The following is a 41,734-nucleotide window of genomic DNA, read 5'->3' as shown; positions in this document are numbered from 1 at the left end:
CAATCCACACCAGGCCAGAAGGCCCTCACCCATTTCAAGATCGATCAGCCGTGACCCCTGTCACCGTCCACAACCTCCCAGGACAGAACACCTAGTGGTCCTCCAGCACGTCACCGCCTGCGTGAAGACGCGGTCAGGCGGGCTGACGCAGCTCGACCCGATTGTCCTCAGGATCGGTGACCCAGCCGAATCGACCGACACCCTCCATGTCCTGCGTTTCGTTGGCCACGTCCGCTCCCTTGGCGCGCAGTTGCGCGAGCATCGCATCCAGGTCGCGGACCCGGAAGTTGAGCATGTTTTGCTGGGTGCGGGACCCGAAGTGGGGGGACCCATCCCCGCACAGCGCGATGAAGCAGGAACACCCGCCCGAAGCAGCGTCCGGCAACGGCGTGGCAGCTGCTGCCACAGGGCCATCTCCAGTGATCCCAGGACGAGTTGGGTCGCCTTGGCGGGAGGCGGACCAGTCGACGATGCGGCGGGAGAACGGCGCGAAGCGCCCGTCCCTCCGGTGGTGCCGGGGGTGCTGTTCCGTCAGCCTGGCCCGGGTGCTGTCCTCGACGACCGTGTCACCGCTCTTCGCGGACGTCACGGTGAGGCGCACCGGCACGGTGGACGCACCGATGTCGTCCGGGAGTTGGACCGGCAGCGAGGCGAACGGGTCGTCGGGACTGCCCGATGTCCGCTCCTCGCAGGTGCCGTCCACGCACAGCCGGATCCTCGCCGCGTCCCGGCCGCCGAAGTCGGTGGGGCGCGCCACACGGCGGAGACCAGCCGTGACACCGCGGGGGCGGCCGTCTCGGTCTCCACGACACCACGGTTCTCCGCGGCGTCCACGAACGCGACGTGCAGTCCGCCCACGCCGGGCAGTTCCGCCTCCGACAGCTGGAGGACCTCGTCGCGCACGGATTCCAGCGCGGTGACGTTGTGCTTCACCACTCCGGTGCGCGGGGCGACCTGCTCGGTGACGGTCGGCCCGGCAGACGCGGGAGTGGTCTCCGTGGTGTCCCAGGGCATCGCGAACGACTCCTCGCCGGTGGTCTCCGCGGACCCGTCGGCGGGCGGCGCCGGGGTCTCCACTCGTTGGGCTCGATGTCGGGCTCGGTGCCGTCCTCCGTGTCCGCGGCGGGCTGTCCGCTGCCATCGCCGGCCGAAGCGGGGTGCCGTCTGCATGCCGCTCTACGTGGGCTCTGGGGACCGTCACAGGGCCCGTGCGCTCCTTGCGCTTCAGGGTGTGCGGAGGCTGGTGCGAAGTTCTGAATGATGGTTCACTTGTTTGCATGGCCTACCGCAAGACGCCCGCAGTGCAGGATCGCCTGGCCGCCGCCAGGGAGCATCTGGTCGAACAGGCCACCGCCGTGGTCGCCGACGTGGGCTGGGCCAATGCCTCCGTCACCGCGGTCGCCGCCGCGGCCGGGATCTCGGTCGGCTCGGTCTACCAGCACTTCGCCTCCAAGGGGGCGCTTGCCGTGGAGGTCTTCCGCCGCGCGTCCGGGCGGGAGGTCGAAGTGCTCAGCGACGTACTCCGCGAGGGCAGCGGTGACCCGGTCGAACGGCTCGCGTTCGGAGTCGACGTGTTCGCCCGCCGCGCCATGGAGTCCCGTGGCCTGGCTTACGCATTGCTCGCAGCCCCGGCCGAGCCGGCGGTGGGCCAGGAGCGGCTGAGGTTCCGGCGCCGGTACCGCGAAGTGTTCGCGGAGGTCATCCGCGAGGGCATCGGCGCCGGGCTGCTCCCCGCCCAGGACCCCGAGGTCACCGCCGCCGCACTGACCGGCGCCATCGGCGAGGTGCTGGTGGACCCGCTGTCGGCTCCCGCCGAGGGCGCCGCCGCCGACCACCTGATCATCGAGCTGGTGGCGATGTCCCTGCGCTGCGCGGGCGCAACGCCCGCCGACTGAACTCCTACGACTCCAAGGACTCCGATGACCGCAACCGCAGACGTGACCGCCACGGCGAACGTGACCGCGAACGCAAGCGCAGACGCGGACGCCGCGGCGAATGTGACCGCGAACGCAACCGCGAGCGCAGACGTGACCGCAGCCGCGGACGCCGCACCGCGCAGCAACCCCAGCGCGCGCACGCATGAGGTGACCAACCAGGCACCGCCGCTGGTCGGTCACGACGTCGCCGACGACCCCGTGCTGCTGGAGGGAGTGCGGCGCGAGGGCGCCGAGTGGTACGCCGACGACCTGCACCGCGTCGGCCGCCTGGCCGGATCGCAGGAGGTCCAGCGCTGGGCCGAGGAGGCCAACCGCCACGAGCCGGAGCTGCGCACCCACGACCGATACGGCAACCGGATCGACGAGGTGGACTTTCACCCCTCTTACCACGCGCTGATGGACGTGGCGATCCGTGAGGGGCTCGGCGGCGCGCCCTGGGCCGACGACAGGCCTGGCGTACACGTGGCGCGCGCGGCGGGCTTCATGGTGTGGAGCTCGGCCGAACAGGGCCACGGCTGCCCCGTGTCCATGACCTACGCGGTCGTTCCCGCCCTGCGGTCCGCACCGGAACTGGCGGCGGTGTACGAGCCGTTGCTGACCAGCCGTGTGTACGACCCCGGTCTGCGCGCGCCCGCGAGCAAGCGCGGACTACTCGCAGGCATGGGCATGACGGAGAAGCAGGGCGGCACCGATGTGCGCGCCAACACCACCACCGCCACCGAACAGCCGGACGGCACCTGGCGGCTGCGCGGCCACAAGTGGTTCACCAGCGCCCCGATGAACGACCTGTTCCTGGTCCTGGCGCAGGCCCCGGGCGGGCTGTCCTGCTTCCTGGTGCCCCGGGTGCTCCCGGACGGCAGCCGCAACACGTTCCGTATCCAGCGGCTCAAGGACAAGCTCGGCAACCGCAGCAACGCCAGCAGCGAGCCCGAGTTCGACGACACCGTCGCCTGGCTGGTCGGCCCGGAGGGGCACGGGGTGCGGACCATCATCGACATGGTCACGATGACCCGCCTCGACTGCATCCTGGGCTCCGCGGCCGGCATCCGCACCGCACTGGCGCAGGCCGCCCACCATGTCCGCCACCGCTCCGTGTTCGGCGCCAAGCTGATCGACCAGCCGCTGATGCGCAACGTGATCGCCGACCTCGCGCTCGAGTCCGAAGCGGCGACCACCCTCGCCCTCCGGGTCGCGGGAGCGGCCGACCGGGCGCAGCGCGGCGATGCGCAGGAGCGGGCGTTCCTGCGGCTGGCCACGGCGGTCGGCAAGTACTGGGTGTGCAAGAGGCAGCCCGCAGCGGTCGCCGAAGCCCTGGAGTGCCTCGGCGGCAATGGCTATGACGAGGCGTCGGGGATGCCCCGGCTGTACCGGGAGGCCCCGCTCAACGGCATCTGGGAGGGCTCGGGCAATGTCAACGCCCTCGATGTCCTGCGCGCCCTGACCCGTGAGCCCGACTCGCTGGACGCCTTCCGTGCCGAGATCGAAGCCGCTGGCGGGGCGGACTCCCGGCTGGACGACGCCTGGCGGCAGCTGAGGGGCGAGCTGACGCTCACCGACGACGCGGCGCTTCGCTCCCGCCGCCTGGTCGAACGCATGGCTCTGGTGCTGCAGGGTTCCCTCCTCGTGCGCCACGCCCCGGCCCCGGTGGCGGACGCCTTCTGCACGTCACGGCTCGCCGGCGACCGCGGGCTGGCCTTCGGCACGCTCCCTGCGGGCACCGACCTGTCCGGCGTCATCGCCCGGCTCCCGGGCGCCGTCGACTGAGTGCTTGTACGGGACTGACACAACGGCCGTCTCGCGACCGGGATGCCGCCTCTCAGCCCTGCCGGATGTGAACTCTGCGCCGAAGCCACATGTGCCGGTCAGCTCAGTGGCGGGGGTGTCCAGTCGGCATGGCGCAGGATGGTGCGGAGGATCGCGCGGGACGGCGCCAGTCGGAGCCCCGTATTGCGCAGGGCGATGGCCAGCGGGTGGGTCAGTTGCTGGCCCATGCGGCCGGCCTGACGGGCTGCGCGGGCGACGGACTGGCTACGGGGGCGGCGCACGGCGTCGTAGTGGGTCAGCGCCGACTCGACGGTGGGCTCGGTGACGAGTGCGGCGGCGAGTGTGGCCGCGTCCTCCAATGCCTGGCAGGCGCCCTGGCCGAGGTTCGGCGTCATGGCGTGGGCCGCGTCGCCAAGGAGGGCGATGCGGCCCGCCGCGTAGGTGGACAGGGGGATGGTCAGCTCGTTGATGTCGTGGTGCAGGACGGCCTCGGGCCGGGTCGCGTCCAGCAGCGCGGGGATCGGGTCGTGCCAGTCGGCGAACCGGCGCCGCATCTCGGCAAGGGGGTCCTGGTAGCGCACGCCGGCAGGCGTGTTGAGCACGGCGTGCCACTCGGCGCGGTCGTCGGTGAAGGCGATGTGGCCGAACTCGGCGCCCTGCCCCCAGGTCAGTTCGAAGTCGGTCCGCAGATCGACCGGGCGCTCGGTGATGGCGCGCAGTACGGTCGACCCGCTGTAGGCGGGGCCGGGGTGGTCAGGGAAGAGGTGGGCGCGCACCCGGCTGTTGATGCCGTCGGCGGCCACGACCAGATCCGCGTCGTGAACGGTGTCCCCGAGAGGTATCCGCACCCGGTCAGGGTCGGAGCGGTCGAGGGATGTCACTTCAGCCCCGATCACCAGGGACTCGGGCGGCAGAGCCTCGCGAAGCAGTCGGTGGAGCGCGGCGCGAGGGATGCCGACGATCGGAGTACCCAGCTCGCGCTCCAGCGCGGCGCCCTCCATGCGGGCCAGAACGTTGTCCTGGAGGCCAAGCGTGGGCATAGCGGCTCCCTCGAAGTGGGTGGGATCGCAGCGGTGACAGGGCAAGGCCGCGGCGCGGCCGTTCAGGTCAGCGGTCAGTGCCGTTCCGGCGTGACGGGCGAATGCGGCCGGATGACGACTCCTGGCGGGATGGACAATAACGGAACTGGTAGTCACGCATCTAGAGGGGCGCCTGTCAAATGAACTGCGTGTCCGGGATGGTTGGGGGCCCCGACCACGCCACCGCCGCCCGCGCGCTCACCGAGGTACACGCCCGCGTCGCCGAGCTCGCCCGCCCCTCCGGCACCGGAAGCAACGCCGGCTCGATGCTCGACGGCCTCGCCGATGCCCTGCTCGGCCGGCCGAAGGTGATGCAGTCGGGGAGTGATGGCCGCGCACCTTTCCCTGTCCGTCGGACGTCGTCTCGGAGATCCGGCGCATCGGCGGTGACCGAACCTGCTCTGTGTTTCTGCGACCACGTCGCACTCCCATTGGAGACCGCGACCCGTGCGTCGGGCCCAGGCGATGCCCACTCGGCTGCCGGCCAACACCGCGGGCCCATCGTTATCAGCGGCTCAGCCAGCCGAATTGAGAATGGGGAGGTTGAAGCGAACCACGCCAGAGAACACAGACACACTCCGGGCTCGTCCGGGACGGCAAATACGCGTGCCGCGAGCAACGGGCGGACTTGCCGGACGGCGCCCGAGGCGGTGGTTCGGTCCACCCCCGTACAACTTGGCCGGCGCGACGTGCGGCAGTGCCGGCGCAGGTACAAGAGCGTGACCAGGAGCCGGTCGGCGAACAACAGCCGTTGCTGGGGCCGGCTCCGGCGCCGCGCCGCCGGTCCCCGCCGCGACGCTCACGCAGCGCCGACTCATGGGCGGCCTGTCTCACAACTCGCCCAACCGTACGGCCTTCCTCACGTCACGGGCCGATCACAACCACCGCTCTCCCGAAGTCGCTACGGCAGTGCCGGCCAGACCAGCGCCTGGGCGACGATGACGTTCTCACCGTTGAAGGTGACGGCGGGGCCTTCGTGCAGTTCGTAGCCAAGGCCAATCGCTTCGCTCACACGCTGGCAGAAGGCGGCGTCGTCCGGGCCGGTCAAGACTCGGTAGACAGGCAATCCGTCTGGTGGGGTGCTCATGAGGAGAAGGATCTCAAACTCATCCGCCAACCGACCCGCCGGGGGTGCCCGGCATGAGCGCACCGCCGCCGCCCTGCTCGGTGTGCGCACGGGCACCGTCAAGTCGAGGCATTGCTTCCCGCGCCGGCCGGAGGCACCTCCCATTTTGCTCAGGTGCTCAGGTGGATGCCGGGCCGACGTTCTCTCCCTCGGCGAGGAGGCGACGTGGGGCATCGACCTGGACGGCGGCGGGGCCGGCTCGAGGGGCACCCAGTTCCGCGAGGCTGGTGACGCCGCTCTGATCCCGTGGTCTCGCGAGCCCGCATCATGGGTTCGCCTCAGCGACCGCGTGGCTGGACGGCAAGCGCGGTTGGTGGGATCCCCAGCGCGTCCAGTCGGGCCAGGAGTTCTGTCTCCTGTCCCTCGGTGACGGCAATCCACAGGGAAGTTCCCGAGTCACTGGCGCTGAAGACCTGTCGGTTCCCTCGCCGGCCTTCGGCATGGATTGTGTAGGGAGCCAAGTCCAACAACACTTCGAACTGCGCGTCGTCGCGGACGTCGATGTCGATCCCCATCCCGGGATCGGCGTGCGGGGAGCGAGTGCCATCCGCCACCGCCTCCCGGGCCAGGGACAGCGCGCGTTCGTACGAGTGCAGCACCTCCTGTGGCCAGGCATCGTCGCTGTAGGCGTCGAGGTGGGCCGTGTCGATGCCAAAGCGCAGCACGCGCAGCGCCTCGCGATGAACGAGCACCACATCCGCAGCCCTCAATCCACCCACGAGTACGAGTTCACGGCTCGAGCCGCCATCCTGGTTGATCACACACGTGACTTTCCCACATGCAGTGGCCCTTCCTCCCTGGAGGAAATCTGCTGCACAACGTGATCTTTGTCAGACACCCTTTGACGGCTGAGACCACTGCCCCGGTCCGCCTGCTCCTGGCCGCAGGAGCGGCCATAGACTCCCACGCCATGGAAGAGATCCTCAGGCTCGGTGAGATCACCTGTCCGCCGGGGACCCTGGTCGTCATCGATGGCGGTCATCTTGGGTTGTGGAGCGGAAAGCGGTCGCCGGTGGAGATCGATCCCGCTCTGCTCGGCATTGACGACGCGGCGATGGCTGACGATGTCCTCAACTCGGTCGACTTCGCTGTAGTCGGCCCGGACGCCTTGGCAGCGGTCCGCAGTTTCGACCGGCAGCCAGGTGCAATGCTCCATGACATCCCGGCCTCCCGGGCATCGGAGCTTGGGGCGATGTTCGAGGAGCACTGCCGGGCCTCAGGCCTGGACGCCCGTCTGGAGGCGTTGCCGAGCCGCGAACCACATGCCCAGCGGGTGCGCCGGACTGCCGCTGAGGGCGGCGGCAGTTTCCTGATGTTCGGGGTGCCTGTCGTCGCGGTGGGTGGGGTGCCCTGCGACCGGCATCTGCCAGTGCTGGCTTCGCGAGTTGATTCCGGCGACGGTGTCGGTCCGCGCTGGTCTGAGATATCGGTCCGGTTGAGCGAAGGCCGGGCCGAGTCATCCGTGCCGCTGGGTTATGTCGGCGTCGACTGGGCCCGGGTGCTCTTCGGCGATGCCGATGCCTTGAATGCCTGGCAGCACAACGAGCCTGTGGACGGCTTGGCCGACGTCGCATTCTGGGGTGCTGCCGCTGACGAAGCCGCCGAGACGTTCGCAGCAGGGGAACTGGGCGAGCCCGGCGAGGACGGTGTCCGCGGGTGGACTGGGCTGGCCGTGGCGGAGGCGGTGGAGAAGGCTCGCGCTGTGCTGAGGTGGAAGGAGGAGACCGGGCGCCGCTTGATGGTGGACTTCCGGCCGCATTCCCGTCACTGGCAGGTCATGCGGCAGGTTCGTGCCTCCGAATTCGAGGCCGGAGCCGTGGATATCGGTGATGCCCGACTGCTCTGCGCGATGACGAGCTGGGGCGATGGCTACTTCCCCGTGTCGGCCGACCTGGATGCATCCGGCGCGGTGGTCGCGGTGCGGATGAGCTTTTCCGACGTGCTCAAGTAGCTGTTCGATCTCCGTCGGAGCTCGGATGCGCAACCGACACCCCCACGCACGCGTCGGACAAGACATGCAACGCGAATGGCTCTTCTCGCTCATCCCGCTGACGATTGGCGTGGTGTTCCTCGGCTTCGGCGTGTACGGACTCCGCCGCGCCAGCGCGCTCCGTCGCACAGGTGTCACCGCAGAGGGTCGGATCGTCCGCCACGATGTCAGTCGAGGCGACGAAGGTGCCACGTTCTACCACCCGGTCGCAGCCTGGACGACCCCGGACGGCCGTGAGTGCGAGTACTCATCGAGGTTTGGTCGCGGTTCCGTCGGAGGCGGTTTCGGCGTGGGGACCTTGGTCACGGTCCGATACGATCCGGAAGATCCCCGCCGGTTTGCGATCCAGGGCTGGGACGTAGCGACGGTCGACGTGTTGTTCACCGTGCTGGGGTCGGTGTTCACAGCGGGCACGTCGGTGGTGTTGCTCGTCCGACTACTCACTCTCTGACCGCAGCCGACTCTCATCTTCTACGGCGGCAGCGCGTCCGCACCGAGTGACCCGGGCCGCCACCGTGTCGCGGGGCCGTAGTCAGTCAACCAGCCATCGATGAAGCGGAGGCCCAGCGATCAGCCTTCGGTGAGACTGCTCAACCTTCGCGCGCGACAGGGCATCGCCCTCCCGACGACTGCGCTACCCCGTAAGTAGGCGCTGCGTGCAATCCATGTGCGAGACTCTGTTGAATCCACGTGAAATCTGCGAGTGATTCCTTTAGGCTGGGGGGAGGAGGTGGTTCCCCTGTCCAACGACGAAGAGACCTTGTTCGGCGCGGTCGATGCCCTGCTGGAGCAGGTTGCCCGGGACCCTCTGCCGCCTCCTGCCGAGCGTAAGCGCCTGCGGGAAGCGGCCGGGCTGAGCCAGGACCAGATCGCGAAGGCACTCAAAGCGCGGCGTGAGTCGGTCAGCAACTGGGAGTCGGGCAGAACGGAGCCCCGGCCGCCGAAGCGCGCCGCCTACGCGCGGCTCCTGGACGGCCTCGCCTCCCGCTTCCCGGCCCCTTCCGCCGAACCTGCGCCGGAAACAGCGCTACCCGTGCCCCCCAACGCCCCCGCAGCACCCGCGCCACGAAGAGTCGCCCCCGCACAAGCCCGTCAGCGGTCCGCAGATCCCGAGGCCGTGACGACCGCTCAGCACACCCGGCCACACCTCGTTTCCGCCTCTTCCCGGCTCGCGGACACTACGGGGCTTCCGCCGGCGCCTGGCACCGCGGACATGAAGAAGACGGCGCCGAAGCCCAGCTCGGCCACGGCCGCCGTCGACACGCGTTTCGCCCACGGGCCGCTCGCGGTCATCGACGCCGACACCGACGGAAAGGCCGTCGCCTACTGCCTCGGGGGCTTGGTGCAGGACGTGCCCGCCAAGTCTCTTTCGTCCCTGGTGGAGTGGACGCTCGCCGAGGCGCAGCTCGGTGCGCACCGGCTCAGCCGCCACGGCAAGGACGCCGACCCGGTCCTGGTCCTCACCGACGCGGCCGCTGTCCGCTACGGCTTGCCGGCCCGGCTGAGCGATACCGAGCGCCGGGCGGGACGGCTGCCCGAAGGACACAAGGTCCTCAAGCAGTTGGACACGGCCGAGTGGCAGCTCACCCGGCGCGGGTTCGGTCCATGGGCGCGGATCTACCGCCCCGCCGAAGGCGGCAAGCGCTCCTGCGTCCAGCTGTGCATCCTGGGCTGGGACGCGCTCGATGCCCGTTCCTGGGGCGACGCGGCGCAGTTGCCGCCCGCCGAACTGGCCCAGCTCCTGGGCACCTACGCGCATCGGGTGCTGACCCCGCGCGGCTCCACGGCCGTGAACGGCCTGGAGCTGATGACCGCCCTGCACCCGCCCACGCGGGCGAGCGAGCCGGACCAGAACGGGAGGCGGCACAGCGAACACAACCCCGGCTCCCTCGGCAAAGACCCGGTGCAGTGTGCACCGTGCGAGGCCCCGGACGGGCACCCGCTGCTCGCTCACCTGCCGCGCTTTTACGAGCGCACCCCGGGTGAGGTCCTGGTGGAAGAGGCGTACGACTGGGCGCGGCCGCTGACCGATGAGGAGTGCGCGAAGCGGTTCGTGGTCGGCATCGACGTGAACATGGCCTTTGCCGCGGCGGCCAACGGCACCGTGGTCGGCCTGGGCGCCCCGGTGCACGTGAACAAGCCCGGTTTCGATCCCAAGATGCCGGGCTCGTGGCTGGTGGACCTCTCCCACATCGACCTCGACGAGCACCTTCCGTCGCCGTTCACCCCCACGGGCGAGCGGCCGACCGGCCCGGCGTGGTACGCCACCCCGACCGTGGCGTACGCGGTGGAGCTCGGCCACACCGTGACGCCCGTCGAGGCGTACATCCGCCCCGACAACGGCCGCTACCTGGACGCCTGGTACCAGCGGCTGCGCGACGCCTACATCGCCACCATGGCCGACCTCGGCGTGAGCACCCACATGGCCCCCGAAGCGTTCCTTCAGGCGATGGCCGTACACAAGCGGACCGACCCGGGCATGGCGGTCGTCCTCGCGGCGATCAAAGCCACCGTCAAGGGCGGCATCGGCAAGCTCCGCGAGCGCCCCAGAGGCGGCGGCTGGCGGCCCGGTCAGCCGTGGCCGGCGCTGGCCCGGCCGACGTGGCGGCCCGACATCCGCGCCGCCGTGATCTCCAAGGCCCGCACCAACATGCACCGCAAGATGCTCAAGACGGCGGCGGCCACCGGCCAGTACCCGGTCGCGGTCCTGTCCGACTGCGCCGTGTACGCCTCCGACGGCCCCAGCCCCCTGGACTTCCTCCCGTACGAGGGCGGCAAGCCGCTGCCGGGCGGCTTCCGCCTCGGCGTTTCGCCGGGGATGGTCAAGCACGAGGGCACCCAGACCACCCTGTGGGCCGAAGGCGCACGAGAAGAGCACGGCCCAGGCCTCAACCTCGCCCGCTACATCAAGGACGGCAACCTCACCCCCACCATGGACAGCGGGGAGTAGACCGTGGGCAAGCTCGCCGACAGCCTCGACAAAGCGGTGCAGGGGGCATTCACACGCCCGATCCCGAAGTCCGCGCCCGCGCAGATGCGCTACCTGGTCAAGAAACTCAAGGGCACCCGGGCGGTCGCCGGCCTGCTCGGCATCGACATCCGCACGGTGGAGCGGTACGTCAAGAACGAGATCAAGCACCCCCGCAAAGCCCTCGCCGCACGCCTCGAGACAGAAGTGCGCAAGCGGTGGCAGCCGCAGATCCGAGCCAAGGCGAAGAAGGCCGCGGCCACCACCGGCGGCATCGTCATCGACACCCGCGCGCGTTTCGGCTACACCGCCGCCCCGGGCAGCACCGACGACGCCCGCCTGCGCCACCTCACCCAGGCCCTGCCCCCGCAGTACGCCGCCCGCCTCTTCGAAGCCCAGGAACAGGGCGCCACCGAACGGCAGTTGCTGGACATCGCAGCCGAGGGCCTTCAGGAGATCTACTTCAAGGACCACGGCCGCCGCGCCCATGGCTTGCAGGTCGAGTTCACCGATGTCGACTACATCGACATCGAGCTGTAGACGCGTACACCCGACGTGCTGAGCGATGCGCACGTGCGAGCCGAAGCACGATAGCTGTCACATAGGCAGGCCTTGTTGTCACCGGGGAGGCCGCGGCCCGTTGTCGATCGGTGTGGCCAGCTGCTCGGCGTGAGATCCCCGGGCGTCGCCTACAGCGAACACGACCCGGCCGTCTTCCTCAAAAGGCCGGCGTCACCGACGCGCATACAGAATGTCTCGCCGAGTTCACCGTCGGCTCTCGGCCCGCGGCGAGCGATGAGGGTCGGTGCGTACGTGCGCACGCACCCCTTGCAGGCCGAACAGGACGAGAAGCTCAACCACGCCGCCGTCGGCGCTGCCCAGCCAGTGGGGCAGGGACGTGTCGAACTCGGCCGCCTCACCGGGCGGCAGTGTCAGGTCGCGCTCGCCGATCACGAGCCGCAGGCGTCCGCCCAGCACGTAGAGCCATTCGAAGCCTTCGTGGGTCTGCGGGGTCGGTTCGAGTGGTTCCGGCGGGGCGGGGATGATCATCTTGAACGCGTGCACCCCGCCCGGTCGCCGGGACAGGGGCACGAACGTCATCCCGAACCGCCTGATCGGCTTGAGGTGTATCCGGGGGTCGCCAGTGCGCGGGGCACCGACGAGGTCGTCCAAGGGAACGTCGTAGGTACGAGCCAGCGGCAGCAGCAGTTCCAGGCTTGGCCGGCGCAGCCCGCTCTCCAGCCTGGACAGAGTGCTTTCCGACACGCCGGTCGTCGCCGCGAGGTCCGCGAGGGTGATGCCACGGTCACGACGCAGCGCGCGAAGGCGCGGCCCCACCGCGTCGAGCACGTCGTCGTCCGTCTTGCGATCCATCAAGCCATCTTGCCGTAACCGCAAGATTCCGTGCCAGGTCGTGGGGTGCCTGGCAAGACTGAGTGCATACCGACACAAGGAGCCTTGATGAGCACCACCGATGCGGTCGCGTTCTGGGACGGCGTCTACGCGGCCCGACCGGCAGCCGGCCGCCCGCAGCCGAATGCCCGCCTCACCGAGTTGGTGACGGGCCTGCCACCCGGTGACGCGTTGGACCTCGGATGCGGCGACGGCGGCGACGCGCTGTGGCTCGCCCGCCTGGGGTGGCACGTCACCGCCGTCGACATCTCGGCCGTGGCGGTCGAGCGGTTCGCCGCCCTCGCCCGCTCACACGGCCTGGGCGACCGCGTCACCACCGTGCGGGCCGACTTGCACAAGTCTTTCCCGCCCGGCGAATTCGACCTGGTCTGCACCCACTACCTGCACACCCCCTTTGACCTGGACCGGGCAACCGTCCTGCGCTCGGCCGCGCACGCACTGCGGCCGGGCGGGCGGCTGCTGGTCGTCGACCACGGCTCGGCCGCGCCGTGGTCGTGGAACCAGGATCCCGACATCCGCTACCCGAGCCCGCGGGAAGTCGCCGCGGGTATCGACCTGGCCCCGCAGACATGGACGGTCGAACGGGCCGACGCACCCCGCCGGATCGCGACCGGACCGGACGGGCGCACCGCCGAGGTCACCGACCACGTCCTCCTCATCCGCCGCACGGCCTGACACGGCGGCCGACACCCGCCCCCGACAAAGGAAGGGAGACCACGGTGCCCAGCACCACGCGCCGCAACCACCGCCGCGACACTCCGCCGCCCCGGACCGCAAGCAACGAGACCGAGGTCCTGCGCGGATTCCTCGACTACCTCCGGACCTCGATCGCCGCGAAGGTCGACGGCGCCCCCGAACCGCAGGTACGAACAGCCGCGGTGCCGTCGGGCACGAACCTGCTCGGCCTGCTCCACCACCTGACTTTCGTCGAGCGCTCGATGTTCCTAGGGGACGACGTCACCGACTGGCAGGCGACGTTCCAAGCCGCACCGGCGGACAGCGTGGCCGATGTCGTCGCCCGCTACCGAGACGCGGTCAAGCGCGCGAACGACGTTCTCGACGGGTGCACCGATCTCGGCGCACCGGTTCCCCGACCGCGGCCGGACCGCCCCGCTCCCAGCATCCGCTGGGCACTCACCCACATGATCGAGGAAACCGGCCGGCACGCGGGCCACGCGGACATCCTCCGCGAACTCATCGACGGCACGACCGGCCGCTGATCCACCTGTTCCAGGACCGAAACACGTGATCGTACGGGCGGTGGACGTGCCGCACGCCGGGCCCTGGCCCCGCTATCGGTCGTCACCATCCAGCTCGCCGACTGACTTTCGCTCCACCCGATCAATGTGTGCTTGACCGCCCGCTCGACCGCGTCTTCTTGGCCGGGGACGCCGCCCGCATCCACTCACAGGAGCCCTCTACCATGCACAAATACGACGTCACAGTGACTACCTGCGCCTCGCCGGAAGTCGTCTGGAACCTGCTGGTCGACGCCGCAAGCTGGCCGCTGTGGTCCAAGGTGGACAGTCTGGATACGACCCAGTCGGTCGACCTCGACCCCGGCGGCGACGACGGCGTCGGCGCCGTCCGAGCCTTCCGGACGGGACGCGTCGTGACCGGGGAGCGGCTGACTGAGAAGGTCGAGCGACGCCTCCTGGCCTACGAAGACGCGTTCAATCGGTCGATGCACAACTATCACGCGCGCATCGAGCTGAAGCCGACAGCGAGCTCAGGCACGGTCATCCACTGGTACGGCCAGTACGAGACGAGCTGGCTGTTGGGCTGGGTCATGCCGCGTTACCTCCAGAAGTTCATGCAGGGCATGGCGGAAGGGCTGGCCCGCTACGCCGAGGAGTGCAAGCCGGCTCAGTGACGCCTACGCCGCAGCGTGCGTTCAGCCAGGGCCCGCCCGAGCTTCGCGGCGGATCACCCGGGAGTCTCGTACACGGCCTGGACCGGGTCAGGCACCGGGCTCGGTTTCGGCACGCTCGCAGGCCGGTCGTCAGGGCAGGGCGAGGACGTCGTCGATCGCGGACCGGATCGTTTCGTCCTGGAGGAGCGCCCGGTAGTGTCTGCCAAACCCCGCAGGGCGCGCCGCAGTTCCAGGGCGGGGTCATGCCCGAGCGCCGACTCCAGCCGCTCCCACGGCACATCGTCCAGCGCCTCACGTATGGTGCGTGCCACTCATGCCCCCGTGACCTCATCCGATCCGCTCCCCGACGGTCATCCTGTCATCGAAAGGCGGCCTCTGCAGGGTCGCTTGACCGGGCGCCCATCTGCCCGCCCGGCGCGGTCTGCACAAGCCGGCGCGGCGCTTCGCGAGGTTGGGTGGTGACAACTGCCTGCTTCGCACTGGCTGGTGACCAGTACCTGGCTTCGCCAGTGACAACTATGGGGGCCTCGTTCACGGGGACTCGCAGGTTGGCGTGGCCCGGGGTGACAGCAACCGTGAGCCGGCGCACAACGTCACCGCCGTCGCGTCAAGGAGTGTCGCGCCGCCGGGCCCCGTCTGAGCCCGGCAGATCCCCGGAGAGCCCGGACATCAGGGCACTGGATGGCTGCGTCGTCGTCCCCGGGATTCATCGACGCGCACGCGTTCACCGGAGTTCCCGTCCGCTGAGCCACGACGCCACCTCACCGGCACGGGTGACGCAAGTCCTCGTACAGCAGCTCCAGCGCAGCGACTGCGTTGAGGTCGCCGTCTGCCCAACACCGTCCACGTCCACGACTCCAAGAACCCGAGGGCCCGGTCTTCACCATGGCCCCCAGGGCCCGGGCGGCGTTCGTCGACCACGCCGCCGGGCCCAGCCGACAGGCCGGTCAGTTCTGGGCCGGCATCACCCGGGTCACCTTGCCCTTCAGATCGGCATCCAGATAGCCGGTGACGTGGTCGTCGGCGAGATAGACGGCCAGTCCCAGCGGGGTGTCGAACGTGTCGTCGGCAGGGCGGACCAGGACGTAACGCATGGTCGGCCGCTTCACGTTCAGGTCCTTCTCCGCCCGCTTCAGCAGGGCGGGAAGCACGTCCCAGTCGAAGTCATCCAGGCTGAACGGGCGGTCGCCGCCGATCAGTGCGCTGCTGATGATGCCCTTCTGGACGCCCTGGCCCGGGCGGTAGGTGTAGCTGTCGTACTTGGTGTCGCTGCCCTTGACCATGATCTCCGCGGACACGTAGTCCGGATAGACGGTGAAGTCGCATGCGCGGTTCGTGCCGGTCGTGGCCTTGATCTCCTTCACCGCCGTCCGGATGCCGTCCGGGGTGAGCAGATCGGTCTTCGCGTCTGCCTGTGGCGCCGGCGCCGAGCGGGACGCTGTGGGCGGTGCGGGAGTCGGGTCCTTGGTCCTGGTCGAGGACGAGCCGGGTGGATTGGCTGCCGTCTCGCGGTCCTTGTCGCCTCCGTCAGGCAGCAGAGTCCACACCAGGACTCCTGCCAGCACGGTCCCGACGACGGACGAGGCAATCGCGACCCGGCGCTTCGCACGGCCGCCGGGTCGCGGCGGCGTCGGCCGTGTGGGGCCGATCGGGTAGGGGGTCGGCGGCCCGACCGGAACGGGCACGGCGTCGTGCGGTGCCGACGGTCCGAAGCCGATCGGCGGCCCGAAGCCCGCCGGGGGTCCGAACCCGGCCGGTGCGAACGGTGCGGAGGGTGCGGTCGTCGGTCCCGGCGGAGGAGGCAACCGGTACGAGGTGGCCCCGCCCGGCCCGCGCGCCCCGTCCAGAGCGCTCGGAGCAGTCGGGGCCGTGTCCCGGCCCGCGGCCGCTTCCGCGAGCAACCGGTCGGCGGTCTCCGCGTCCGCCCGGGCGGCCGGGTCCTTGACGAGCACGGTGCTCAGGAAGCCGGTCAGCACTCCGGCCTGGAGGGGCGGCGGAAGCTCCTCGCTCAGGACGGCCGCCAACGTCGCGAGGGTGGTTCCCCTGCGCAGCGGGTGATGCCCCTCGACGGCGACGTACAGCATCATCGCCAGCGACCACAGGTCGGAGCCCGGGCCGCCCTCGTCGCCGGAGATGCGCTCGGGCGCCATGTAGTCGGGCGTGCCGATGACGGACCCGGTCGCGGTCAGGGCGGTCGACTCCCTGATGGCCGCGATGCCGAAGTCGGTCAGGACGGGACGTCCGTCGGGCCTCATCAGGACGTTGGCGGGCTTCACGTCCCGGTGCTGGATGCCGACGTCGTGCGCGGCGCGCAGCGCGGCCAGCACCTCGCGGCCGAGCCGGGCGGCCTCGACGGGCGTCAGCGGCCCCTTCCCAAGCCGGTCCTGGAGCGATCCGCCGGTCACCAACTCCATGACGAGCCATGGGTAGGTGTGCTCCCCGCCGTCCACCACGTGGTGGATGGTCACCACATTGGGGTGGTCGACACGGGCGAGCGCCCGTGCCTCGCGCAGAACCCGGGCCCGGAGCATCGCCGCGCCCTGCGGGTCGTATTCGGCAAGACCCGGATCGGGCGGCCGCACCTCCTTGAGCGCCACGGCCCGGTCCAGGACCAGATCGCGCGCCCGCCACACCATGCCCATGCCGCCGCCACCGAGCCGCGCCTCCAGCTCGAAGCGCCCGTCTATGACCCGTCTGCCGGATTCCCCATCGCTCATGGCCGGGAGCCTACGAGATGCCGGTGACACGGGCTCGCGCAGGTGGCTCCAACGCGCCGCAAAGGACGCCGTGCTGATTGTCGACGGGGCCCTGGTCCCCACGCGGGATCACACGGTTGCCGAGCAGTCGAAGAACTACCGGTACTCGACCAACCAACCGGTCGTCATCGACGCTGACACCCGACTCGTCGTCTGCCGGCCGGTCACCGGCAACCGCAACGACTGCAAGGGGAACTGTCCGGTGCGAAGGCCGCCGTCGGCCGGACCACGGTCATCGCGGACGGTGGCTACCGGGGCACCGGCCTGGTCATCCCGCACCGCCGCGAACGCGGCCAGATCGAACTGCCTGCTTGGAAGGAGGAACACAGCACCTTCTGCTGTTCCCGATCCAGCACGGCATCCTCTACTACCCGGGCATCGAGGTGCTGCCGCCGTTCGTGCTGTACGGCACCGACCGGATGACCGGCGAGGACTACTCGGACGTCGCCAAGGCATGGGAGCAGCGACTCCTCACCCTGGAGTCGACCGAGCCGATCGCGTTCCTGCAGCAGAACTTCGGCGACTACGAGATCCCCTCGCTGCAGCTGAAGGAGGGACTGGAGCCCGCGGGCCGCACGGGTTTCGGGCTGCATGTGCGCGGCTGACCGCCGGCGATGGAGAGGACGAGCTCGCCGAGGGCCTGGTGAAGTCCAGCGGGCGCGGCTGGGCGGCGGTCCCCGCCTCCCTCACCCAGTTCCTCACCTGGCGTCGACGCCGCTCCCGGTCAGGTGCCGCCCGCACGGCTCCAGGACTCTCCCGGGTACGGCTACTCATGCGTCGCGCAATGCCGGCGCCTACCGTCGCATGCATGCTCAAGAGTCGTCTACGTAGAGCCCGGGTCTCCGGGAGGTCCGTCCTGTATGCCGTCACGGGGCTTGTGGTGGTGGCGCTGCCAGTCGCTGCCGTGGTGGCCGGGAACGTCGTGTGGAACGGCGCGCCGTATCCTTCGGCCGACCCTGACGCGGTCGCGCAACGGCTCAAGGCCCGGTCCGACGAGGTGTATGACGGCTTCGCGCTGCCCGAAAAGTACGCCGCGGATCCGGGCAGGGTCGATACCGGCGCCTGTTACTACCGCGGGCTGAGGAGCATCGCCCACATCGACGAGGCACGCAGCGACGTCCGCAGCTTCGGTCTCGATTGGAGCGTGGCCGACATCCCTGAAGCCACCGCCCGAGACGCGCAGCGGCGCGTGCGCCGGCAACTGGTGCAGCAGGGTTGGAAACTCACCCAGGAAGGCGACCGTGCCGGCGCAACCTCCCGCCAACTGGGCTTCCGATTCGAAAACCCGGCAGGCGGCGATCAGGTCGACGTGCGGTGGAACGACTCGACTACGACTCTGTTCATCAGCGTCTACGCCCCCTGTGTGCAGATTCCCGACGAGTTCGTGGAGTACGACTGGGCTGAGGCGGACTGGCACCCGAAAAAGCAATCCGCTGGGCTTTGAAGGGCTCCCGCCCATGAGGATCTGGAAGCGATTTGCTCACGGCGTGCTGGGAAGCCGGACCGTGACGAGGAGACCGCCGGCGGGGCGGGGGACGAGGTCGAGGGTCCCGTCGTGGGCGTGGACGATGCTGTGCACGATGGCAAGGCCGAGGCCGACGCCGGCGTGTTCGTCGGTGCGTACGCGTTCCGTTCCGCGCCGGAAGGGTTCGGTGAGGGTCGGCACCAGTTCCGGTGTGAGCGGATGACCCGTGTTCTCGACCCGTACCACGCTCGCGTCGCCCTGCGCTTCGGTGTGGACCGTCACGGTGCCGCCGGCGGGGAGGTTGTGGACGATGGCGTTCTGGACGAGGTTCGTCACTATCCGCAGCAGGAGTTCCGCGGAGCCGCTGGTCCGTGTCGCTCCGCCGGTGACGTCGAGTGTGATCCCGCGCTGTTCGGCGAGGGGGAGCAGGGTTTCGGCGGCCTCTTCGGCGACGAGGGAGAGGTCGACGCTCTCGCGGTTGAAGTTCCCGCGGTCGCTGCGGCTGAGCAGCAGGAGGGCCTCGGTGAGGTCGATCGCGCGCGTATTGACAGCCTGCAGGCGTTCGAAGAGTTCGTCTTGGTCCCGCGTGGGGTCCCTGCGGGCGACGTCGAGCAGCGTCTGCGAGATGGCCAGCGGGGTGCGCAGTTCGTGGGAGGCGTTCGCGGCGAACCTCTGCTGCTCGGCGACGTGCGACTCGAGTTGTTCGAGCATGGTGTCGAACGCGTCGGCGAGTTCACGGAATTCGTCCTGGCGGCCTTCCATGCGGATCCGGTGGGACAGCGATCCGTTCCCGGCCATGCGTGCCGCGGCCGTGATCTGTGTGAGCGGTGCGAGCATCCGGCCGGCGAGGATCCATCCCCCGACGAGGCCGAACACGAGCAGGAAGACCATCGCCACCGCCGCGGCGGGGGCGAAGGTGCGCACAAGGAGGTAGCGGTTGGGCGCGATCCCGAGAAGGCCCTTGGGGGTGTCGGGTACGTAGCGCAACAGGAACCCCCACACCACGGCCAGCAGGAGAGCGCCGGCGACGGCGAGGAACCCGGCGTAGCTGAGGGTGAGTTTCAGTCGGACGCTGAGCCCTGGGCGTCTATGCATGCGTACCGCCGGGGCGGGTGGTGTCGGGGCCGGTGGAGCCGGTGTCGATGCGGTAGCCGACACCCGGCACCGTAGCGATGATCCATGGTTCGCCGAGCCGTTTGCGCAGTGCGGAGACGGTGATGCGGACGGCGTTGGTGAAGGGGTGGACATGTTCGTCCCAGGCCCGTTCCAGCAGCTCTTCGGTGCTGACGACCCCGCCTTCTGCGGCGACGAGGACTTCGAGCACGGCGAACTGTTTGCGGGTGAGCGCGACGTAGCGTCCGTCGCGGAAGACCTCCCGGCGGAAGGGGTCGAGGCGCAGGCCCGCGATCTCGCGGACCGGGGGCCGGGCGTACGCGCGTCTGCGGTCGAGCGCCCTCAGCCGCAGGACGAGCTCCCGCAGCTCGAACGGTTTGGTGAGGTAGTCGTCGGCGCCGAGCTCGAACCCGGAAGCCTTGTCGTCGATCCGGTCGGCGGCGGTGAGCATGAGGATCGGGATGCCACTGCCGGAGGCGACGATGCGCCGGGCGACCTCGTCGCCGGAGGGGCCGGGGATGTCGCGGTCGAGGACCGCAAGGTCGTAGGAGTTGACGCTGAGCAGTTCCAGGGCGGCGTCGCCGTCGCCGGCGATGTCGGCGGCGATCGCCTCCAGCCGCAGACCGTCATGGACGGCTTCTGCCAGGTAGGGCTCGTCCTCCACGATCAGTACGCGCATGTCTGAAGCCTAGGCAACACAACATATCGCCGACGTATGCAAAGACGTGTGCACACCGGGCACACGACTCAGCGTGCCGGTGCCGGTGCCGGTGCCGGTGCGGGTGCGGGTGCGGGTGCGGGTGCGGGTGCGGGGCGAGGGTCGTCCGACGGCGCTTCCGCCGTAGTGCGCCACCAGCGGCGCGACGCCAGCGCGGCGAGCACGGCGCCGGCGGCGTTGACCAGTACGTCGTCAACGGAGGACACCCGGTCCAGGCGCATGACGTACTGTGCGGTTTCGACCAGGACCGAGCAGCCCGCACCGAGCGCCAGGATCCGCGGCACGGACGCCAGCGCCGCGAACCGCATCGGGGCGAAGAACCCCAGCGCCGCGAAGATCAGCAGGTTGCCGACGATCCCGAGCGGCCCCATCGTGAGCAGGTCCCGCAGCGGTACCAGGCTCACCCGGCCGGGGACGGTCCCGGCCCCGGCGCCCGGCATCATGGTCATCCATAGGAACGGCACCGTCCCGTGGACCATGCCCACCTCGGCCAGCGACATCCGCCACGCCGATGTGACGCCGGCGGCACGCCGACGGCGCGCCAGAGGCCACACCACCAGCGCGGCCAACGGCAGCGCGACCATCGTGATGAGCACCACACCGTTGAACGTACCGAAGCAGCCGTGCCACCGCCCGGCCGTGCACATCGGAGCGGCCATCGTGAGCGGCCCCCGCACGACGAACGCGGCGCTCGCCATGCCGAGGATCGCCAGGCTGAGGAGCACGATCCTGCGCGTGCGGCGGGGCGGTGCTGACAGGGATGCGTTGTGGTTCATGCCCCCATTGGAGACGGAGGGCCGTTGCGGTGGCGTATGCGATTTTCGATACGCCCGCGATACACGGAATCCCCGGCATCAAGGAACTGGCGCAAGCCGGCAGTGAGATGGTCCCGCCGCTGGTGATCGCGCCGGCCCAGCTCGTGCAGTTGCTGGACGACTCGTCCGTGAACATCGCACTGCCGAGCATCCAGGAAGAGCTCGCCGTCACGCCCGCACATCTGCCCTGGACCGTGAACGCCACGACGACGCGAGTTTCGCCCACTGTCTCGAAGGGCTGGCGGCGGTGGCTCAGCGGCAGAACGACACCGAGAGAGCCGGGCGCCTGCACGGGGCCGCGGAGAGACTGTTCAAGACAGTTGGCGGTGGCTGGCTGCAGGCGATCGGTGCCACCCCATCCGATTCGTCGCTGCAGATTCCGACCCGCATGCCGAACGCCGCGTTCGAGCGCGCTCGGGCACAGGGCGCCGCCATGGCGCGACGGCATGCCGTGGGGTACGCGTTGCGGAACGGCGACCGACCGCTTCTCCCTCAAGTGCAGTGAGGGAACGATCCCGCCGATGAGGCTACGCCGCAGAGCTTGTGGCGGGATCGGTCCGTTCGGCAACTTCCGGGGGAGGTTTGTACGCCTTCGATTCAGCGCGGCCGCAGCCCGTCGAAGACGACCTCGAAGATCCGCTCCCGGGGCGCCGGATCCGCTCCGAGCTGTTCCATCGCCCTGCCGACGCCGGCCAGGAGTGCGATGAACTCCGGCAGGCCCAGCTCCGGGCGGACCGCTCCTGCCTGTTGCGCCCCGGTCAGCAGATCGGCCAGCCGGGTCTGGATCTCCATGGTCGGCCCCTGCAAGGACGCGTGTACGTTCACCCCGGCCGCAGCGAGAGCCTGGGCGAACTCGTTCTTGCCCGCGGACTGATCCACCACCAGACGGAAGCAGGCGAAGAAGGCTTCGGCGGGCCCGGCCTCGGCGGCCAGCTGCGCGGTCTGGGCTGCCATTTCCTCCAGTCTGCGCACCATCACCGCCTCCAGCAGTGCCTCCTTGGTCGGGAAATGCCTGAAGAGCGTGCCGACTCCGACCCCGGCGATGCGGGCGATCTCCTCGGTCGGCACGCTCACGCCGCGGGCGGTGAATACCTCCGTGGCGACATCCAGCAGCCTGGCCCGATTGCGGGCCGCGTCCGCCCGCAGCGGGCGCTCCTGAGCGCCACCCATCTCTCTCCCATCCCTTCGCCGGCGACGGCAGAACCACCCTGGACAACCGGAGTCTCCAGTCCGTATCGTGTAAGCGGAGTCGCTGGTCCGATTCTAGCCGTGGATCCCACCGGAGGTTTGTCATGCCTGAAACGCTGTCACCGCGCGAGGTCTTCCAGGAGCTGATCGAGGGCATCAGCGCGGGGCGGTTCACGGAACTGGCCGAGCTCTATGCCGAGGACGCCGTAGTGGAGACCGTCTTCGAGCCGGTCGGTCCGCGCCGGGTCGAGGGGCGGGCCGCACTCAAGGAGCGGTTCGCTCAAGTCTCCGCAAGTTCGCCCGTGGAGCTGACCCCGGCGAACATGGTCGTCCGGGAAACCGACGACGCGGAGGTGATCGTCGCCGAGTTCGACTACCACGTGCACCACCGGTTGACCGGACGGACCTTCGAGGCCTCCAACATCCAGGTGCTGCGGGTCCGCGACGGCCTGATCGTCAGCAGCCGGGACTACCACGACCACCTTGCCCTCATCGTGGCCAGCGGCAACCTGTCTCAGCTGGTGACGGCGCTGGAAGGCAGGTAGCACGAGTGCGGTGCCCAGGGCGGGGGGTCCCTGAGGTCCCGGCCCGCATCGCGTTTCCGGCGGCGGCTCTTCCTTGATCGGGAGTTACACCGAACGGTTGACAGTGCCCTCCTGCGAGCAGGCGTACCACGGCCTGCTTCCGGCGCTGGGCCAACGTCCGAGGGTTACGGATCCTCGTCCGGGGCATGGCAGCGCTTGTCCGAGGGCCGCCCGGACGGCTCAGCCCTGTTTGACTCCTGGCGGGGTGGGGGAGCCAGTCTGTCCGTATGGACTCCCATCCGGCTTCCTGGGCTACGGGCCGGCCTGTCACCTCACCGTTCGCCCGCCCGTCCGGCATGCGCGGGCGGGCTGCCGGACGGTTCATGTTGTGGACCAACAGCCGGGACCAGCACGACGTGCTCGGCATCCTGGACGTCCAGCCTCACGACCGGGTGCTGGAGGTGGGGTACGGGCCTGGCGGACTGGTACGGCTGCTGGCCACTCGCACTCCGGCCGCTGCCGTCCTCGGCGTGGACCCGTCCCCGGAGATGCGGGACGCCGCAACCAAGGCCAACCACGGTGCGGTCCGCGCAGGCCGCGTCACCCTGAGCCTCGGCACGGCGGACCGCACCGGCCTTGCCGATCAGAGCGTCGACCGTGTCGTCTCGGTCAACAACGTGGCCATCTGGCCGGACCTGGAAGCCGGACTACGCGAACTGCACCGTGTGGTGCGTCCCGGGGGCACCGTGGTGATCGCCTGGCACGGGGGCTCATCCCCCGGGCGCATCGCCCGGAAACTCCGGCTGCCGGTCGACAAACTGGAACGCATCGAAAGCTCCCTCAGGGCCCTGTTCAGCGAGCTGACGCGTATCGAGCTGCGGAGCGTGGACGCCTTCAAGGCCGTACGTTGATCACTCTGGTCTGCTTCGCTCTGGCCCGGCCGCAGAACCGGCCCCTTGCCACCAACGACGGCTGAGCACCCGGCGGGCCGGTTCACCCGGTGCGCACTTGCGGAGGAGATCCCCGGGCGAACCTCGGTGTTCCCGGCGCCGCCGGTGTGGGTGATTGCTCCCCGGACAGTCGACCGCCAGCATGAATCTGTGATGGCGGTCCCGAGCTGGGCATGGCGAGGCACTCCGGGTTGCAGGGCAGTGAGCATCGGCCTTCCAGTCGGTCTCTTCCTCGGTGCATGGGTGCTTGCCGAGTCGAGATCATGGATGGGCGCGATTGTGGCGGGCCTGGTGCTGAGCACCTTCTACGGAATCAGGGTGTCCCGTCGAATGAGCAGAGCCTGGCCCGGTGCCGACGACCTGGACTCCGCCGACCGGGTTGCGGTGGTTCGCGCCACCCGACGTGGTGAGGACATCGGTGATACCCGACTGGCGCCCGCAGTCATCGACTACAGCGACGGTCTGCGGGCCGCCCGGGAACAGGGTCGCGTCTGGGTGGTCCTGCTCTTCGCCGCACTGGCCGTGGCCCTTGCGTTCACCGACACCTTCACCGGCTCAGCCTGGGAGACAGGGATGTCGTGGCTGGTGGTCACGTTCTTTCTCGTGGAACTGACGTGGTGGCCCAGGCGGCAGTCTCACATCATGTCCAACGCGGAACGAGCGGAGAAGTTCGCGCGCGAGATCCTGCGACGGAACACGCACGGCGGGTGAGACGGAGCATCGCCGATTCCCGCAAGGGTGGTGGCCCGCGGTCAGAGCCCGGTGAGCAGTTGCCCGGCGGCGCCGCCAGTCGTGTACGGGGTGGTCCATATCGATGCGATCCGAGCGCGAAAGACCGTCGTCGGGACAGAACTCCGCTACCCCGGCCCCAGCGTCGGGCGGCACGACGTCCGGCTCCTCAGCTCCATGCGAGCTCCACGACCGCCGTGCCTTCGAGCGTGTCCCCGTGCGGGTGGGCTGCCCGGCCGGAGGTGCGACCGGGCAGCCCACAGCGTTGCCTTACGAGGTGTGTGCGACGTCCACGATGAGCTTGTCGCCGGACTGCTGCACTCGGAAGGGGAGCTTGGCTCGTACGCCCAGGCCGATCTGGGTCTGGCCTTCGACGCTCGCCCCGAACTTGGTGTCCCTGAACGTCTTGTATCCGGTGATCTTCACGCCCGGCAGCGGCTTGCCCGCCTTCCCGGCGTACGTCGGCTTGGTCGTCGCCGGGTCGTAGCTCGGCGCGGACACGAATATCTGCAGGATCGCGCCGCCGGTGACCGGTATCTGCTCGCCGGAGCCGTCCTGATGGAACTTGGCCACGTAACCGACGTGGTAGCCGACCTTGCCACTCACGCCTTTGACGTCGAAGACCATGCGGTCGTAGCAGGTGCTCTGGCTGGTCGTGATGTTCCTCAGCGGCTTGGTGTCCGAGCCCGTGGCCGACTTGACGCCGCTGCCCCAGGCGGTCGAACAGGCGGCGGCCGAGGTGGCCTTGTCCACGTTCGCGGTCGCGGCGCCGGCCGTCCCGGCCGTGGCCACCAGGCCGGCACCGGCCACCAGGAGTGCCGCAGCAGCTGTTCCTAACTTACGCATGACATACCTCAGAGAAGGTTGACTACAGGTCCAAACGGAGGGGCAGCGCCCCATCCGTGATCTTCACCCTTTCGTCAGGTCAACTCAGTCCCCATCCGTATTCGTACTCAGATCACTTCTAGGTACCGCGCCGCCCTGGTCCGGCGGCTGCACAAGGGGGCGGCCGCTCGCCCGAGCGGGGCGAGACGAGAACCAGGACGAGCGCGGTGAGCAGCACGCGCCCGCTTCCTGGTCGGCGACCGCGCCGCCATCCCGCTGTCCGACCAGTCCACTGACCGGCCCGCGTTGCTCGCGCACCGTGATCATCCGCTGCTCCCCGCTACTCCCCGGGAGATCGGGCACACAACGGGCACGCTCCGCCGACCAACTCAGCTGTGATCAATCCACTCGCTGAGCCTGATCCGCACCTCGTGGTTGTGATCGGTGGCCAGACGACCTCGCCACTGACCTGAGCTCCCAGCGCTGGAAGGCTCGCACCGGAGGGCATGGAGCCGATATCTGCCAGCCCGACCGCATGGGGCACATCGTTGATACGAATGAAGACTCCGAAGGGCTGGCGGCCGACGACCTGACCAGTGATGGGTGTGCCTACGGGCAGCGCTGACACGGTTGCTGACCACTCGCGGCGGACCTGCTCCGGGGACGGATCGTTGGGCCAGGCGTATTCGGTCATGAGCCGATCATGTCAGGGGATGACGTGCGTGAGGTCGGGGGAGTCGTCATGACCAAGCCAAGCAACCCTGCCGTGGCCGAGCGACGAAAGAGCCCTGGTTCGGAAGACCCGGTACGCGGATGGCGGCTGAGCTGCGAGGTCGCTGACTTCGGGGGAGCGGCCATCCCACCGTGGTTCCCGTGATTCCCCGCTCCTCACTGCCTGATCGGGCACGCGTGGGGCACATGGGGATGTGGGGCACATAGGGATGGGGACTGCCCAGGGTTCGTTGGCAGGAGCGCCAAGGGGCTGCATGGGCGCGCTTTGGCATCACGGCTTCAGGCGCAACGATTCCACCCATCTGTTCGGACGGCCGTCGAAGTGGTCCCGTAGTCGGTCTTCAATGTGCCCAGGGGCCCAGACAGCAGCCCGTTCCAGCTTCTGACACTCTTCGAGCGTCGCTGGCGTCTCGCTGTCAGCCCCGGTGACCGGATCGTCGCGATAGATGGTGATGCCGCCGCTGAGCGGATCTTGCTTGCTGAAGAGGTGGACCTCGGCCTGTTCCTCGTGGGTCAGAGACACCACGTCGAGCAGCTCCCAGCCGCCATGGCGGCGAAACGCAGCATCCACGACCCAGACCGTGAAGGCGACGGGTGCCGCAACGATCTCGATGAGATCGACAGGCGCTCCAGACCTGCCGACCAGGTCGTACAACTCGACACACACGCCAGTGAGCTGCCTTCCGAAGGCGCATCGGCCATCACCCAAATCGATGCGCACTACCCGTCCCGGGGCCCTGCTGGCGCGGGCCTTGGTGGTCTTTCTGTGTCCTGATGCTCCGTGCTCCATGAGCGGATTATTGCCGTCGGTCCTGCGTCCTCAGTGATCTTGAAACCGTCGTGGCGCTAGGTCACCGTGGGGTCAGATCCCACACCCACCGCATGTGAACGGCCTCTGACCCGGTTGAACGGCCGGAGGCTGTTCTCGCTCCCGACTTCCGTGAAGTCCCGCTCTTTCCCGTGGTTCCCGGCAGATCGGGCACGCCAGGGCCACGGTGCCCCTCGCTGAGGGCGCCTGCTCGTTGGAGAATGCCGGCATGGGATCCATGCAGCCAGACGTGAGCTGGCCCTTCGGAAACGGGGCCTTTCCCGTAGAGCTGCTGGCCATCGTCCAGCGAACCGTCTCGGAGGGGCAGTTCCCCGCACTGACCGTCATCCATGACGATGAGGGTGACTGGCTGGTCAGCGACGACGTTCACGACCCGAACGCGGACGGCGCATCCATCGTCCAGCACTTGCATCACGCAGTTGAGCTGGATCCGTCACTCGCCCGGCTCGCCGCACTTCCGCCAGGGCACGTCGCACGGCGAGCGAGCGTTGATGCCCCCTGGATCGTCAGCGAATGGGCCTACGCCGACGAGTAGCGAGACCTCGTCGCTGAGGGCGGTGGAGTCTCGTTTGGATCACCGGGCGAACCAGAGGAAGAGCCGCTCACAATCAGAGTTGAAAGCACTCACTCGGGGCTCCAGCTGCCCCGCACCAGCATGCCCTGGGTGAGTGCCTCGTCCTCCGGGTCCACGTTGGAGGTGTAGCCGATGCTCAATCCGTCGATCCGTGCTCGGGGTCAGGGCGGGGTGCTCTTGCGGACGGCATTGGCGTAGCGGGTGGCGAGGTGTGCGAATGCGGTCCTGAGTTCGGGTGGGCCGATGACTTCGATGTCGGTGTCGAAGCGGCCGATAGCGGCGGCCAGGCCGGTCCATGACCAGGAGCCGAGGGTGAGTCGGCAGTGGCTGGGTCCGAGTTCTTCGACGATTCCGTCCTGGGCGAAGGGGGCGACGGCGACGGCGGGGAGGTTGAGGACGACTTCGCCTTGGCAGGGCCAGTCGGTGGTGGTGCCGTCGGAGCCGCGGAATCGGCTCGTGATGAAGGCGGCCACGTCGCCTCCGGGGAGTTCGCGTGGGGTGAAGCGGGGGCCGGTGGGTGTGCGCGGCTGTATGCGGTCGACGCGGAAGGTCCGCCAGTCCTCGCGGTCGAGGTCCCAGGCCAGGAGGTACCAGCGGCCGCGCCAGGTGACCAGGTGGTGGGGCTGTACTCGGCGGCGCTGCCCGGCAGTCGCGGTGCCGTCCGCGGCGTGGTCGAAGCGGAGTTCCGCATGGGTGTGGATGGCGGTGCTCAGGTCCGTGAAGACCTGGGCGTCGACCTGTGGGGCGTCCCCGCTCTCCGGTGGGTGGACGGCTGTGATGCGCATCGTGTCCATGCGGTGGCGTAGTCGCGGCGGCATGACCTGGCGGATCGTGGCGAGGGCGCGGGCTGCGTCCTCGGCGAGCGTGGTGCCGGCAGTGGCGGTTTGCAGGGCGAGGGCCAGGGCGACGGCCTGGTCGTCGTCGAACAGCAGTGGGGGCAGATGCGTGCCGGCATCCAGGCGGTATCCGCCGGAGGGTCCTTTGAAGGCCATGACCGGGTAGCCGAGTTCCCGGAGGCGGTCCATGTCGCGGCGAACCGTGCGCGGGGTGATGTCGAGCCGCTCGGCGAGGTCCTCGCCGGACCAGTCACGACGCGTCTGGAGCAGTGAGAGCAGCGCGAGCAGTCGCGATGACGTTTTCTGCATGGCCACCATTCTGCCCGCAGTACAGGACACAACCTGTCCGCTACTCCTGACATGGTGGTCCGGAGCCGCCAAGGGGTCATTGCCCAGTTCACGGCAGCTGCGCCGTAGCTCTTCCACTGCGGCGGCACGTATTCGAGGAACCGAACGCAAGGAGCAGGCATGTCCGTCACGACCACCACCCACCTGAACTTCCGGGGCGACGCGCGTCAGGCGCTGGACTTCTACCAGTCCGTCTTCGGCGGGCGCACCGTCGCCGTCACCTACAAGGACGCCGGCAATGTGCAGAACGAGAACGAGGTGGACTGGGTGATGTGGGGCGAGGTTGTCGGGGACAACGGCTTCCACGTCATGGCCTACGACGTGCCCTCCCAGCTGCCCTGGAACCGGGGCGAGAACCCCTTCTTCGTCTCCGTGCGCGGCGACGACGCCGACGAGATCAGTGGCCTGTGGCAGAAGCTGTCGGAGGGCTCGACGGTGGTACGCCCCTTGGAGGCCGCACAGTGGGCGCCGCTGTACGGAATGCTCACCGACCGCTTCGGCGTCACCTGGGTCCTGGACGTCACCGCTCCCTACAACGGCTGAGCCGGCCGACCCGACACAGGACCACGGGTGCCGCCGCGGCTGCGCGGCGGCACCCGGGCAGACAAGCGGAAGGTAGCGGGTCACCGTGCGCATGCAGCAACTGGGACGTACCGGGGTCGAGGTCAGCGCCTACTGCCCGGGCGTCCTGGCGTGGAGCCCCCTGGCCATGGGTCTGCTCATCGGCCGCTACCGCAAGGCACCGCGCAGCGGAACAACGCCCGCATGCACTGGGTTCCCGGTAGCGCCCACGGGATCCCGGTGCGGTCGACATACAGGACCGCGTCCGTGATCCGGCGGAGCTCGTGCTCGGGCGGGCGTCCAGTACCTGTTTCTGATCCTGGGCTGCCCTGGTCGTCTGGATGAACGGAACACCGACTCGCAGTTCCCCCGCCAGGGGGAACACGAGCAGGCGACGTGGCCTGCCCCGACATGCTGTGCGCGAGGCAGTCGAGGCCCTGATCCAGCCCTTCAGCCGCATTGGGGCAGATGTCAGTCGTCCGGTGGTGATGTGCGGTGCGCCGCGGACGGCCCTCGACGCGGCCCGCGGTGCGCTCGTCGGAACCACGCGCGGAAGGTTGTGCGTTCCTCTGTCGACTACGGCATCAGGAGGAACGGATGGCATTGTTCGGACGCGGCCGGGACGAGGACAACGCCGGCTGGACCGTCGAGAAGACCAGCAGCGGGGAGCTGTTCCGGTGGCGCGTGCGCATGCAGAACATCGGCCGCATCCCCGCAGAGCACAGGCCGGTCTTGGAGGCAGCCGCCCGCAAGAAGGGCCAGACGCTGCACGAATACGTCTCCTGGGTCGCCCACCTGAGCAAGGACCAGCTGCATCAGCGGCGGGACAGAATCATGAACGGCCAGGCCACCGCGGAAGAAGCCACGCTCTACAACGCCTGGCTGGACACCCGGATCGCGGTCCAGGAAGTCCAGTACCCGATGATGAGGCGCCCCGGCGAGTGGGTCTGGAGCTGACGTTCCGATGACCGTGTCCCGACGCAGTGCGGGCTCGGTCGGGTGCATGCATGCCGCTCGCGGACCCGGGTAGCCGGTCAGCGGGGGACCGGCTCCCGGCGGCGGGAGGAGACGAGGCTTCTGTGCCGCCCAGCCAGGTTCACTGCGAGCTGTGCCATACGGCTGCCCATTTCGCCAGCGGGCGCTTCCTCTGCTTGAGGCAAGCGACAGTCGCGGGACGCCCTTACCGTCCGGACGGAACGCAGGCGAAGGGGCGGTGGGCCTCAGCCCCGCCGCCCCTTCGCCTGTCCGGCCTTCACGTCAGCCGCGTACTGATCCACGTACTCCTGGCCCGACAGCCCCAGGATCGCGTACATGATCTCGTCGGTGACGGCTCGCAGGACCGCCCTGCGGTGCTCCATCCCCGCGAAGCGTGAGAAGTCCAGCGGTTCCCCGAAACGGATCGCGACCGGCCGGATCCTCGGCAGGACCACGCCCGGAGGCCTGATCTCGAACGTCCCCACCATCGCGCACGGGATCACCGGCACCTGCGCGGTCAGCGCCAGCACCGCGACCCCGACCTTGCCCTTGTACAGTCGGCCGTCGGGGGAGCGGGTTCCCTCCGGGTAGATTGCGAGCAGCTCTCCCTTCGCCAGTATCCCCAGCCCCTCCCGGATCGCCGCCTGCCCTGCGGCCCTGCCCGACCTGTCCACAGGAATCTGCCCGGCACTGCGAAGGATCGACGCGGTCAGCCGACCTGTGAGGCCCGGTGCCGTGAAGTACTCCGCCTTGGCCAGGAAGGTGACACGCCGTTTCAGGACCGCGGGCATGAAAAGGGGGTCCGCGAACGACAGGTGATTCCCGGCAATGATCGCCGCGCCCTCCGCCGGAACATGCTCAAGTCCCTGGGGCGCCGGTCGGAACAGCAGCCGCAGCAGCGGCCCCAGAAGGACGTACTTGAGCATGTAATAGAACACGGGGCGGCTCCCCATGGCCGAATCGGCTCCCCGATATGTCTGCGCCGGGCTGTTAAGTCAGATCCTCCCCGCCCCGGGGCCGGTGCCCGGTCAACGGCGCGCCTTGCGCCGTGATGATTGCCTGGTGGAGCGACAGCAGCGCCAACCACTCGCCCGACGCCATCCGGGCCCATAGGGGACCTGACTTTGGGGCCTGGCGGCGGCACCGCAGTGCGGCTCCCCGCGCTGCGCTCGGCGCTCTTCAATGGCCTGCGGGCCGGCTATCACGAAGTCTACGGCGACCTGGAACCGGCTGCCGCGCTGGCCCTCCTTGCGTAACCGGATCTCCCGGCGGACACCCCGCACCTCGCAGAACTGCGCCTCGTGCTCGCAGCAGAGCATTACACCCAGGATGCCCGAACTGCCTGCGGTGGCGTTGCCGTTGGTGGCGGCTGAGTACCCCGGACATCCTCGACAAGGCCAATGGGCAGTTGGCCATCCACGACTTTGCCGTGAACAGTCAACTGCTGCACTGGCTCTGCGCGCCCACCGAAGCACTGACACGGCTTACCCGCGGCGAACGACATAATGCTCACCCCTTGCAGATGACCGCCTGTCCAGGGACATCCCGGGCCTGCTGTAGCGGCTGGGCGAGGCGCCCTGCCCGCGAGACCCCCCGTCGTGCGACACGCTCCGGTCGTCGTACTCGCGCTGACCTCGTGCGCGGTTCTGCCCGGAGCAACATCCCTGCCGGCAGTCGGCCAGTTGATCGCTGACGCCCCGTCGGCTGAGCAGGTGCGCCGCGTGCTCGCGCTGAGTGTGCGGTGGAGATCAGGGCCGTGGCGCAGAGTTCCGCTGTCTGAGCATGTCCGCCATCAGGTTCGTCTCGGACTGCTGGGCGTCGAGCATCTTCCGGGCGAGGGCCTTCTCCTGCGGCACGGTGCACACGTCCGCGCAGCCCCGTGCCATTGTGATGCCGCCGTTGTGGTGGTCGGTCATCAGCTGCAGGAAGAGCACTTCGGCCTGCCTGCCGCTCGCCTTCGCCAGATGCTCCAGCTCCGCCCGGGTGGCCATGCCGGGCATCAGCGAACTCCCGCGCACCCGGTGACTGCCATGATCTTCGTGGCCGCCATGGCTCTCGCTGCTTCCGGAAGCCGTCATCCAGGCCATGGGTGCCGTTCCGGGGGCGACTTTCGGCAGTTCCCACAGGTCCAGCCAGCCCAGCAGCATGCCGCGCTGGGTGGCCTGGGTGTTGGCGATGTCGTAGGCGAGCCGCCGTAGCTCTTCGTCCTGTGTGCGGTCGCGGACGATGAAGGACATCTCCACCGCCTGCTGGTGGTGGACGGCCATGTCACGGGCGAAGCCGGCGTCGGGCGAGTCCCGCGCGGGGGCGGCCGCCGTGCCCCCGTGCCCGGCCTGGTAGCCGTCGTCGCCGCCGGTGGACGCGACGGTAGCCGCGCCCGCGAACAGCAGCACCGGCGTGGCGGCCGTGACGGCGAGCCCACGGACCCTCGTCCAGGTCCTCACCCGGTCAGTCCGCCCGTGCACGTGGCACCCGGCTCGGGTGTCTGCGGACCCTGCACGTACTTGGTGAGGAACTGGTCCACCCGAGGGTCGGCCGCGCTGCCGACCGTCACCTGCTTGCCCCAGGCGGTGAGCATGATCGCCCCGGCCTGGTCCTTCACCGGGCTCATCATCGAGTACGAGATCTGGCCGACCTTCTCCTTGAGCTTGTGCACGTCGGCGGCCGGGGCCTTGTCGTTGTAGGTCACCCACACGGCGCCGTGCTCCAGCGAGTGCACGGCGTTCACCTCAGGGATCGGCTTGTCGTAGACGTTGCCGTCGCAGTTCATCCATGTCGGGTGGTGGTCACCGCCGACCGGCGGCTTCATCGGGTACGTCACGGTGGTGGTGACATGTTTACGCCCGAGCTTCCTGGCGTCCCAGGACCTCTCGCCCCTGATGGGCTCATCGGCCGCGGTGGCGTTGTCCTCCGTGACCTTCGCCGCCCGCTGGGCAGCCTGCTCCTTCTCCACGGACTCGTGGCCCAGCGCGTAGGTGCCAAAGCGGCCGAGCATCCGAGGACTGCTGACCAAAGCGGCCTGGACAGCCGTCGGAGTCTCTGCTGGAGCAGCCAGTACCGGGACGACGAGTGCTGCGAGTCCTGCCACTGCCGTACCGGCGATCAGGGGGCCGATGACGAATCGCTTGTTCATCTCCATGACCTCGCTCGGTTCAGGGGAAATCGGGTGCCACGGCGCGCCGGAGTCCGGGTCGGCAGCCGGCGACGGAAGCGTCCCTGCGGCCACACTCGGTATGAGGAAACGCACGTGGTCATCCGTGTCACTCCACTCGCACCCGGAGTGCCGGCCGCCATGATCCTGCGCGGGGTGTCCGAACGCACGCTGCCCTCCTCGACCTGGCGAATGGGCCGCTCCCGACGCTATCGATCTTCAGCCGATGTCCCGGACAAGGCGCCCTTTCCCTCACCCGAAAGGGGCGGTTGACTCAGCAACGATGGTGAGTTGACGCTGGAGCCCTGGGCAGAGGTCCACCAGATCCCGCCGAAGCAGCCTTGCGTCGTTGTCACCCACTCCCCTTCAGGGGATGGCTCTTGGTCCGGGACGTTGCGGGCGAACGAGCCGTTCCAGGTCGACCATCGGCCTGACTCGGTCACGGTGTGGGTCAACGGAAGCTGCTTCCACCTCAGTGACGCGGAAGGCAATACGATCGACGCGGCCGACTGGCAGTGCCCTGCCCAGGGCCCGGCCTCCTGAAGGACGGCCAAGCTGACCGGCCGGGGCCTGCCGCAATGCCAGGTCTGCGGCGACGTGCGCTGTGACGAGGGCCAGCGGCTGGACAACTGCGGTGGATGCGGGACCTGCGAGTACGTCGTCGGCGACGGCGCACCCGGCGGCACCGCATCGCGGCCGCGGTCGACGCAGAGATGCCCCAGGCCTCCAGCGCAGAGCGCCGCACCGTGGTGGAACAGCGGCTGAACGAGGCCGTCACTTCCGGGGGCTGGACGAAGGCGCTGTACCGCGAGCGGGTGGAGACCGAGCCTGCCGAGCGCCGGCTGCCGCCGCGCAGGCCCGCGCCGAAGCCGAGGAGGCAGCCGCCGTGGCGGAGCCCCTGCCGGTGGTCGTGCTGCCCGCGCCGCACCCCCGCCGCCGACCCGGAGCCCGAGGACGGCCAGGCGCCGATCGTGCTGGAGGACCTGACGCCCGACCAGGTCCGCGACTGGCGTGTCCGTGCGATGAAGGACCACCGGGTGGCCGTAGACCACGTCGAAGAGTATGGCGAGCTGTCCGCCCGCCGCCTGTTCACCAGCACGTTCGTCGACCAGGTCCAGCGCCTGGCGGGCACCGGCCACCTGGTGCTCGGGCACACCACCTGGGGGCAGGCATGAGCGAGGTTTCCGGCGTCGCCTCGCCCGCCGCTGTCGAGGATGCGCGTCGCCGCCGCGGACGGGGCGAGAAAGTGCCACGTCCGCGGCGCCGGGCGCGGCAACCGAGGCGAGATGCGGGCACCGGATGCGACCCGTTCAGGGCGCTGTTGCCTCCAGGTGGTACGTCGTGTCGACCCAGAAGCCGCTCGTGAACTTGGCCTTGGTCTCCAGTACGTACTGGCCCGGAGTCAGCTGTGCGATGCCGTCCCGGATTCCCCAGGCGAAGCGGCGTGTCGGCCCCGTCCGGAACGGCGCGGAAAACTCCTGCAAGGCCAACGGAATGCCGGTGTGATCACCAGACGGATGTCACGCGACTGCGCCGAAGCCTCGCCAACTCGCCAGCGGTGTTACCGGCCTTCCCGGTCAACAGCGTCGGCCGAAAAGGGCTCAGAGGAAAATGACGCTTTCAACGGCAGTGACCTGGACGGTGGCGCCGACAGCGGCCGTTCCCACTGGAACCTGACAGTTCGCGTCAAGGTACAGAACGGCCACGCTGTCGGTATTGTTCCGGACGACCTGAGACGGACCGCCATTGAATGTGTGGCACACGAGGTCAGCAGGGTCGGTCATGCTCTGCCAGCCTGAGCCGGAGTAGTAATAGCCGAAGGTGCCAACTGCGGCCTGAGCAGAGCTGGGGACAGCGAGGAGCAGAGCCAATGCGCTAGCCAGCGCACCAAGTCCCGTGGCGACCTGCTTGCGCATACATGCTCCTCTTCAGAGACACGGACGGAACCGCAACGGCGCCCGGGCCGCCTCGTAGTACCAGCTATCCATCAGCACAGGGCCTGCCACGGCGCGGAGCTACCCGAACCGCCCGGTAACGCCCACTCCGCGTCAGAACACGCAAGCCTTGCCCGACAACTTCACCCTGGCAGAAGGCAACCACCCTCAGCCAGACAGCGGCACCCCCGCGCACGAAGCACTCAACGCTCCTGCATGCGCCCCCTCCGCACACCGGCACACCCACCCCGTTGTGACAGCGGACCCCATCTCTGACGCCGGCACCCCCCGGTGATCCGCGACGCGGCTGTGCATGCGCCTCGTCTGGTTCTCCGCTGGGTCGGGCAACTGCAGCTCCCTGTTGAGATCGGGTTCGTGTGCCCCAGCGTTCAAGCGATGGGCCGACGGCGCCAACAGCGGCGAAGAACGCGCTGAGGAGCAGCCAGCCGCGCGCCCTGGAGCGCAACGCCGGCCTGAGCGGGTCATCGGCTGCGGGCTTCGTCGGGATCCGGTCGCCGACGATGAGGAACAGCGACAGCAGGCAGAGGTAGCGAGCCGCCAGGGGGCGGAGTTCCCGGATACCGGGCAGCAATGCGAGCACCCGATCATGGTGGTCCGGTGCGGTGAGCGGAAGATCCGGGACACGCAGGGTCCGAACCTGCACGTGTTCCCTGGCTCGCCGGGTGACGCAAGGACGGAACTGTCGAGCGTTGGCGTGCGGGGCAGCCGCCGATGATGAGGCTCCCTGAGCTTCGTCGGTGTCGCTCGTCTTCGTCACATGGTTCGTTCTGGCAGTGAGTGGTGAAGTTGGCGAGTAAGGGCATGCGCGAGGCCGCCACCGCACGTGGCCAGCTCGGGCGTCACTGACGTGCTGAGTCGAGCGGGCGTCCGTCGGCCGGGTGGGCATGGGCGTGCGCCAGGTTGGTGTGTCGGTTCCGCCGCCATGGCGCAAGCTGGACGATGCCGAAAGCCACCTCGACGCCGAAGAACAGCCACAGGATCCGCGAGGCGCCGTGGGCCAGCGCGTACGCCATCCACGCTGAGAACAGGGTGCGCGCGATGCCGTCGAACAGTCCATGCACCGGCAGTGTCCGGGCGATGCGCAGGACGGCCCAGACGACCACGACCGAGCCCATCAGATTCGCGTACAGGGTCTGCCACGGGTCGGGTTCGGGCAGGGCGCCAAGGCCGAGTGTGTCGCCCAGGGATGACAGCGTGTCGTGCACCAGCACGTACGTCCACGGTGTTGCGAATCCCATGGTGACGACGAGGTCGTACCAGGCGCTTGCGCGTACGACACGGAGATAGGCGGGGCGTGCGGGGGTGAAGGGACGGATCACGTTGAGGCTCCTGCTGGTCGTGGGACAGCGACGCCTCACGCTAAACAGTGGAGTACGGTCCAAGGTCAAGTTCATCGTCCGAAGGGGGCGCAGAGGCATGCGTATCGGAGAGCTGGCCGCGCTGGCGGGTATGACCAGGGACGCGATCCGGTTCTACGAGAAGGTCGGTCTCATCGCGGGCCGGCGGCTGGCCAACGGCTATCGCGACTTCCCGCCCGAGGCAGTGGCCTGGTTGCACTATGTCCGCACCGCGCAGACCCTTGGATTCTCCCTCGCGGAGATCGCCCGGCAGGGCGAGGAACTGCGCGAGGCTCCGGACGCCGCGGAAGCGTTGTCCGCGCTGTTCGAGGAGAAGATCCAGGTCGTCGACGCGCGCATGGCCGAGCTCGCCGCCCTGCGGGCCGAGCTCGCCGCACGCGTCGGCACTGGTTGCCCGTTGCGGCCGGCCAACCCGGATGAGTAGGGGGTTGAGAGCAGGACGGGTCTGACCGCTGACTTGCGCGATGATTCCGGGCGCTGGACCTTGCTTGTGCGCTGACGGCTACGGGTGCCTGGCAGCACATCACCCCCGGCTCGTTGCCGAGCTAGTGCCCCTCCCGGCAAACTTTGCCCTGTCGCGCCGCCCGGCACGCACCCTCGCTGCGTTGGCCAAAAGCCCTGGTAGCTCCGCTACAAGGACTTCCGGCCGCCTTGCGATGCTTCCCCTCGGCCCTGTGGGCCTGGGGAGACCCCATGCACCGGACGACGCTCCTCGACGGGCAAACATTGCCGGTCGCGGCACTAGGCCCTGTCCGGGCGATCTTGTCAGGGCCGCGATGACAGCTGCGGCACCTCGCTGCGTTGTCGGAGTCGCCCAAGTACGTCCAGTACGAGGGCTTTCGAAGTCCGGCGCACCTGAGCCGGGCCTTCGAGACGGTCTACGGATGCCCGCCACCGCGGTGGCGCGAGGCCGTCGCCGCCCGGGAAGCCGGCGGATCGTCATGACCTTCCCGCTGTCCCGCGGTTGAGTCGCCCGTGGCCGTCGCCGTCCACCGTTTCAACCGCTCGTGGCCGCCGCCGTCCCGGCGCGGCGGTCCCGCCAGTCGCTGGGCGACATGCCGTAGGCGGCACGGAAGCTGCGGCTGAAGTGCGCGGCGCCGGCGAACCCCCAGCGTGCCGCGATCGCGGCCACACTCGTGTCACCCCGGCCCGGCCGGGCCGGCTCGCGCCGGGCCTCCTCCAGCCGGCGGTGCCGGATCCAGCGGTTGACGGTGCTGCCCTGGCTCTCGAAGAGCTTGTGGAGGTAGCGGATCGAGATGTGGTGGGCTCTGGCCACGGCCGCCACAAATGCCGGCGAGATGGAGGGCGGTCTGCGGCGGGCAGGCGGGCCCCACGTCGGCAACTGTTCCGCAGCAGGGGTGCCAGCACGCCGGCAACGGCGCCGTCGGCGGACGGAGGCCGGCCGCTCAGGGCACGCACCTGGCCGTCCGAGAGAGCGAGGACGCGGCGCGGTATCCGCGCGAGCTGCAGTTCGAAGTCCTCGGACTCGTGCAGGGTGAACGGCTCGGCGCCGTCGCAGACGAACAGTTCGCCGGGACGGCACACGGCGGCGGACCCGGCGCCTTCGAGCATCGCCCGGCCGAAGGTGTGCGTGCCCAGCAGGAGGTACGGGTCGGCGCCGTGGACGACCGAGGCGCGGGACAGAGTCCGCGCTCCACCGGACACCGTGCTCAGTCCGAGGAACCCGAGGCGGCGCGCGCCTTCCTGGTTCGGAATCAACGCGGGGCACGGGGCGGGGTGCCGGCTCTGGACGTCGCCGGCAGGTGCTGAAGGGCTCACGGAATCCAGCGTCGGTGCTGCCGCCGAGGTTGTGCGGCGGGCCGGGCGATCCGTGCAAGGAGGAGCCAAGAGCCCTGCAGGCAAGGGCAATGGAGCGGGGATGCCCGCTCGGGTGCCCGAGGCCGGCCGCACCGGGAGGCGCAGTGCACGGGTGTGCAAGGGCTGTGCACTCACAGACATCCAAGGCCTTCCGGCGCTGCCTACGGTTCCGTCGTGGCCGCTCGGCACAGGGGCGGTACCCCAAGGGGAGACAGACCATGACTGCAAGCGAGCGCCTGCTCGCCGAGCCACCGAGCGGCCGGCACTTCGAGCCCGACCTCAGAGCGATGACCCGCATCAACCTGCGGCCCATCGCCTCACCGATGCCCCTGGGCTTCTACACGGTGGCCATCGCCTCGACCGTCGTCGGCTGCTACCAGGCGGGCGTCCTCCCGGAGACCGCCGGTCGGGCCGTGGCCATGGCCGTCCTGCCTGCCTTCGCCCTGCAACTGCTCGTCAGCGTGCTGGCGTTCAGCGCTCGGGACGTGGTCGCGGCCACGCTGATGGGCTGCTTCTCCGGGATGTGGCTGGCGACCGCCCTCGTCCTCGGTCAGCAGCCCGCCGACGGCCCCCGCATGCTGGGCGTGCTGAACGGCGTCTTCGCCGTCTTCGCCCTGCTCGTGGCTAGTGTCGCCGGACGCAAACGAGCCCTGTGGCTGGTGCTGTGCACGGCGGTGCCGAGGTTCGCCGTCGCCTCGGTGGCCGGACTCACCGAGCTGGGCTGGAACGACACTCTGTCGGGCGTGCTGGGACTGACCTGACCGGATCCACGACCGGACCGAACGCCGACCAGGCCGCGGACCTCGTGCTGCGCAACGCGAAGATCCACACCGGCGACGCGGCCCGCCCCGCCGCGTCCGCGCTCGCCGTACGCGACGGCCACCTCACAGCCCTCGGCGACGACGCGGACATCGCGCGGCACGTGGGCCCCCGTACCCGCGTCGTGGACGCGCTCGGCCGCCGTGTCGTCCCTGGGCTCAACGACTCCCACCTGCACGTCATCCGCGGCAGCCTCAACTACGTCCTGGAACTGCGCTGGGACGGCGTGCCCTCGCTGCGCCAGGGGCTGGCGATGCTGCGCGAGCAGGCCGCGCGCACCCCAAAGGGCCAGTGGATCCGCGTGGTGGGCGGCTGGACCACCGAGCAGTTCGCGGGCGGACCGGACGCGAACGCTCTCGCTCTGAGCCTGCTGGACTCCGGAGCCGCGTTCGTCGCGCAGGGCGACCGCAGTGGCGATCTGGGACCGGGCGACATGTTCCTGCACGATCCCGCCCGCCCTTGCGTCGTGGAGCACGAGCAGCCGATCACGCTTCATGTCTTCCGTCTGCCGCGCACCGAACTGGCCGTACCCGAGCCGTACCCGAGCCGGACCTGCGCCGGACCTGCGCCGGACCTGCGCCGGATCGGCGCGATGATCGTCCGGCCCGGGGAGGGCGGTGCCGCCGCAGTCCTGTCACCGGTGCTGCGCTCACTCGCCTCGGCCGTGCCGCCCTGCCCCGATTGGATCGCCGGGCGACTGGCCAGGCACGTGGCGGACCTGCTGGCCACGACACTGGCTGAGCGCACCGCCGCCGTGACGGACAGCGCCGCCGATGTGCTCGTCGCCCGGATCCGGGGTTATGTCGACGAGCACCTGACCGACCCCGGCCTGTCCGCCGAGTCGATCGCCGCCGCCCACTTCGTCTCGGTGCGCTACGTCCACAGACTCTTCGCCATCCAGGGCACGACGCCCGGCCGCTGGATTCTGCAACGCCGGCTGGAGGAGTGCCGGCGCGAACTGGTCCGCTCCGCGCGGACGGGCAGGTCGGTCTCCGCGGTGGGACGCCTGTGGGGGTTCCCCAACGTGGCCCACTTCAGCCGGGCATTCCGGCGCGCGTACGGCATGTCGCCCACCGAGTGGCGCCGCTCCCACACCCGCTCGGAACCCCCGCTGGCGGGCGAGTCCGCGCAGGGTGTCGCGGAGCGCGACCCGCGAGGTGATGCTCAGCTGGCAGAAGACCTTGTACAGGTAGGCGCCGACGTACGTGGTGACAGGCCGAGGCGCAGGCCGATCACCTTGTTGGTGAGCCCGGAAGCGGTCAGTTCGGCGATCCGCAGCTCCTGGGCGGTCAGCAGGGAGGGGGCGTCATCGCGCCGGGATGTGATGGAGCTGGTCCGAGGCGAGGGCTTGGACGTCATGCTGCGCCGAGGCGTCGTCAGTCGCATCGAGGCGGTTGTGGAGTCGGGGGCCGGCCAGCGGCTCTGGGTGTCTCAGAACCTGGTGACAACACCACCAGCTGCGTCGGTCATTGGTGACAAGAAGCGTGCCGATCTGGTGACAAAGACCTCGCTCCTGCGAAACCCCATGTCGGCGCCGATCTTGGTGACAACTATCGTGCGTCGGCACAGTGTGACTGATTCCCAATCGTCCTTGTCAAGCCGTCAGAGAGGGCGGCAGCACGCCGAGGAGGCCGATGCCGCGTCCGCGGCCGCCCCTGAAGCACAGTTATCAGAGTGCCGTCGGACAATGCGTGCGTGAGCCTGCACTACGAAGTGGTCTTCGCCTGTTTTCTCCGGGATGAGACACCGGAGCCGGTCTTGGCCGCGCTGCGGTGGCACATCGGCGCAAAGGCAGACCGTCCGCCGCATCTCGATGCGGATGAGCACCCGTACCCGCTTCTCGTCCCGAGCCCGGACAGCTATCTGCCGGGTGGGGACTCCGCGTCCCTGCAGCGCCAGTCCCGCGGAGACTGGGATGCCTGGGGTCTGTACACCCGGAACTTCTGGCTGGACGACGACATCGGTGAGCTCGTCACGATCCTGGACCTGTTGGCGCCCCACGTCGAAGATTCCGGATACGGCGGATACATGCGCGAGGAGGACGACAGGAAGCCGTCGATCTTCACGTTCCGTGACGGTGCCTACGACCTGGAGACGGACTGACTTCGGGGCTTGATCCGGCATGCGTGCATTCGTCCATCTGCACTGGTTGCGCCGCCTGCGGATCCGCTGGGAGATCCGCGACGACATCCACGAAGCCTTCCGTGTCCTGGGATGCGCACTTATCTGCTGGCGACGGCTCAAGAACCATCGCTTGTGACGCCGACGCAACAGCGGCTGTCTACAGCAAGGTCTTCCGTTCGTCAGCTTTGATACCGCGGAGTGTCCAAAGTCCGTACACAGCCAGCAGCGGTTTGGCGATCATCCACTCGCCGGTGCGGTAGTCATCCGCGCGCACGAGCCTCTCGGCAAGATCAGGGCGCTGCCGCCGCAAGTACGCGCGGGCCTTGAGCTTGACTCTGTCGGGGATCTTGGAGTTGCCGAGGTCAGCTGCCCAGGGCTCGCCAAGACTTCAGCCGGGGTATCTCGCGCTGGTCGAGGTAGT

The 41,734-nt window shown here is 69.3% G+C and carries 41 protein-coding genes and 5 pseudogenes; 23 read left to right on the top strand and 23 right to left on the bottom strand.

The features are described 5' to 3' along the window. Positions 1 to 133: 133 nt before the first annotated feature. Positions 134 to 331: pseudogene (locus ACZ6ZQ_RS36500) on the bottom strand (VOC family protein); the annotation flags it as partial. 254 nt (positions 332 to 585) lie between these two features. Further along, the gene (locus ACZ6ZQ_RS36495) at positions 586 to 1,077 is read right to left on the bottom strand and encodes a hypothetical protein (RefSeq protein ID WP_469772830.1); all 492 of its coding nucleotides are present in this window, start codon (positions 1,075 to 1,077) and stop codon (positions 586 to 588) included. Between the two features lie 200 nt (positions 1,078 to 1,277). On the opposite strand from ACZ6ZQ_RS36495, the gene ACZ6ZQ_RS36490 reads away from it, so the two are divergent. Continuing rightward, positions 1,278 to 1,895 (top strand): TetR/AcrR family transcriptional regulator, encoded by a 618-nt coding sequence (locus ACZ6ZQ_RS36490; RefSeq protein ID WP_469772829.1) that lies wholly within the window; start codon positions 1,278 to 1,280, stop codon positions 1,893 to 1,895. A 132-nt stretch (positions 1,896 to 2,027) separates the two neighbouring features. Next, positions 2,028 to 3,701, top strand: coding sequence for an acyl-CoA dehydrogenase family protein (locus ACZ6ZQ_RS36485; protein WP_469772831.1), 1,674 nt, complete (start codon positions 2,028 to 2,030; stop codon positions 3,699 to 3,701). 98 nt (positions 3,702 to 3,799) lie between these two features. Here the strand turns inward: ACZ6ZQ_RS36485 and ACZ6ZQ_RS36480 are convergent, their stop codons facing one another. The 3 genes from ACZ6ZQ_RS36480 to ACZ6ZQ_RS36470 all read right to left on the bottom strand — a co-directional run bounded on the left by ACZ6ZQ_RS36480 (position 3,800) and on the right by ACZ6ZQ_RS36470 (position 6,667). Continuing rightward, positions 3,800 to 4,741 carry an FAD-dependent monooxygenase gene (locus ACZ6ZQ_RS36480; protein WP_469772828.1) on the bottom strand — a complete coding sequence of 314 codons (942 nt, stop codon included), beginning with the start codon at positions 4,739 to 4,741 and terminating at the stop codon, positions 3,800 to 3,802. Positions 4,742 to 5,681: 940 nt separating this feature from the next. Then, positions 5,682 to 5,867, bottom strand: coding sequence for a DUF1737 domain-containing protein (locus tag ACZ6ZQ_RS36475; RefSeq protein WP_030612363.1), 186 nt, complete (start codon positions 5,865 to 5,867; stop codon positions 5,682 to 5,684). 317 nt (positions 5,868 to 6,184) lie between these two features. Next, entirely contained in the window at positions 6,185 to 6,667 is a 483-nt protein-coding gene (locus ACZ6ZQ_RS36470) for a hypothetical protein (RefSeq protein WP_469772827.1), read from the bottom strand. 149 nt (positions 6,668 to 6,816) lie between these two features. Here ACZ6ZQ_RS36470 and ACZ6ZQ_RS36465 point away from each other — a divergent pair, with 149 nt between their 5' ends. The 4 genes from ACZ6ZQ_RS36465 (at position 6,817) to tpg (ending at position 11,404) form a co-directional block, all read left to right on the top strand. Beyond that, positions 6,817 to 7,857: a hypothetical protein gene (locus tag ACZ6ZQ_RS36465; protein WP_469772826.1), complete on the top strand. Its 1,041-nt coding sequence runs from the start codon at positions 6,817 to 6,819 to the stop codon at positions 7,855 to 7,857. 64 nt (positions 7,858 to 7,921) lie between these two features. Next, entirely contained in the window at positions 7,922 to 8,347 is a 426-nt protein-coding gene (locus ACZ6ZQ_RS36460) for a DUF3592 domain-containing protein (protein ID WP_469772825.1), read from the top strand. Positions 8,348 to 8,626: 279 nt separating this feature from the next. Next, on the top strand, positions 8,627 to 10,846 hold the full coding sequence (gene tap, locus ACZ6ZQ_RS36455; RefSeq protein ID WP_469772824.1) for a telomere-associated protein Tap: 2,220 nt from the start codon (positions 8,627 to 8,629) through the stop codon (positions 10,844 to 10,846). A 3-nt stretch (positions 10,847 to 10,849) separates the two neighbouring features. Further along, positions 10,850 to 11,404: a telomere-protecting terminal protein Tpg gene (gene tpg, locus ACZ6ZQ_RS36450; RefSeq protein WP_469772823.1), complete on the top strand. Its 555-nt coding sequence runs from the start codon at positions 10,850 to 10,852 to the stop codon at positions 11,402 to 11,404. A gap of 225 nt (positions 11,405 to 11,629) precedes the next feature. Here the strand turns inward: tpg and ACZ6ZQ_RS36445 are convergent, their stop codons facing one another. Beyond that, entirely contained in the window at positions 11,630 to 12,238 is a 609-nt protein-coding gene (locus ACZ6ZQ_RS36445) for a helix-turn-helix domain-containing protein (RefSeq protein ID WP_469772822.1), read from the bottom strand. An 87-nt stretch (positions 12,239 to 12,325) separates the two neighbouring features. Here ACZ6ZQ_RS36445 and ACZ6ZQ_RS36440 point away from each other — a divergent pair, with 87 nt between their 5' ends. The 3 genes from ACZ6ZQ_RS36440 to ACZ6ZQ_RS36430 all read left to right on the top strand — a co-directional run bounded on the left by ACZ6ZQ_RS36440 (position 12,326) and on the right by ACZ6ZQ_RS36430 (position 14,150). After that, entirely contained in the window at positions 12,326 to 12,952 is a 627-nt protein-coding gene (locus ACZ6ZQ_RS36440) for a class I SAM-dependent methyltransferase (protein WP_469772821.1), read from the top strand. Between the two features lie 44 nt (positions 12,953 to 12,996). Beyond that, positions 12,997 to 13,497, top strand: a complete 501-nt coding sequence (locus ACZ6ZQ_RS36435; RefSeq protein ID WP_469772820.1) for a DinB family protein — start codon at positions 12,997 to 12,999, stop codon at positions 13,495 to 13,497. Positions 13,498 to 13,625: 128 nt separating this feature from the next. Then, positions 13,626 to 14,150, top strand: coding sequence for an SRPBCC family protein (locus ACZ6ZQ_RS36430; RefSeq protein ID WP_469772819.1), 525 nt, complete (start codon positions 13,626 to 13,628; stop codon positions 14,148 to 14,150). Between the two features lie 947 nt (positions 14,151 to 15,097). Here the strand turns inward: ACZ6ZQ_RS36430 and ACZ6ZQ_RS36425 are convergent. After that, on the bottom strand, positions 15,098 to 16,867 hold the full coding sequence (locus tag ACZ6ZQ_RS36425; protein WP_469772818.1) for a serine/threonine-protein kinase: 1,770 nt from the start codon (positions 16,865 to 16,867) through the stop codon (positions 15,098 to 15,100). A gap of 49 nt (positions 16,868 to 16,916) precedes the next feature. Here ACZ6ZQ_RS36425 and ACZ6ZQ_RS36420 point away from each other — a divergent pair. The 3 genes and pseudogenes from ACZ6ZQ_RS36420 to ACZ6ZQ_RS36410 form a co-directional block, all read left to right on the top strand. Next, positions 16,917 to 17,236: pseudogene (locus tag ACZ6ZQ_RS36420) on the top strand (transposase); the annotation flags it as partial. 5 nt (positions 17,237 to 17,241) lie between these two features. Continuing rightward, positions 17,242 to 17,511 (top strand): annotated as a pseudogene (locus ACZ6ZQ_RS36415) (NAD(P)H-dependent oxidoreductase); the annotation flags it as partial. 203 nt (positions 17,512 to 17,714) lie between these two features. Beyond that, positions 17,715 to 18,350, top strand: coding sequence for a hypothetical protein (locus ACZ6ZQ_RS36410; RefSeq protein WP_469772817.1), 636 nt, complete (start codon positions 17,715 to 17,717; stop codon positions 18,348 to 18,350). A 36-nt stretch (positions 18,351 to 18,386) separates the two neighbouring features. Here ACZ6ZQ_RS36410 and ACZ6ZQ_RS36405 read toward each other — a convergent pair whose 3' ends face one another. The 4 genes from ACZ6ZQ_RS36405 to ACZ6ZQ_RS36390 form a co-directional block, all read right to left on the bottom strand. Then, positions 18,387 to 19,466: a sensor histidine kinase gene (locus tag ACZ6ZQ_RS36405; RefSeq protein ID WP_469772816.1), complete on the bottom strand. Its 1,080-nt coding sequence runs from the start codon at positions 19,464 to 19,466 to the stop codon at positions 18,387 to 18,389. Continuing rightward, positions 19,459 to 20,163, bottom strand: coding sequence for a response regulator transcription factor (locus ACZ6ZQ_RS36400; RefSeq protein ID WP_469772815.1), 705 nt, complete (start codon positions 20,161 to 20,163; stop codon positions 19,459 to 19,461). Before ACZ6ZQ_RS36400 ends, ACZ6ZQ_RS36405 begins: the two co-directional genes overlap by 8 nt. Before the next feature lie 68 nt (positions 20,164 to 20,231). Then, positions 20,232 to 20,978 carry a VanZ family protein gene (locus tag ACZ6ZQ_RS36395; protein WP_469772814.1) on the bottom strand — a complete coding sequence of 249 codons (747 nt, stop codon included), beginning with the start codon at positions 20,976 to 20,978 and terminating at the stop codon, positions 20,232 to 20,234. 636 nt (positions 20,979 to 21,614) lie between these two features. Next, positions 21,615 to 22,187, bottom strand: a complete 573-nt coding sequence (locus ACZ6ZQ_RS36390) for a TetR/AcrR family transcriptional regulator (RefSeq protein WP_469772813.1) — start codon at positions 22,185 to 22,187, stop codon at positions 21,615 to 21,617. 122 nt (positions 22,188 to 22,309) lie between these two features. Here ACZ6ZQ_RS36390 and ACZ6ZQ_RS36385 point away from each other — a divergent pair, with 122 nt between their 5' ends. From ACZ6ZQ_RS36385 to ACZ6ZQ_RS36375, 3 genes are all read left to right on the top strand, one after another. Further along, positions 22,310 to 22,750 (top strand): nuclear transport factor 2 family protein, encoded by a 441-nt coding sequence (locus ACZ6ZQ_RS36385; protein WP_469772812.1) that lies wholly within the window; start codon positions 22,310 to 22,312, stop codon positions 22,748 to 22,750. Between the two features lie 362 nt (positions 22,751 to 23,112). Further along, positions 23,113 to 23,640: a class I SAM-dependent methyltransferase gene (locus ACZ6ZQ_RS36380; RefSeq protein WP_469772811.1), complete on the top strand. Its 528-nt coding sequence runs from the start codon at positions 23,113 to 23,115 to the stop codon at positions 23,638 to 23,640. 306 nt (positions 23,641 to 23,946) lie between these two features. Beyond that, the gene (locus ACZ6ZQ_RS36375; protein WP_469772810.1) at positions 23,947 to 24,390 is read left to right on the top strand and encodes a hypothetical protein; all 444 of its coding nucleotides are present in this window, start codon (positions 23,947 to 23,949) and stop codon (positions 24,388 to 24,390) included. A gap of 288 nt (positions 24,391 to 24,678) precedes the next feature. Here ACZ6ZQ_RS36375 and ACZ6ZQ_RS36370 read toward each other — a convergent pair whose 3' ends face one another. Together ACZ6ZQ_RS36370 and ACZ6ZQ_RS36365 are read right to left on the bottom strand one after the other, a co-directional pair. Beyond that, positions 24,679 to 25,254, bottom strand: coding sequence for an AMIN-like domain-containing (lipo)protein (locus ACZ6ZQ_RS36370; protein ID WP_469772809.1), 576 nt, complete (start codon positions 25,252 to 25,254; stop codon positions 24,679 to 24,681). Between the two features lie 982 nt (positions 25,255 to 26,236). Further along, on the bottom strand, positions 26,237 to 26,755 hold the full coding sequence (locus ACZ6ZQ_RS36365) for an Imm26 family immunity protein (protein WP_469772808.1): 519 nt from the start codon (positions 26,753 to 26,755) through the stop codon (positions 26,237 to 26,239). Between the two features lie 247 nt (positions 26,756 to 27,002). Here ACZ6ZQ_RS36365 and ACZ6ZQ_RS36360 point away from each other — a divergent pair, with 247 nt between their 5' ends. Then, on the top strand, positions 27,003 to 27,329 hold the full coding sequence (locus ACZ6ZQ_RS36360; protein WP_469772807.1) for a hypothetical protein: 327 nt from the start codon (positions 27,003 to 27,005) through the stop codon (positions 27,327 to 27,329). A gap of 200 nt (positions 27,330 to 27,529) precedes the next feature. Here the strand turns inward: ACZ6ZQ_RS36360 and ACZ6ZQ_RS36355 are convergent, their stop codons facing one another. Beyond that, entirely contained in the window at positions 27,530 to 28,513 is a 984-nt protein-coding gene (locus ACZ6ZQ_RS36355; RefSeq protein ID WP_469772806.1) for a helix-turn-helix transcriptional regulator, read from the bottom strand. 159 nt (positions 28,514 to 28,672) lie between these two features. Between ACZ6ZQ_RS36355 and ACZ6ZQ_RS36350 the strand changes: the two genes are divergently transcribed. Both ACZ6ZQ_RS36350 and ACZ6ZQ_RS36345 read left to right on the top strand, forming a co-directional pair. After that, entirely contained in the window at positions 28,673 to 29,095 is a 423-nt protein-coding gene (locus ACZ6ZQ_RS36350; protein ID WP_469772805.1) for a VOC family protein, read from the top strand. Positions 29,096 to 29,710: 615 nt separating this feature from the next. Beyond that, positions 29,711 to 30,070, top strand: a complete 360-nt coding sequence (locus ACZ6ZQ_RS36345; RefSeq protein WP_469772804.1) for a hypothetical protein — start codon at positions 29,711 to 29,713, stop codon at positions 30,068 to 30,070. Positions 30,071 to 30,333: 263 nt separating this feature from the next. On the opposite strand, the gene ACZ6ZQ_RS36340 is transcribed toward ACZ6ZQ_RS36345, so the two are convergent. The 3 genes from ACZ6ZQ_RS36340 to ACZ6ZQ_RS36330 form a co-directional block, all read right to left on the bottom strand. Continuing rightward, positions 30,334 to 31,026, bottom strand: a complete 693-nt coding sequence (locus ACZ6ZQ_RS36340; RefSeq protein ID WP_469772803.1) for a lysophospholipid acyltransferase family protein — start codon at positions 31,024 to 31,026, stop codon at positions 30,334 to 30,336. A gap of 810 nt (positions 31,027 to 31,836) precedes the next feature. Further along, positions 31,837 to 32,532 carry a DUF305 domain-containing protein gene (locus tag ACZ6ZQ_RS36335; protein WP_469772802.1) on the bottom strand — a complete coding sequence of 232 codons (696 nt, stop codon included), beginning with the start codon at positions 32,530 to 32,532 and terminating at the stop codon, positions 31,837 to 31,839. Next, positions 32,529 to 33,221 (bottom strand): DUF3105 domain-containing protein, encoded by a 693-nt coding sequence (locus ACZ6ZQ_RS36330; RefSeq protein WP_469772801.1) that lies wholly within the window; start codon positions 33,219 to 33,221, stop codon positions 32,529 to 32,531. The genes ACZ6ZQ_RS36335 and ACZ6ZQ_RS36330 overlap by 4 nt, the downstream gene beginning before the upstream one ends. A gap of 656 nt (positions 33,222 to 33,877) precedes the next feature. Between ACZ6ZQ_RS36330 and ACZ6ZQ_RS36325 the strand changes: the two genes are divergently transcribed. Continuing rightward, a complete protein-coding gene (locus ACZ6ZQ_RS36325) occupies positions 33,878 to 34,414 on the top strand; it encodes a hypothetical protein (protein WP_469772800.1) in 537 nt (178 codons plus the stop codon). 135 nt (positions 34,415 to 34,549) lie between these two features. On the opposite strand, the gene ACZ6ZQ_RS36320 is transcribed toward ACZ6ZQ_RS36325, so the two are convergent. The 3 genes from ACZ6ZQ_RS36320 to ACZ6ZQ_RS36310 all read right to left on the bottom strand — a co-directional run bounded on the left by ACZ6ZQ_RS36320 (position 34,550) and on the right by ACZ6ZQ_RS36310 (position 36,513). Further along, entirely contained in the window at positions 34,550 to 34,723 is a 174-nt protein-coding gene (locus tag ACZ6ZQ_RS36320; RefSeq protein WP_469772799.1) for a hypothetical protein, read from the bottom strand. A 117-nt stretch (positions 34,724 to 34,840) separates the two neighbouring features. Then, complete coding sequence (locus ACZ6ZQ_RS36315) at positions 34,841 to 35,155, bottom strand: hypothetical protein (protein ID WP_469772798.1); 315 nt, start codon at positions 35,153 to 35,155, stop codon at positions 34,841 to 34,843. Positions 35,156 to 36,033: 878 nt separating this feature from the next. After that, on the bottom strand, positions 36,034 to 36,513 hold the full coding sequence (locus ACZ6ZQ_RS36310) for a hypothetical protein (protein ID WP_469772797.1): 480 nt from the start codon (positions 36,511 to 36,513) through the stop codon (positions 36,034 to 36,036). Between the two features lie 97 nt (positions 36,514 to 36,610). Here ACZ6ZQ_RS36310 and ACZ6ZQ_RS36305 point away from each other — a divergent pair, with 97 nt between their 5' ends. Beyond that, the gene (locus ACZ6ZQ_RS36305; protein WP_469772796.1) at positions 36,611 to 36,976 is read left to right on the top strand and encodes a MerR family transcriptional regulator; all 366 of its coding nucleotides are present in this window, start codon (positions 36,611 to 36,613) and stop codon (positions 36,974 to 36,976) included. 573 nt (positions 36,977 to 37,549) lie between these two features. Here the strand turns inward: ACZ6ZQ_RS36305 and ACZ6ZQ_RS36300 are convergent. Both ACZ6ZQ_RS36300 and ACZ6ZQ_RS36295 read right to left on the bottom strand, forming a co-directional pair. Continuing rightward, on the bottom strand, positions 37,550 to 37,828 hold the full coding sequence (locus tag ACZ6ZQ_RS36300) for a helix-turn-helix transcriptional regulator (RefSeq protein ID WP_469772795.1): 279 nt from the start codon (positions 37,826 to 37,828) through the stop codon (positions 37,550 to 37,552). Between the two features lie 89 nt (positions 37,829 to 37,917). Next, a pseudogene (locus ACZ6ZQ_RS36295) lies at positions 37,918 to 38,511 on the bottom strand (AraC-like ligand-binding domain-containing protein); the annotation flags it as partial. Between the two features lie 77 nt (positions 38,512 to 38,588). Between ACZ6ZQ_RS36295 and ACZ6ZQ_RS36290 the strand changes: the two are divergent. Genes ACZ6ZQ_RS36290 through ACZ6ZQ_RS36280 form a run of 3 tightly spaced genes read left to right on the top strand, consistent with a single transcriptional unit; the run spans position 38,589 to position 41,292 of the window. Further along, complete coding sequence (locus ACZ6ZQ_RS36290; protein ID WP_469772794.1) at positions 38,589 to 39,131, top strand: GPR1/FUN34/YaaH family transporter; 543 nt, start codon at positions 38,589 to 38,591, stop codon at positions 39,129 to 39,131. A 44-nt stretch (positions 39,132 to 39,175) separates the two neighbouring features. Next, on the top strand, positions 39,176 to 40,888 hold the full coding sequence (locus ACZ6ZQ_RS36285; protein ID WP_469772793.1) for an amidohydrolase family protein: 1,713 nt from the start codon (positions 39,176 to 39,178) through the stop codon (positions 40,886 to 40,888). Continuing rightward, positions 40,885 to 41,292: a hypothetical protein gene (locus ACZ6ZQ_RS36280; RefSeq protein ID WP_469772792.1), complete on the top strand. Its 408-nt coding sequence runs from the start codon at positions 40,885 to 40,887 to the stop codon at positions 41,290 to 41,292. Before ACZ6ZQ_RS36285 ends, ACZ6ZQ_RS36280 begins: the two co-directional genes overlap by 4 nt. A 178-nt stretch (positions 41,293 to 41,470) precedes the next feature. Here the strand turns inward: ACZ6ZQ_RS36280 and ACZ6ZQ_RS36275 are convergent. After that, positions 41,471 to 41,641 (bottom strand): annotated as a pseudogene (locus ACZ6ZQ_RS36275) (YdcF family protein); the annotation flags it as partial. Positions 41,642 to 41,734 lie beyond the last annotated feature (93 nt).

The organism is Streptomyces sp. NPDC053673, from assembly GCF_055585225.1.
This window is presented reverse-complemented; position numbering and strand designations above follow the sequence as displayed.

Bases quoted from the DNA above. Each gene is read 5' to 3' on its own strand.
- ACZ6ZQ_RS36490 (WP_469772829.1), top strand. From the start codon at position 1,278: ATGGCCTACCGCAAGACGCCCGCAGTGCAGGATCGCCTGGCCGCCGCC.
- ACZ6ZQ_RS36480 (WP_469772828.1), bottom strand. From the start codon at position 4,741: ATGCCCACGCTTGGCCTCCAGGACAACGTTCTGGCCCGCATGGAGGGC.
- ACZ6ZQ_RS36475 (WP_030612363.1), bottom strand. From the start codon at position 5,867: ATGAGCACCCCACCAGACGGATTGCCTGTCTACCGAGTCTTGACCGGC.
- ACZ6ZQ_RS36465 (WP_469772826.1), top strand. From the start codon at position 6,817: ATGGAAGAGATCCTCAGGCTCGGTGAGATCACCTGTCCGCCGGGGACC.
- ACZ6ZQ_RS36460 (WP_469772825.1), top strand. From the start codon at position 7,922: ATGCAACGCGAATGGCTCTTCTCGCTCATCCCGCTGACGATTGGCGTG.
- ACZ6ZQ_RS36445 (WP_469772822.1), bottom strand. From the start codon at position 12,238: ATGGATCGCAAGACGGACGACGACGTGCTCGACGCGGTGGGGCCGCGC.
- ACZ6ZQ_RS36440 (WP_469772821.1), top strand. From the start codon at position 12,326: ATGAGCACCACCGATGCGGTCGCGTTCTGGGACGGCGTCTACGCGGCC.
- ACZ6ZQ_RS36425 (WP_469772818.1), bottom strand. From the start codon at position 16,867: ATGAGCGATGGGGAATCCGGCAGACGGGTCATAGACGGGCGCTTCGAG.
- ACZ6ZQ_RS36410 (WP_469772817.1), top strand. From the start codon at position 17,715: ATGCTCAAGAGTCGTCTACGTAGAGCCCGGGTCTCCGGGAGGTCCGTC.
- ACZ6ZQ_RS36405 (WP_469772816.1), bottom strand. From the start codon at position 19,466: ATGCATAGACGCCCAGGGCTCAGCGTCCGACTGAAACTCACCCTCAGC.
- ACZ6ZQ_RS36400 (WP_469772815.1), bottom strand. From the start codon at position 20,163: ATGCGCGTACTGATCGTGGAGGACGAGCCCTACCTGGCAGAAGCCGTC.
- ACZ6ZQ_RS36395 (WP_469772814.1), bottom strand. From the start codon at position 20,978: ATGAACCACAACGCATCCCTGTCAGCACCGCCCCGCCGCACGCGCAGG.
- ACZ6ZQ_RS36390 (WP_469772813.1), bottom strand. From the start codon at position 22,187: ATGGGTGGCGCTCAGGAGCGCCCGCTGCGGGCGGACGCGGCCCGCAAT.
- ACZ6ZQ_RS36385 (WP_469772812.1), top strand. From the start codon at position 22,310: ATGCCTGAAACGCTGTCACCGCGCGAGGTCTTCCAGGAGCTGATCGAG.
- ACZ6ZQ_RS36380 (WP_469772811.1), top strand. From the start codon at position 23,113: ATGTTGTGGACCAACAGCCGGGACCAGCACGACGTGCTCGGCATCCTG.
- ACZ6ZQ_RS36375 (WP_469772810.1), top strand. From the start codon at position 23,947: ATGGGCGCGATTGTGGCGGGCCTGGTGCTGAGCACCTTCTACGGAATC.
- ACZ6ZQ_RS36370 (WP_469772809.1), bottom strand. From the start codon at position 25,254: ATGCGTAAGTTAGGAACAGCTGCTGCGGCACTCCTGGTGGCCGGTGCC.
- ACZ6ZQ_RS36365 (WP_469772808.1), bottom strand. From the start codon at position 26,755: ATGGAGCACGGAGCATCAGGACACAGAAAGACCACCAAGGCCCGCGCC.
- ACZ6ZQ_RS36360 (WP_469772807.1), top strand. From the start codon at position 27,003: ATGGGATCCATGCAGCCAGACGTGAGCTGGCCCTTCGGAAACGGGGCC.
- ACZ6ZQ_RS36355 (WP_469772806.1), bottom strand. From the start codon at position 28,513: ATGCAGAAAACGTCATCGCGACTGCTCGCGCTGCTCTCACTGCTCCAG.
- ACZ6ZQ_RS36350 (WP_469772805.1), top strand. From the start codon at position 28,673: ATGTCCGTCACGACCACCACCCACCTGAACTTCCGGGGCGACGCGCGT.
- ACZ6ZQ_RS36345 (WP_469772804.1), top strand. From the start codon at position 29,711: ATGGCATTGTTCGGACGCGGCCGGGACGAGGACAACGCCGGCTGGACC.
- ACZ6ZQ_RS36330 (WP_469772801.1), bottom strand. From the start codon at position 33,221: ATGAACAAGCGATTCGTCATCGGCCCCCTGATCGCCGGTACGGCAGTG.
- ACZ6ZQ_RS36325 (WP_469772800.1), top strand. From the start codon at position 33,878: ATGCGGGACCTGCGAGTACGTCGTCGGCGACGGCGCACCCGGCGGCAC.
- ACZ6ZQ_RS36315 (WP_469772798.1), bottom strand. From the start codon at position 35,155: ATGCGCAAGCAGGTCGCCACGGGACTTGGTGCGCTGGCTAGCGCATTG.
- ACZ6ZQ_RS36305 (WP_469772796.1), top strand. From the start codon at position 36,611: ATGCGTATCGGAGAGCTGGCCGCGCTGGCGGGTATGACCAGGGACGCG.
- ACZ6ZQ_RS36290 (WP_469772794.1), top strand. From the start codon at position 38,589: ATGACTGCAAGCGAGCGCCTGCTCGCCGAGCCACCGAGCGGCCGGCAC.